This window comes from Motilibacter aurantiacus (assembly GCF_011250645.1).
Classification (GTDB): domain Bacteria; phylum Actinomycetota; class Actinomycetes; order Motilibacterales; family Motilibacteraceae; genus Motilibacter_A; species Motilibacter_A aurantiacus.
Genome location: NZ_JAANNO010000002.1, coordinates 212468 through 267482 on the forward strand (window position 1 = coordinate 212468; position 55015 = coordinate 267482).

A 55015-nucleotide genomic window follows, 5' to 3' on the forward strand; every position below is an offset into this window, starting at 1 on the left:
CGGAGACGTCGCCCTTGAGGATCAGGTTGAGCGTCTCGACCTTGCTGCGCTCGAGGAAGTCCTCGAGGCTGACGCGCTTGCGGGAGCGGGCCAGCAGAGCATTGCGCTCGGCCGCCGCACGACGCTCGGCGATCTGCCGGGCGATCCGGTCCTCCGGCGCCACCAGGAAGGTGTCACCGGCGCCGGGCACGGACGTGAGGCCGAGGACCTGCGCCGGACGGGACGGGCCCGCCTCGTCGATCGGGTCGCCGTTCTCGTCGAGCAGGGCCCGGACGCGGCCGTAGGCGTCGCCGCAGACGATCGCGTCGCCGACCCGGAGCGTGCCGCGCTGCACGAGCACGGTCGCCACGGGGCCACGGCCACGGTCGAGGCGCGCCTCGATCGCGGTGCCGCGGGCGTCGGCCGTCGGGTTGGCGACCAGCTCGAGGGCGGCGTCCGCGGTGAGCAGGACCGCCTCGAGCAGGTCGTCGATGCCGATGCCGGACAGCGCCGAGACGTCGACGAACATCGTCTCGCCGCCGTACTCCTCGGCGACCAGGCCGTACTCGGTGAGCTGGCCACGAGCCTTCGCCGGGTCCGCGCCCTCCTTGTCGATCTTGTTGACCGCGACCACGATCGGGACGTCCGCCGCCTGGGCGTGGTTGAGCGCCTCGATCGTCTGGGGCATCACGCCGTCGTCCGCCGCCACCACGAGGATGACGATGTCCGTCGTCTTGGCACCGCGGGCACGCATGGCCGTGAAGGTCTCGTGGCCCGGGGTGTCGATGAACGTGATGGCCCGCTCGACGCCCTCGTGCTCGTGGACGACCTGGTAGGCACCGACGTGCTGGGTGATGCCACCGGCCTCACGGGCCTGCACGTTGGTCTTGCGGATCGCGTCCAGCAGGCGGGTCTTGCCGTGGTCGACGTGGCCCATGACCGTGACGACCGGCGGCCGCGGGGCGAGGTCCTCCTCGTCGTCGTCGAACTCGCCGCCGATGTCGAAGGACTCGAGCAGCTCGCGGTCCTCGTCCTCGGGGCTGACGATCTGCACGTCGAAGCCGAGCTCGGAGCCGAGCAGGCGGAACGTGTCCTCGTCGAGCGACTGGGTCGCCGTCGCCATCTCGCCGAGGCGGAACAGCACGGTGACCAGCGAGGCCGGGTTGGCGTTGATCTTCTCCGCGAAGTCCGTCAACGAGGCGCCCCGGCGCAGGCGGACGGGCGTCGAGCCGTCGCCACGGGGGACCTGCACGCCGCCGATGCTCGGCGCCTGCATGTTGTCGAACTCTTGACGGCGCTGCTTCTTCGACTTGCGCCCACGGGCCGGGCGCCCGCCCGGACGGCCGAACGCACCGGCCGTGCCGCCACGGCCACGGGGGCCGCCGCCGCCACCACCGGGACGACCGGCGAAGCCGCCGCCGCCACCGGCACCGGGGCCACCGCCGCCGGGACGGCCGGCGTAGCCGCCGCCGCCGCCACCGGGACGCCCTGCGCCGCCCGGAGCACCGGGACGGCCGGGAGCGCCGCCGCGGCCGGGGGCACCGGGGCGGCCGGCGCCACCGGGGCCGGCCGGGCGCTGCGGTCGGGGCGGCATCATGCCGGGGTTGGGACGGGGGCCACCGGGGCCGGCGGTGCCACCCGGGCGCGGGCCCGGGGTCGGGCGCGGGCCGGCCGTGCCACCCGGGCGCGGCATGCCGGGAGCGCCGGCGCCACCCGGGCGCGGCATGCCGGTGCTGCCGCCGGTGGAGTACGGGTTGTTGCCCGGGCGCGGGGCGCCGGGGCGCTGCATCCCGGTGCTACCACCCGAGCTGAAGGGGTTGTTGCCCGGACGCGGGCCGCCCGGGCGTGGGCCGGGAGCAGCCGGACGTGCGCCGGGGGCACCCGGGCGCGGTGCGGCGCCGCCCGGGCCGGGACGACCGGCCGAGCCGGGAGCGGCCGGACGGGAGCCGGGAGCGCTCGGTGCACCGGGTGCGCTCGGTGCACCAGGTGCGCTCGGTGCACCAGGGGCACCAGGGGCACCAGGGCGCGGGCCGGAGCCAGGAGCCGCCGGAGCACCAGGGGCGGCAGGCGCACCCGGGCGCGGGGCGCCGGGGCGCGGGCCGGTGGGGGCGGTCGGGGCGGCCGAGGCCGCCGGGGCGAACGCGGGGGTCGTCGGCGCCGCGGGCGTCGACGGCGCGGCGGGTGCCGCGGGGGCGGCCGGGGACGCCGGCTGCGGGCGCGGCCCGGGGGCGGGCGCAGCCGAGCCGGGGGCCGGGCTGGGGGCGGGCGCGGCCGGGCGCGGGGCGCCGGCGGCGGGCGCGCTGGGCGCCGCGGGTGAGGCGGGCGCGCTCGGTGCGGCGGGTGCGGCCGGGGCGGGGCGCGGTCCCGGACGGGGACCGCCCAGGTTGCCCGGGGTCGGACGCGGGCCGGGGCCCGGCGTCGGGGTGGGACGGCTCGCGGACGCGCCGTCGGTGCTCCCGGAGCCACCGCCGGGGAACGCGTCCTTGAGCTTGCGAACGACGGGTGCCTCGATGGTCGAGGACGCGGAGCGGACGAACTCGCCCATCTCCTGGAGCTTGGACAGGACGACCTTGCTCTCTACGCCGAACTCCTTGGCGAGTTCGTAGACCCGGACCTTTGCCACTGCTCTCCTCTTTCGGCCCGGGCCCCTTCGCAGGGGTGGGCCGCTAGTCCACGTACATGGTCATCGCTGGGTGCTCATCGAGCGCTCATCGCTTCTCGACCTGCTTCCTGACGGGGCTCTTCCTGCGTTGCACTGCGCACGGCCGTCGCCGGCTCGGCCCGTTGGGACCGGGCGAGGGCGCCGACCGCTGCCCGTAGCTCCGAGCAGTCGAGCGGCCCCTGGGCCCGCAGGGCCCGGGAAAACGCCCGTCGACGCTCGGCGACATCGAGGCACTCCTGGTCGGGGTGCACGTACGCACCCCGTCCGGGTAGCCGCCCGCGGACGTCGGGGACGCAAGCGCCCTCGGCCTCCACGACGCGGATCAGCTCCGACTTGGGCGCACGCCTGCGGCACCCGACACAGGTGCGTTGGGGGATCGTGCGACCAGCCACAGGCCAGTCTACTCCTCGTCGCGGCGCGACGGGCGCCGGCTGTGGGCCGGCGCCCCGGACGGTCAGGAGCCGGCCGGCGCAGCGCCGGGGCGCGGGCGCAGCTGGTCGGCGGGCTGGTCGGGGGCCGCGTCGCTGCGGATGTCGATGCGCCACCCGGTGAGCCGCGCGGCGAGCCGGGCGTTCTGCCCTTCCTTGCCGATCGCCAGCGAGAGCTGGTAGTCGGGCACCACGACGCGGGCCGACCGCGCCTCCGGGTCCACGACCTTGACCGACGTCACCCGGGCCGGGGACAGGGCGCTGGCGACGAATCGTGCCGGGTCCTCGACCCAGTCGACGATGTCGATCTTCTCGCCGTGCAGCTCGGACATCACGGCACGGACCCGGGACCCCATCGGGCCGATGCAGGCGCCCTTCGCGTTGAGCCCCGGCCGGGTGGCACGGACGGCGATCTTGGTCCGGTGCCCGGCCTCGCGCGCGACCGCGACGATCTCGACGCTGCCGTCGGCGACCTCGGGGGCCTCGAGGGCGAAGAGCTTCTTGACCAGGCCCGGATGGGTGCGGCTGAGCGCGATCTGCGGCCCCTTCGGGCCCTTGCGCACGGCGACCACGTAGCAGCGGATCCGCGAGCCGTGCTCGTAGCGCTCCCCGGGGACCTGCTCGTGCGGGGGCAGCAGCGCCTCGACCTTGCCGAGGTCGACGTAGACGTCGGCGGGGTTGCGCCCCTGCTGGATGACCCCGGAGACGATGTCGCCCTCCTTGCCGGAGAACTCCCCCAGCGTCTGCTCGTCCTCGGCCTCGCGCAGCCGCTGCAGGATGACCTGCTTGGCGGTGGTCGCGGCGATCCGGCCGAAGCCGGTGGGGGTGTCGTCGTACTCGCGCGCCTGCGCGGGGTCGGCTCCCTCGGGAGCCTCCTCGCGCGCCCAGACCGTGACGTGGCCGGTGGTGCGGTCGAGCTCGACGCGGGCGCGGGGTGCGTGCCCCTCCGTGCGCTGGTACGCGACGAGCAGGGCCTGCTCGATGGCGTGCACCAGCAGGTCGAACGACACCTCCTTCTCGCGCACGAGCCCGCGCAGGGCTGCCATGTCGATGTCCACTACGCCTCCTCGTCGGTGTCGTCGGTGTCGTCGGTGTCGTCGGTGTCGTCGCTGCCGCTGTCGTCGCTGTCGCCGTCGCTGTCGTCGCTGCCGCCGTCGAGCGCCTCGAGCTCGTCGTCACCCTTGCGGGAGAACTCGACCTGCACCCGGCCGGGGCCGAGCTCGGCGTACGCCAGCTCGCGCTCGCTGCCGCCGACGTCGAGGACGACGCCCTCCTCGCTCGCGGACACGACGCGCCCGACCAGGGGCGCGCCGCCTGCGGCGAGCGGCACCTCGACCAGGCGGCCGGCGGCACGCCGCCAGTGGCGCGGCTCGGTGAGCGGGCGGGAGACCCCGGGGCTGGTGACCTCGAGGACGTACGGCGCGTCGCCCAGCGCGTCCGCCTCGTCCAGCGCGGCGGAGACGGCCGTGGACACGTCGGCCACGACGTCCAGCGGAAGCCCCTCGTCCCGGTCGACGACGACACGGACGAGGCGGCGGCGGCCGGCGGGGGTCACGACGACGTCCTCGAGGTCGCACCCGGCGCCGGCGACGACCGGGGTGAGCAGCTCGAGGAGGCTGTCTCGGGAGGCGGCTCTCGCCATCGGCTGCGGTCCTCCCTCTTCTCTTGTCCACCGCTCTCGCGGCGGTGCGCGTGAAGCGCGCGGTGTGCGGATGGGGCAGTGCGTGCGGGCTCCGGCCGGACGGCACGCCGAGCGCCGGGCGCCGTTGCCCCACCTGCACAGCGTAATGGGCCGCGATGGCAGGCTGAGCCCGGTGACCCCCGCATCGCCCGGCCGCCGCGCGCTGCTCGTCCGCGCGGGTGGCCTCGCCGTGGCGGTCACGGGGGCCGGCCTGCTCACCGGCTGCACCGGGGACGAGGACGCCCCCTCCCCCGCGCCCGGCCCGGGCCCGGACGCGGAGCCGCTGCGGCGCGCACGGGCCGACGAGGAGCGGCTGATCGCGCTGTACGCCGGCGCCGCCCAGCGCCTGCCCGCCCTCGCCGCCCGGCTGACGGCACTGCGCGACGACCACGTGGCGCACCTCGCCGCCCTCGACGAGCTGGCCGCGCCGAGCCCCGGCGCCACCCCGGGCCCGGACACCGGCGCAGGCACCAGCCCAGTCCCAGGGGCCACGCCGGCGCCGGGCGCGCCCGGCCGGTCCGCCACCCTGCGGCTGCTGGCGCGCGCGGAGGACACGGCGGCCGACACCCGGCTCGCCGACCTGCCCGCGGCCTCGCCGGCCGTGCGCCGGCTGCTGGCCGGCATCGGGGCGGCGGAGGCGGCCCACTCCGCACTGCTGCGGGCGGAGGAGCCGTGACCGAGGTCGAGGCGCTGCAGGCCGCGCTCGCGGGCGAGCACGCGGCCGTCTGGGCGTACGGCGTGGTCGGGGCCCGGCTGCCGGCCGGGCGGGCGCCCCAGGCCCTTGCCGCGCTGGCCGCCCACCGGGCGCGCCGCGACGCGCTCGAGCGGACCCTGGAACGGGCCTCCGCCTCGCCGGTGGCGGCCGCGCCGGCGTACGACCTGCCCGGGCCGGTCACCACGCCGGCGCAGGCCGTCGCGCTCGGCGAGCTCGTGGAGGAGCGGCTGGCCGCCGCGTACGCCGACCTGGTCGCGGCGGCCGAGGCGGAGCAGCTGCGTGCCACCGCGGCACGCGGCGTGCGGGAGGCCGCGGTGCGGGCCGCGCTGTGGCGCGGGTCGAGCGTGCCGTTCCCGGGGCTGCCCGAGCGGGGCTAGCCCGCGACGATGTCGTAGCTCAGCCGGGCCAGCAGCGCGCCCACGACGGTCAGGAAGACGACCCGGACGAAGCCGCTCCCCCGGCGCAGCGCGGTCTTCGCGCCGAGCCGGCCGCCGATGATGTTGCAGGCGGCCATGGCGAGGCCGAGGCGGTACATCGGCGCGCCCTGCGGGATGAACACGGCCAGCGCCCCGGCGTTGGTGGCGAGGTTGACGATGCGGGCCTTCGCCGACGCCTGCAGGAACGAGTAGCCGAGCAGCGCGACGAGCGCGAAGACCAGGAAGCTGCCGGTCCCCGGCCCGAAGATGCCGTCGTAGAACCCGATGCCGAGCGCCGCCCCGGCGGCCGCCGCGTAGTGCGCGCGGCCGGACCAGCGCAGCGCCTGTGCCTCCCCGAGCGTCGGCCGGCGCAGGGTGTAGGCCCCCACCAGCACCAGCAGTACCAGGACGAGCGGGCGGAAGGCCGACTGCGGGATCAGCGAGGCGCAGGCCGCCCCGCCCGCCGACCCGGCGACCGCCGCGGCGGCCATCGGCAGGGCGGTCCGCAGGTCGGGGCGGACGCGCTTGTAGTACGTCCAGGCCGCGACGGCGGTGCCGAACATGCTCGAGAGCTTGTTGGTCGCGAGCACCTGCGCCGGCGCCGCGCCCGGCATCAGCACGAGCAGGGCGGGCAGCTGGATCAGCCCGCCCCCGCCGGTGACTGCGTCGACCCAGCCGGCGAGCAGCGCCGCGGTGCAGAGCGCGAGGACGATGTGGAGCTCGGGCATGCGCTCAGGTCGCCGTGGTGCCGAGTGCTCCCGCGCAGGCCTCGCGCAGCCGCTCGACCGCCACGGCCACCGGCACCTCCGAGCGATCCCCGGACCGCCGGTCGCGCAGCTCGACCACGCCGGTGGCGAGCCCCTTGCCGACCACGAGGATGGTGGGCACGCCGATCAGCTCCGCGTCCTTGAACTTCACGCCGGGCGACACGCCGCGCCGGTCGTCCAGCAGCACGCGCAGGCCGAACTGCTCGGCCGCCGCCGTGATGCGCTCCGCCTCGGCGAACACCGCGTCGTCCTTGCCGGTCGCCACGACGTGCACGTCGGCCGGTGCGACCTCGCGCGGCCAGCACAGCCCCTGCTCGTCGTAGGTCTGCTCGGCGATGGCGGCGACCGCGCGCGAGACGCCGATCCCGTACGACCCCATGGTCACGGTGACCTGCTTGCCGTTCTCGTCCAGCACCTTCAGGCCGAGGGCCTCGGCGTACTTGCGCCCGAGCTGGAAGATGTGCCCGATCTCGATGCCGCGCGCGATGGTCAGGGCGCCCTGGCCGTCCGGGGACGGGTCGCCCTCGCGCACCTCGGCGGCCTCCACCGTGCCGTCGGCGGTGAAGTCGCGGCCGGCGACGAGCCCGACGACGTGCTTGCCCGGCTCGTTCGCCCCGGTGACCCAGGCCGTGCCGTCGACGACGCGCGGGTCCACCAGGTAGCGGATGCCTGAAGCGCTCTTCTCCCCCAGCGCCTGCGGGCCGATGTAGCCGCGCACGAGGGCAGGGTGCTTCGCGAAGTCCTCTTCGGTGAAGGCGGCGACCTCGGCCGGCGACACCGACGCCTCGAGCCGCTTGGCGTCGACCTCGCGGTCGCCCGGGACGCCGACGACCAGCGGCTCGCGCGTCCCGTCGGGGTGCACGAGCTGCACGACGACGTTCTTCAGCGTGTCCGAGGCCTGCCACTCGCGGCCGTCGGCGCGCGCGAGGTCGTCGCGGGCGTTGAGCAGGTCGACCAGGGTCTGGATCGTCGGGGTGTCCGGGGTGTCGACCACGCGGGCCTCGGGCGCACCGGACCAGTCAAGGGCCGCGGGCGCCGGGGTGACGACCGCCTCGCTGTTGGCGGCGTAGTCGCTGCCGGTGCTGCGCACGAAGGTGTCTTCGCCGGCCTCGCAGGGCGCGAGGAACTCCTCGGACGCCGAGCCGCCCATCGCCCCGGACACCGCCGAGACGATGACGTAGTCGAGCCCGAGCCGGTCGAAGGCCGCGATGTACGCCGCGCGGTGCCTGGCGTACGAGGCGCGCAGCCCCTCGTCGTCGACGTCGAAGGAGTAGGAGTCCTTCATCACGAACTCGCGGCCGCGCAGGATGCCTGCGCGCGGGCGCGCCTCGTCGCGGTACTTGGTCTGGATCTGGTAGATCGAGAGCGGCAGGTCCTTGTAGGACGAGTAGAGGTCCTTGACCAGAAGAGTGAACATCTCTTCGTGCGTCGGCCCGAGCAGGTAGTCGGCGCCCTTGCGGTCCTGCAGCCGGAAGAGCAGGTCGCCGTACTCGGTCCAGCGCCCGGTCGCCTCGTAGGCCTCGCGCGGCAGCAGGGCCGGGAAGTGGACCTCCTGGAAGCCGGCGCGGTCCATCTCCTCGCGCACGACGCGCTCGACGTTGCGCAGCACCTTGAGGCCGAGCGGGAGCCAGCTGTAGATGCCCGGCGCGGCGCGGCGGATGTAGCCGGCACGCACGAGGAGCTTGTGGCTCGCGACCTCGGCGTCGGCGGGGTCCTCGCGCAGCGTGCGCAGGAACAGCGTCGACATCCGCAGCGGCATGGGTGGGCTCCTCGGCGGGGTGGGATGGGCACGGCGAGGATACGGCGCGCAGGGGGCCGGGCCGTACGCGGTTTCGCCGGAACGGGGCCGCGAGCCTAGAAGAGCACCGACATGAAGGTGCCGACCTGGCGGAACCCGACCCGCTCGTACGCCCGGCGCGCGGGCGTGTTGTAGTCGTTGACGTAGAGCGAGACGACCGGGGCGACGTCGGCCCGCGCCAGCTCGACGACGGCCGCCATGCCGGCGACCGAGTGCCCGCGGCCGCGCAGGGCCGGGTCGACCCAGACCCCCTGCACCTGGCACGCGCCGGGGACCGCCGCACCCACCTCAGCCTTGAACACGACCCTGCCCCCGTCGATGCGTGCCATCGCCCGCCCGGCCGCGATCAGCTCGGCGACCCGGGCGCGGTACAGCGCGCCGCCGTCCCCGGCCAGGGGGGAGACGCCGACCTCCTCGGTGAACATGTCGATGCAGGCCGGCAGCAGCACGTCGATCTCGTCGCGCCGGACCAGGCGGACGTCCGGGTCGGGGGCGACGAGCGGCGCGGAGGAGATGGACAGCAGCGGCTGGTCGCGGCGGACGTCCCGGGCCGGCCCCCACTCCGGCTCCAGCAGTGCCCACAGCGGCTCGACCGCGTCCCGCGGGCCGACGATCGACGAGCAGCGCCGGCCCAGCCGGCGCGCCCGCTCGGCGAACGCGCGCACCGCCTCCGGCCCGGCCTCGACGGGGACGAGGTTGGCCCCGGCGTAGCAGAGCGCGTCGAGCTCGCCGTCGACGACGTGGCCCCACACCTCGGCCCCGAGCCGCCAAGTGTCCAGGCCCGCCGCGTGCAGCCGGGCGCCGACGAAGACGTTGGTCACCGGGTCGCGGTCGACGAGGGCAAGGGCGGCCTCCACGTCCCGCGGGCCGAGGACGCGCAGGGAGGTCGTCCGCAGCACGTCGCCCTCCTCCCCGTCGTCCGGGCTAGGCCCAGCTCACCGTCGGCTCGCCGGAGGGTACCCCCGACGCGCGCATGGCGTCGGCGAGCCGGTTGGCCTCGGTGATGAGTGTGTCCACGATGTCGGCCTCCGGAACGGTCCGGATGACCTCGCCCTTGACGAAGATCTGCCCCTTGCCGTTGCCCGAGGCGACGCCGAGGTCGGCCTCGCGGGCCTCGCCGGGCCCGTTGACGACGCAGCCCATGACCGCCACGCGCATGGGGACGTCGATCCCCTCGAGCGCGGTCGTGACCTGCTCGGCGAGGGTGTAGACGTCGACCTGGGCGCGCCCGCAGGACGGGCAGGAGACGATCTCGAAGCCGCGCTGGCGCAGGCCGAGCGACTCCAGGATCGCGATGCCGACCTTGACCTCCTCGGCCGGCGGGGCCGACAGCGAGACGCGGATGGTGTCGCCGATGCCCTCGGCGAGCAGCGCGCCGAACGCGACCGCGGACTTGATCGTGCCCTGGAACGCCGGGCCGGCCTCGGTGACGCCGAGGTGCAGCGGGTAGTCGCACTGCTCGGCGAGCAGCCGGTAGGCGTTGATCATCACGACCGGGTCGTTGTGCTTGACCGAGATCTTGATGTCGCGGAAGCCGTGCTCCTCGAACAGCGAGCACTCCCAGAGGGCGGACTCGACCAGCGCCTCGGGGGTCGCCTTGCCGTACTTCGCGAGCAGCCGCTTGTCCAGGGACCCGGCGTTGACGCCGATCCGGATCGGGATGCCCGCGTCGCCGGCGGCCTTGGCGATCTCACCGACCTTGTCGTCGAAGGCCTTGATGTTCCCCGGATTGACGCGCACGGCCGCGCAGCCCGCGTCGATCGCGGCGAAGACGTACTTGGGCTGGAAGTGGATGTCGGCGATCACCGGGATGTTGGACTTGCGGGCGATGACCGGCAGCGCGTCCGCGTCGTCCTGGCTCGGGACCGCGACCCGCACGATCTCGCAGCCGCTCGCCGTGAGCTCGGCGATCTGCTGCAGGGTCGCGCCGATGTCTGAGGTCAGTGTCGTCGTCATCGACTGGACCGAGACGGGCGCGTCTCCCCCGACGGCGACCTTGCCGACCTGCAGCTTGCGGGACTTGCGCCGCACCGCGAGCGGCTTGGGCGGGAGCGCGGGCAGCCCGAGCGACACCGGAGCTCCCCCGGGGGACGGCCTTCCGGCGGAGGGTGCGCTGAGCGGGGCGGCGGTCACGACGATGCGCTCCTAGCTGAGGCGGATCGGGTTCACGATGTCGGCGGTCAGGGCGAGCAGCGACACCGAGACGAACACCAGCATGACGGCGTACGTCAACGGCAGCAGCTTCTCGTAGTCGACGCGGCCGGGCTCGGGCCGTCCGCGTCGGCGGGCGACGATCGCTCGCGCCCGCTCGTACCAGGCTATGGCGATGTGGCCGCCGTCGAGGGGCAGCAGCGGGAACAGGTTGAAAACGCCGATGAAGACGTTGAGCGAGACGAAGATCGTGAGGAACACGATCGGCTCACCGATCTCGAGGGCCTCGCCGCCGATCCGGCTCGCCCCCAGGACGCTGACCGGCGTCTCGGGCGAGCGCTCCGCGCCGCCGATCGCGGTGACCAGGTCGTCGATGCGCGAGGGGAAGCGGCCGATGGCCTCGAAGGTGCCGGTGAACAGCTCCTTGCCGAACGACAGCGTGCCGCCGACCGCGCCGACCGCCCCGTAGTGCAGCGTGCGCTCGGGCTCGACCACGCTGACCCCGATGGCCGAGACCTGGCGGGTGGTCGGGTTCTCCTCGGTCGCGTCCGGGGTGTAGCGCTGGACGGGCACGAGGTCGACGGTCGCGGTCTGCGTCGCCCCGGCGCGCTCGTAGGTGACCGGGGTCGCACCGGCCGGGGCGGCCTGCAGCACCTTGACCAGCTCGCCGTAGTTCGCGACCGGAGTGCTGCCGACCGCGGTGATGCGGTCGCCGTTCTGCAGCCCCGCCGCCTTGGCCGAGCCGGCCGGGTCGCCGGGCTCGCACTCGCCACGGGTCGGCACCGGCACGACGCAGTCGGTCACCTCGACCACCGCCGAGGCCTTGGCCGGGTCGAAGTCCTGCCAGGCCATGTTGGGCAGGCCCGTGGTGAGGGCGGCGATGTACGCCACGACGAGCGCCAGCCCGAAGTGGGTGAGCGAGCCCGCCGCCAGCACCACCGTGCGCTTGCGCAGCGGGGCCCGCCAGAACGAGCGCGGCTCGTCCTCCGGGGCCACCGGCTCCAGCGGCGTCATGCCGACGATCTTGACGAAGCCGCCGGCAGGGATGGCCTTGACGCCGTACTCCGTCTCACCGCGCTTGGTCGACCACAGGGTCGGGCCGAAGCCGGCGAAGTACTGCGTGACCTTCATGCCGTAGGCCTTCGCCGTCAGCATGTGCCCGGCCTCGTGCAGGCAGACCGACACGAGGATGCCGAGCGCGAACAGCAGGAACCCCAGCCAGAACAACCGTCAGCCTCCGTCTTCCACGGCCGCGCCGGCACCGGCCGGGCGACCGCCCGCCGCCGTGCCGAGCAGCTCGCGCGCGCGGGCCCGTGCCCACGTCTCCGCAGACACAACATCGGCCTCGGTCAGGGCGTTCCCGAGCGGGCCGCTCTCCCCCGGCCCGTGCTCGGCGAGCACGGCCGCGACCGTGTCCACGATGCCAGTGAAGGGCAGCCGGCCGGAGAGGAAGGCCTCGACGCACTCCTCGTTGGCGGCGTTGAGCACCGCCGGCGCGGTCCCGCCCTGCGTGCCCGCCGCCTTGGCGAGGGCCACCGCCGGGAAAGCCTCCTCGTCCAGCGGCGCGAACTCCCAGCTGCGGGCCGCCGTCCAGTCGCACCCGGCCGCCGCTCCCTCGACCCGGTCGGGCCAGCCCAGGGCGAGCGCGATGGGCAGCCGCATGTCCGGCGGGCTGGCCTGCGCCAGCGTCGACCCGTCGAAGAACTCGACCATCGAGTGCACCACCGACTGCGGGTGGACCACGACGTCGATCGCGTCGTAGGGCACGGCGAACAGCTCGTGGGCCTCGATGACCTCGAGCCCCTTGTTCATCAGCGTGGCCGAGTTGATCGTCACCACCGGCCCCATGTCCCAGGTGGGGTGGGCGAGCGCCTGCTCGGGGGTGACGCCAGCGAGCTCGGACCGGCGCCGGCCGCGGAACGGGCCGCCGCTGGCGGTGAGCACGAGGCGGCGTACCTCCTGCTCCCGGCCGCCGCGCAGGCACTGCGCGAGCGCGGAGTGCTCGGAGTCGACCGGGACGATCTGGCCGGGGCGGGCCGCAGCGCGCACCAGCGGGCCGCCGGCGACCAGCGACTCCTTGTTGGCCAGCGCCAGCGTCCGGCCCGCGCGCAGCGCCGCCAGCGTGGGGCCGAGCCCGACCGAGCCGGTCATCCCGTTGAGCACGACGTCGCAGGGCCACGACGCGGCCTCGGCGGCCGCCTCCGGGCCGGTGAGGATCTTGGGCAGCGCGTAGTCACCGGCGCTCCACCCGCGGCGCTGCGCCTCGGCGTACAGCGCGAGCTGGAGGTCCTGGGCCGCGGACGCCTTCGACAGCGCGACGACCTCCACGCGGTGCTCCAGCGCCTGCGCGGCCAGCAACCCCACCCGGCCCCCACCGGCGGCGAGGCCGACCACCCGGAAGCGCTGCCGGGGGTCGGCGCGGACGACCTCGAGCGCCTGCGTGCCGATCGAGCCGGTCGAGCCGAGGACGACGAGGCTGCGCTCGCCCGCGGGCGGTTGTCGGTCGCTCACCCGCCCATTGTCGCCCGACCGGGGAGCGGGCGCCGTCCTGCGGGCACGTAGCCTCGGGGGACGTGGAGAGCACGCCCCCCGTCATCACCCGCACGGCCGACGCGGCCGACCCCGACGTACGCCGGCTCGTGGCCGCGGCCGAGGACGAGCTGCGCCGCCGCTACCCCGAGGACGACGACCTCGGCCCCGAGGTGCACGCCCTGACGTGGGTCCTCGCCGAGCGGGACGGCCGCGCGGTCGGCGTCATCGCGCTCTGCCCGCTGGAGGACGGCGTGGGCGAGCTCAAGCGGCTGTACGTCGCGGACGAGGCGCGGCGCGGGGGCGTGGCGCGCGCCCTGCTGAGCGCCGCCGAGGACGAGGGCCGGGCGCGCGGGCTGCGCGCGCTGCGGCTGGAGACCGGCACCCGCCAGCCGGAGGCGATCGCGCTCTACCAGCGGCACGGCTGGGCGTCGATCGCGCCGTACGGCTACTGGGCCGAGCACCCCATGACCCGGTGCTACGAGAAGCCGCTCGTCGCCGACGCCGTGGCCTCGGCATGAGCTGGGCACCGGGCGAGCTGCCCGCCGAGGCCCTGGAGTTCCTCGCCGAGCGGCACCTGGCGACGCTGACGACGCTGCGCGCCGACGGCAGCCCGCACGTCGTCCCGGTCGGCTTCACCTGGGACGCCGCGCGCCGGGTGGCCCGGGTCATCACCGGCGGCGGGACGGTCAAGGCGCTGAACGCGGCGGCGGGGCGCCGGGCGGTGCTGTGCCAGGTCGACCGCGCCCGGTGGCTGTCGCTCGAGGGCGTGGCCTCGGTGCGCGAGGACGCCGAGTCGGTCGACGCCGCCGTGGCCGCGTACGCCGGGCGCTACCGGCAGCCGCGGCCGAACCCTGAGCGGGTGGTCGTGGAGATCACGGTGGACCGGGTGCTGGGCCGGGTGGCTCCCCCGGCCGTCGAGCAGGCTCAGCCGGCGCCGGCGGCCGGCAGCGGGGGCTCGGGCCCGGAGAGCGGGCGGGCGGGCGGCTCCTCGTAGGCCGGCGCCGTGAAGGCGTCCGGCCCGAGCGCCTGGACCACCTCGGCGGCGGCGAGCTGCGCCCGCAGGACCGCGTGGCGCAGCAGCAGGTCGATCACCCGGTCCAGGACGTCGTCGACGGCCGGCTCGACGTAGCCGCCGCGCACCCGGCCGAAGACGGTGAACCGCACGTCGTCGGCCTCGACCGGCGCGCCCTCGGGGGTGGCGCTGAACGGGTCCAGGGTGCGCAGCACGCGCTCCACGAGCGCGTCGACGTCCGCCGGGTCGTAGCCGCGGTGCATCCGCCCGAGGCGCGCGAACCGGGCGCCGGGAGCGCCCGACAGCTGGTCGCGCAGCCGCCCGGCGCTCGCGCGCAGGTCGTCCTCGAGCGCCCACAGCGGCTCGTCGGCCATGGCCTGCTCGACGCAGCGGCGCTCCAGCCGGTCCAGCAGCCGGTCGACGGCGCCGATGTCGTAGCCGTGGCGGACGAGGTCGAAGCCGGCCCGCCGCACGTCGGCCGCCGCCACCGGCTCCCCCGCGCCCAGCCGCTGCTCGACGTGGGACAGCAGCTCGTCGACCTGGCCGCGGGCGTACCCGCGCGAGAGCCAGCCGGCCCGGCGCAGCCGGCGGTGGTCGCGTCTCCTGCCCCGCACGTCAGACGCCTGCGCCGGCCGCCGCGGGCTCCGGCTCGCCGGTGCCGGTGTCGGCGGCCGCCAGCTGGCCGCAGGCCCCCTCGATCTCGCGCCCGCGGGTGTCCCGCACCGTGACGGCGACGCCGTGGTGCTCGAGCGCGCGCACGAACGCCCGCTCGTCACGCTCGCGCGACGCGGTCCACTTCGAGCCCGGCGTCGGGTTGAGCGGGATGAGGTTGACGTGCACCAGGTGCCCCTTGAGCTTGCGTCCCAGCAGGTCAGCGCGCCAGGCCTGGTCGTTGACGTCACGGATCAGCGCGTACTCGATGGATACACGACGCGAGGTCGTCTCCGCGTAGTGCCACGCCGCGTCGAGCACCTCGTCGACCTTGTAGCGGGTGTTGATCGGGACGAGCGTGTCGCGCAGCTCGTCGTCGGGCGCGTGCAGGCTGACCGCGAGGGTGATGGGCAGCCCCTCCCCGGCGAGCCTGCGGATCGCGGGCGCGAGCCCGACGGTCGAGACCGTGATGCCGCGGCGGGACATGCCCAGCCCGTCCGGGGCGGGGTCGGTGAGCCGACGCACGGCGCCGAGAACGGCGTTGTAGTTGGCGAGCGGCTCGCCCATGCCCATGAAGACCACGTTGCTGACCCGGCCCGGTCCCCCGGCGACCTGGCCGCGCTCGAGGGCGCGGGCGCCGGCCAGGACCTGCTCGACGATCTCGGCGGTGGACAGGTTGCGCGTCAGCCCCTGCTGGCCGGTGGCGCAGAAGGGGCAGGCCATGCCGCAGCCGGCCTGGCTGCTCACGCACATCGTCACCCGCGAGCGACGGGCGCCCGCGGCGTCGTCGGGGCCCGGGCCGGTACCCGCGTCGTAGTCGGACTCGTCACCGAGGCCGGTCATCAGCCCGCCGGAGACCTCACCGGTGACCCGCGCGCCGTAGCGCATGAGCACGGCCTCGACCAGCGCGCCGTCGTGCAGCCGCCACAGCTGCTTGCGGGTGGCACCGCCGTCGGTCTCCCACTCGCGCACGGGCGTGAGCAGGCGGGGCAGCAGGGCCTCGGCCAGCTTGGCGCGCACCGGGCGGGGCAGGTCGGGCATCTGCTCCACGTCGTCGACCAGCCGCCCGAACCAGTGGGTGGACAGCTGCTTGGCGCGGTACGCCGGCTCGCCGAGCTCGACGACCGCAGCGCGCCGCTCCTCGGCGGTCAGGTCGGACAGGTGGCGGGGCGGCTTGCCCCGTCGGGGCGCGGCGAGCACGAGGCCCGGCGGCTGGGGGCGCGTGGGGGCGGGCGGCACGGCGGCGTTATCGGAGGACGACATACTCAATCAGGAGGTAGGCCACCGGGGCGGTGGGCAGCAACGAGTCCAGACGGTCCATCACACCGCCGTGCCCGGGCAACAACGTGCCCATGTCCTTGATTCCGAGGTCGCGCTTGATCAGCGACTCGGCGAGGTCCCCGGCCGTCGCCGTCAGGCAGCACGCCACCCCCAGCAGCGCGCCGGCCCACAGCGGCCCGTCGAGCAGCCAGGCCACCGATGCCGCCGTTCCCGCTGCGGCCACGGCCAGGGAGCCGGCGAAGCCCTCCCACGTCTTGCCCGGGCTCACGCGGGGCGCCAGCTTGTGCCGGCCGAACAGGACCCCGGCCGCGTAGCCGCCCACGTCGTTCGCGACGACCGCGAGCACGAACACGACGACCCGGTCGGGGCCGTCGTCGGCGCGCAGCGACAGCAGCGCGAACCCGGTCAGCAGCGGCACGTACGCCAGGGTGAAGACGCCGGCGGTCGCGTCGCGGACGAAGTCCTCCGGCCCCTTCGCCCCCCGCCAGGCCGCGACCGCGAGCGCGGACAGCGCGAACGCGGCCAGCAGGCCGGGCTCGCCGCCGGCGTACGCCGCGACGAGCGTGGCGACCGCGGCCGCCCCCAGCGGGATGCCGGGCACCGCGATGCCCCGCGAGCCGAAGGCCTGCACCAGCTCGGAGACGCCGAGCAGCGCCGCGACGGCGGCAAGCCCCACGAAGACGCTCGGCTGGACGTACAGGCTGGCGAGCAGCAGCCCGCCCATGACCAGGCTGACGGCGATGGCCGCGGGGAGGTTGCGACCGAGGTTGCGCTTCTGCGGAGCCCTCTTGCGCCGTCGGCTCGCTGCCACCGCCCCGCTCCCGCTTCCTTCCGTTGCCTGCGTCGGCTGTGCGCTGGTCGGATGCGCGGCGTTCGGCGCCACCGGATCAGACCTCGAGCAGCTCTGCTTCTTTGTGCTTGAGCAGCTCGTCGACGGACTCCACGTAGCGCTTCGTCGTCGACTCGAGCTGCTTCTCGGCGCGGGTCACGTCGTCCTCGCCGGCCTCGCCGTCCTTGACCAGCCGGTCCAGCGCCTCCTTCGCATGGCGCCGCACGCTGCGGATCGAGACCTTGGCGTCCTCGGCCTTGCTGCGCGCGAGCTTGATGAAGTCGCGGCGCCGCTCCTCGGACAGCTGGGGCAGCGGCACCCGGATGACCGTCCCGTCGTTGGACGGGTTCACCCCCAGGTCCGAGTCGCGGATCGCGCGCTCGATGGCGCCGAGCGACCCCTTGTCGAAGGGCGCGACGACGATGAGCCGCGGGTCCGGCGTCTGGAAGGACGCGAGCTGGTTCACCGGCGTGTAGGTGCCGTAGTACTCGACGACGATCTTGTTGAACAGGGCCGGGTTGGCGCGGCCGGTGCGGATGGTCGCGAAGTCCTCCTTCGCGACGTTCACCGCCTTCTCCATCTTCTCCTCGGCCTCGAGAAGGGTGTCGTCGATCACCGGAGTCTCCCTTCACGGGTTCGGGTCGGATGGCACGTGCGGGCGGACCGCGCCGCGGCGGAGCGGTCCGCCGACGGGCCCGGAGGAGGCCAGGCTATCGCCCGGGCCCTGCGGAGCGGCGAAGGCGCCGCCGGGTGGTGCGGCGCGTCAGGCCGGGTCGTCGGCCGTCGACACCAGCGTGCCGATGGTCTCGCCGCTGACGGCGCGCGCGATGTTGCCGTCCTGCAGGAGGTTGAAGACGATGATGGGCAGCCGGTTGTCCATGCACAGGCTGAAGGCGGTCGCGTCGGCGACCTTCAGCCCGCGGCGCAGGACCTCCTGGTACGACACCCGCTCGAAGCGCTTGGCGTCCGGGTTGGTCCGCGGGTCGTCGTCGTAGACGCCGTCGACCGCCTTGGCCATGAGCAGCACCTGCGCGCCGATCTCGAGGGCGCGCTGGGCGGAGGCGGTGTCGGTGGAGAAGTAGGGCATGCCGACGCCGGCGCCGAAGATGACCACGCGCCCCTTCTCCAGGTGGCGCACTGCGCGACGCGGGATGTAGGGCTCGGCGACCTGGCCCATGGTGATGGCGGTCTGCACGCGGGTGTCGATGCCCTGCTTCTCCAGGAAGTCCTGCAGCGCGAGGCAGTTCATGACCGTGCCGAGCATGCCCATGTAGTCGCTGCGGGCCTGGTCCATGCCGCGCAGCGACAGCTCGGCCCCGCGGAAGAAGTTGCCCCCGCCGACGACGACGGCGACCTGCGTGCCCTCGCGCACGATGTCGGCGATCTGGCGGGCGATGCCCTGCACGACGTCGGGGTCGACGCCGAAGGACCCGCCGCCGAACACCTCGCCCGACAGCTTGAGCAGAACCCGGTCGTACCTCGGCTGTCCCACGGGTGTCCTTCCTGAGCGGCGGTCGTGCTGGTGTCCTACAACGCAACGCTGCGCGCCCCGGCCGGAGCCGGGGCGACGCAGCGTTGCGGAGTGCGGTGGTGAGCCGCTACCGGTCAGGCGCCGACCTCGAAGCGCGCGAACCGCTTGACGGTCACGCCCTTCTCGTCGAGCAGCTGCTTGACGGTCTTCTTGCTGTCCTGGACCGAGGCCTGCTCGAGCAGGACGACGTCCTTGAAGTAGCCGTTGACCCGGCCCTCGACGATCTTGGGGAGCGCGCCCTCGGGCTTGCCCTCCTCGCGGGCCGTCGCCTCGGCGATGCGGCGCTCGTTCTCGACCGTCTCGGCCGGGACCTCGTCGCGGGTGACGTACAGCGGGCGCATCGCGGCGATCTGCATGGCGGCGCCGCGCGCGGCCTCGATGTCACCACCGTCGAACTCGACGAGCACGCCGACCTGCGGGGGCAGGTCGCTGCTGCGCTTGTGCATGTACGCGGCGACCTGGCCGTCGAAGAAGGACACGGCGCCGAGCTCGATCTTCTCGCCGATGACGGCCGACGCGGACTTGAGGTTGTCCGCGATGCTCGCGCCGTCGGCGAGGGTCTCGGCGAGCAGCGCCTCGGGGTCCGTGACGCCGGTCTTCGCGACGTGGGCGACGATGTCGCTCGCGAGCTGCTGGAACTGCTCGTTCTTGGCGACGAAGTCGGTCTCGCAGCGCAGCTCGACGAGCGCGCCCTCGGCCGCGGCGACGATGCCGTTCGACGTCTCGCGCTCGCCGGCCTTCTTGTCGACCTTGGCGCCCATCTTGACGCGCAGGATCTCGACCGCCTTGTCGAAGTCGCCCTCGGCCTCCTCGAGCGCCTTCTTGCAGTCCATCATCCCGGCGCCGGTCAGCTCGCGGAGCCGCTTGACGTCCGCTGCGCTGAAACTGGCCATGCCTGCTCCTGGGGGAATCGGTGATTGGGAGGTTCGTGCGGTTCGGCGGGGTGCCGGCCGGGCGCGCGTCCGGCGCCCGGCGCAGCGACGCCGGGAGAGCCGCGAGGGCGGCCCGCCCGGCGTACGCGACAGCTGGCGTAGCGGCTGGTCAGGCCGAGGCGCCCGCGGGGCCCTCGCCCGACGCCGGCTGCTCGGCGACCGGCTGCTCGGCGGCCGGCTGCTCCGTGACGGGCTGGTCGGGGGCGGCACCCGCTGCACCCGCGTTGCCACCGGCCAGCAGCTGCTGCTCCCACTCGGCGAGCGGCTCGTCGGCGGCCACGCCCACGTGCGCGCCCTCCTCCTCGCCCGTGCGCACGCCGGCGCGGGCCATCAGGCCCTCGGCGACGGCGTCGGCCACCACGCGGGTGAGCAGCGTGACGGAGCGGATCGCGTCGTCGTTGCCCGGGATCTTGTAGTCGACCTCGTCGGGGTCGCAGTTGGTGTCGAGGATCGCGACGACCGGGATGCCCAGCTTGCGGGCCTCACCGACGGCGATGTGCTCCTTCTTGGTGTCCACGATCCACACGGCGCTCGGGGTGCGGGCCATGTCGCGGATACCGCCGAGGGTCTTCTCCAGCTTCTCCTTCTCGCGCTGGAGGACGAGGAGCTCCTTCTTGGTCATGCCGCTGCCGGGCACGTCCTCGAAGTCGATCTGCTCGAGCTCCTTGAGGCGCTGGAGGCGCTTGTGCACGGTGGAGAAGTTGGTGAGCATGCCGCCCAGCCAGCGCTGGTTGACGTAGGGCATGCCGACGCGGGTCGCCTGCTCGGCGATCGCCTCCTGCGCCTGCTTCTTCGTGCCGATGAACAGGATCGTGCCGCCGTGCGCCACGGTCTGCTTGATGAACTCGAACGCGTTGTCGATGTAGGACAGCGACTGCTGCAGATCGATGATGTAGATGCCGTTGCGCTCGGTGAAGATGAAGCGCTTCATCTTCGGGTTCCAGCGCCGGGTCTGGTGCCCGAAGTGGACACCGCTGTCGAGCAACTGCCGCATGCTGACGACGGCCATGGCCGGTCGGCCCTCCTCTGCGCGCCTCGGGGCGCGCACCTCGGTTGTCGCGCCCGGGCGGTTGCGCGGGCGCGCCTGACGCCCGCGAGGCCGCGCCCGTGCCATCCCTGTCGGGGTGGACCGAGGAGGTGCGGCCCGACTGTGCGGGCGTGCGAAGTCGGCCCACACGGGGGCCGCTAGCAGAAGTCTACGGGATCCCCACCCGGCGACCCCACCCCGCGGTTGTCCACAGCCGGGCTCCGCCACGGCCCCGCGGCGCCGTCCGAGCGGCAGTCTCGTGCCCATGTCGACGTCCCCACCGGCCCGGACGGCCCGGCTGCCCCGGCCCGGCGCTCCCGGTCGGCTCCTGCCCGCCGTGTCGGGGGCGGTGCGGCTGGCCCTGGCGGTGCTCGGGGCGGCGGTGCTCCTCGTGGCCGGCCCGGCCAGGCCCGCCGTCGCCGCGCCGGAGCCGGCCTGGTCCTGGCCGCTCGACGGCGCGCCCGCGCTGGCCCGCGGCTTCGAGCCGCCGCCGGAGCGCTGGCTGCCCGGGCACCGGGGCGTCGACCTGCTCTCGGCGCCGGGCGCCCCGGTCAGGGCCGCGGGCGCCGGGGTGGTGGCGTACGCGGGACGGGTCGGCGGGCGCGGGGTGGTGTCCGTCCAGCACGGCGAGCTGCGCACGACGTACGAGCCCGTGGCCGCGGCCGTGGTGGCCGGGCAGGAGGTCGCCCGCGGGCAGGTGCTCGGCACGCTCGAGGGGTCGGCCGGCCACTGCGCGCCGAGGTCGTGCCTGCACTGGGGGCTGCGCCGCGGCGAGGACTACCTCGACCCGCTGGCCCTGGTCGCGCGGCTCGGCCCCGCGCGGCTGCTGCCGGTGCCGGCGGCCGGGGCCGAGGACAGGAGGGGCGCGGCCGGCACGCGGCCGGCGTCCTCGACGGCCGTGGCGGCACGGCCGCCGCACGACGGCGAGGGCGACGGCGACGGCGAGGGCGACGGCGAGCCTCAGGCGAGGCCGCTGTCGACGCCGGTCCCGATGCCGATGCCGGTCCCGATGCCGGTCCCGATGCCGATGCCGGTCCCGATGCCGATGCCGATGCCGATGCCGGTCCCGATGCCGGTCCCGATGCCGGTCCCGATGCCCGCCGCCGCGACGCTCGCGGGCGGCACGGCGCTCGCCGCGCTGGCCTTCCGGACGAGGCGCGGCGCCCGCGCCGGCTGAGCGGGGACGGCCGTCGGGCGGGTCAGTCCTCGCCCTCGGCCAGCTTGCTGCGCAGCTGCAGGACGGCCTTGGTGTGCATCTGGCAGATCCGGCTCTCGGTGACCCCGAGGACCTGGCCGATCTCGGCGAGGGTGAGGCCCTCGTAGTAGTAGAGCGTCACGACGATCTTCTCCCGCTCGGGCAGCAGGTTGATCGCCTTGGCCAGCAGGTGCTTGGTCTCGTCGGCCTCGAACGCGGCGACGGGGTCCTCGGCCCGCGGGTCCTCGAGGACCTGCTCGGGGCTGCTGTCCTTCTCCCCGCCGAGCAGCTCGTCCAGCGCGACGACGTTGACGTAGGACATCTGGCTGAAGATCTGGTGCAGCTCTTCGAGCTTGATGCCCATCTCCTGGGCGACCTCGGACTCGGTCGGCGTGCGGTGCAGCCGCGCCTCGAGGGCGGCGTACGACTTCTCCACCTCGCGCGCCTTGTAGCGCACGGACCGGGGGATCCAGTCGAGCGAGCGCAGCTCGTCGATGATCGCGCCGCGGATGCGGTTGATCGCGTACGTCTCGAACTTGAAGCCGCGCTCGAGGTCGAACTTGTCGATCGCGTCCATCAGGCCGAAGATGCCGTAGGACACGAGGTCGGCCTGCTCGACGTTGGGCGGCAGGCCCACGCCGACCCGGCCCGCGACGTACTTCACCAGCGGGGAGTAGTGCAGGATGAGGCGCTCACGCAGCCGGGCGTCACCGCCGGACTTGTAGTCCTCCCACAGCTTCTGCAGGGCCTCCTCCGCCGCAGCGGGCTCGTCGACGACGACCGGCTTCTCGGCCACGGGCGACGACTGGTCGACCACGATGGAGACCCCCTCCTTCCCCGGCGCCGACCGGGACGCCCCTCCACGCCGTCAGGCTCGCGGATGGGCTCGCTGGTACGTCGCCTTGAGTCTCTCCACTGAGACATGCGTGTATAGCTGTGTCGTACTGAGAGTAGCGTGACCGAGCAACTCCTGAACGGTGCGCAGGTCGGCTCCCCCGTCCAGCAGATGGGTGGCGGCCGAATGGCGTAGCCCGTGCGGCCCGAGGTCGGGCGCCCCCGGCACCTTCGCCAGCATCGCGTGGACCACCCGGCGCACCGTGCGGACGTCGATGCGCGCCCCGCGGGCCCCCAGGAACAGCGCCGGGCCGCTGGCCGGCGTCTGCACCGCGGGCCGTCCGCGCGACAGCCACTCGTCGACCGCGCGCAGCGCTGGCACCCCGAGCGGGACCGAGCGCTCCTTGTCACCCTTGCCCACGACCCGGACCACCCGGCGGGAGCGGTCCACGTCGGTGCCGTCCAGGCCGCACAGCTCGGCGACCCGGATGCCAGAGGCGTAGAGCACCTCCAGGATCGCCAGGTCCCGCAGGCCGAGCGGCCCGGCGTCCTCGGCCGCCGCCGCGGCCGCGTCCAGCACCGCGCGCGCCTCGCCCTGGCTCAGCACTCCCGGCAGCGAGCGTCCGCCGCGCGGCGTGGCGAGCAGCGCGCCGGCGTCGGCGGGGGCCAGCCCGGCGCGAGCAGCCCAGGCCGTGAAGGTCCGGGCCGCGGCGGCCCGCCGCGCGAGCGTCGCCCGCGCCAGCCCGCTGGAGCGCTGCAGGGCCAGCCAGCTGCGCAGGACCGCCAGGTCGACGCCGGCGGGGTCCTCGCGCCCCATCCGCCGGGCGTGCTCGAGCAGCCCGCCGATGTCGGAGGCGTACGCCCGCACCGTGTGCGCGGAGGACCCGCGCTCCGCGCGCAGGTGCCGGACGAACTCGTCGCGGGCCGACGCCATGGCCGGCGGCAGCGGCGGGTCCTCCGGCTCGATCACGGGGCACACGGTGACCAGCGCTGCGCCCCTGGTCAAGCACCCGCCCCCGTCCCGGCGTGCCGCGGCCCCGGGCTGCCCGCCGGAGTCGCTCGCGGACCGCGAGCGCGGTCGGCCGGCCGCGGTCCGGGCCGTCTGCGCTCCCCCACGTGCCCGCTGACCCTCGTCCGCCGTGCGCGAGCCAGTTGGCCGCAGTGGCTGCTCCGACGACCACTCGCGCCGAACGATCACGGCCACACGTCCAGGCGTGCGGCGCTTTCTGCCGCGCGCGACGGGCGACGCTGCGTTCCGGCTCCTCACGCACTGCCACACCGACCAGCACCGTGCTGGCCACGACCGCGGTAGCCGCGGCGCGCCGGCCACCGCGCGCGGCAGGGCCACGCTCCACGAGTGGCGAGCGGGAACACCCTCGCCCGCTACCCGTGGCGCCGCGCCGTGGGCACCGCCCGACGCCACCCGCGGTCGGTCGCCTCGACGAGCCCCTGCACCGCCATCCGCCCCAGCCGGCCGAGCACGTCGGGCACCGGCAGCAGGCTGGCCCGCGCGAGTTGGCCGGCGGGGACCGCACCGTGCAGCGGCATCGCGTCGTAGACCCGCAGGTCCTCCGGGTCCAGCACGTCGAGCGGACCGGGCGGCGCCCGGCGCTCCGGGCGGCTGTCCACGCCGAGCTGGCCGACGATGTCGAGCACGTCGTCCCCGTCGGTGACGAGCGCGGCCTGCCGGGCGCGTACCTCCTCGTGGCAGCCGGCCGACAGCGGGCTCGTCACGGGGCCGGGCACGGCCATGACCTCCCGGCACAGCTCGCGCGCCCGCTCGGCGGTGCTCCGCGCCCCGCTGCGCAGTGCGGCCTCGACGACCACGGTCCCCCGGCTCAGGGCCGCGAGCAGCCGGTTGCGCTCGAGGAACCGGCCGCGGGTGACGCCCGTGCCCGGCGGCACCTCGCTCACGAGCACCCCGTCCTGGGCGACGCGCGACAGCAGCGGCTCGTGCGCCCGGGGGTAGGCGACGTCGACCCCGCAGGCGAGGACCGCCACTGTCGTGCCGCCCACGGACAGCGCCCCGCGGTGCGCGGCCGCGTCGATGCCGAAGGCGCCGCCGGACACCACCGTCCAGCCGCGCGCCGCCACCTGCGCGCTCAGCGTCGCCGCGACGTGCAGCCCGTACGCGGTGGCCGCCCGCGCGCCGACGACGGCCACCGCGTGCTCGACCGCGGCAGCCAGGCCCGTGCCCGCCGCCCCGCGCACCCAGAGCGCGAGCGGTCGGCCGGCACGCAGATCGTGCAGGGCGGGAGGCCACTCGCGGTCGCCGGGGACGACCAGCCGTGCCCCGGCCCGGGCCGCCATCGCCAGGTCCCGGTCGACGTCGGCCAGGTCGAGCCGGGCGCGGTAGGCGCTCACCTGCCGGCTCGTGGGCCCCTCCAGCCGGTCGGCCCGTAGCCGCTCGAGGACCTCCACGGCCCCGAGGGCGTCGACCAGCGGCACCAGTGCGGGAGCCGGCGGCTCGACGACGCGCCCCAGTGCGACGAGGGCGCGGCGCTCGACGTCAGGGGCGTCGGCACTGCCTGCGCGGGCCGCCCCGGTGCCCGCGGGACGGCTCGTGCCGGCGGTCACGCCGCGGCCCCCGTCGCGGAGAGCCGCAGGCCGACGGCGAGCGCCACGTCGGCGGCGCTCGGCTGCTGCCTCCCGCCGAGGTCGGCGAGCGTCCAGGACACCCGCAGGGCGCGGTCGGCGCCGCGCAGCGTGAGCACGCCGCGCAGCACGGCCTCCTCGACCGCCCGCGCGTCGCGCACCCGCCACCGGGCGCGCAGCTCCCGCCCGGGGACCTCGGCGTTGGTGCGCCAGGCCAGCCCTTGGAACCGCGCCGCGGCCCGCGCCCGCGCCTCGGCCACCCGGGCCGCCACGACCGCTGTCGGCTCGGCACCGCCCGGCTCCAATGCCCCCAGCCGCTGCGCCCCGACGGGCGGCAGCACCTCGACGCGCAGGTCGACCCGGTCGAGCAGCGGACCCGACAGCCGGGACAGGTAGCGGCGGCGCGCCAGCGGCGTACAGGTGCAGTCGAGCCCCTTGCCCACCGCGCGCCCGCACGGGCAGGGGTTCGCTGCGAGGACCAGCGTCGTGCGCGCGGGGTAGCGCGCCGTGCCACCGGCGCGGGAGAGCACCACCAGGCCCGACTCCAGCGGCTGGCGCAGCGCGTCGAGAACGGCGGGCGAGAACTCGGGGGCCTCGTCGAGGAAGCGCAGTGACACCTCAGACGAGGACACGACCTGCCGATGGTCGAGACGCGCCGATGCCAGGAGCGATGCGATGACGGTTGAGACCCAGACCAACACCCGGACCGACAGCCACCGGACGCCCGTGCCGGTCGTCCACCGACGACCGATGCGACCGGTGCGCGCCCGGCCCTACGCCCCCTTCACCCGGCTCACAGACGCGGCTGCACCGGGGACGCAGGGCATCTACCTCTACCTCCGACTGTCGAAGAGACACGGCGACCGCGGCGACGCCATCGAGCGGCAGCGGGTCGACCTCCGGCGCATGCTCGACCAGCAGAGCGGGTGGACGGTGCTTGGGGAGTTCATCGACAACGACAGCGCCAGCCGCTTCGCTGCACGCGAGCGAGCAGGCTTCGAGGCGATGAACGTAGCCATCAAGGACGGGACAGTGCCCGCGCTCGCGTTCGCCCAGCTCGACCGCGTGGAGCGCCGTGGCTCGCCGGCGACGATGCTCTGGCTCGCCATGTGCAAGGAGCATGAGGTCGAGCTGCTCAGCCTCGGGGACAACAACGAGGAGCTCCGCATGCTCACAGCGGCCGCGAAGGTACTCGTCAGCTTCCGCTCCATCATGGCCGAGGAAGAAACCGACATCATGAGCAAGCGGCAGCGGATCGCCAAGCGTCACGCCGCGGAGTCCGGGTTCCATCACGGTGGGCAGCTGCCGTTCGGATGGACCATCGGTCCGCGGGAGCTGGACGAGCACAACCGACACGGCACGCGGCTCGTACCGCATCCCATCGAGCACCCAGCCCTGAAGGACGCCGTACGCCTAGCGCTTCAGGGCGCGAGCATGGCCACCATCGCGCGGTACTGGGCGGACGAACTCGGCATCGTTGCGCACGACGGCAAGCCGGTCTACCAGGCGAGCGTGCTGCGCGCCCTCCGCTCCCCCCGGCTCGTCGGGTACAGGATGCGCCAGGTCCCCGAGCACAAGCGAGGCCAGCGCATCGACCTGATGCAGTTCGTCGCCCGGGACGCCTCGGGCACTCCTGTCATCGCCCACGAGCCCGTCTGCGACCTCACCACGTGGATGCGCCTGCAGCGGGTCATCACCGAGCGGTCGAGCAGCGGCGCGCGCAAGCCCTGGGGCAGCCACGAGTGGCTGCTGTCCGGGCTCCTCCGCTGTGGCGCGTGCGGCGGCCGGCTCTACGGCGCTCAGAAGATGCAGCGAGACGGCAGCAAGACCTTCGTGTACCGATGCCACGCCAACCGCGTGCGGGGCAAGGGCACCTGCGTCGGTTGCAGCGTCGTGGGACCAGGCGTGGAGCGCTTCGTGCTCGGCTGGTTGGTCGAGTACCTCTCGGATGACCGACTTGCACCCGCAGCGGCGGAGCACGAGGCGCGCCAGGAGCGAGAGCCGTCCAAGGAGGAGCGCGAGCTGGAAGAGGCGCGCGAGGAGCAGACCTTGCTGCTCGTGCAGCAGAAGGCAGGCGCGTGGCGAGGCGCGCTACTTGCCACGCTCCTCCAGATGCTCGAGGAAGTACAGGCGCGCATCGACGACCTCGAGCAGCGGGTCCTCGAGCAGACGCGCCTGCCCCTTCCCGTGCAGACGCGGCAGGAACTGCGCGACACGTGGCCCGCTATGGACCTTGAGCAGCGACGGCACCTGCTGCGCCTCGTCATCGAGGGCATCCATGTAGAGCCGAGCCGCCGGAGCGGCAAAGGGATGGACGAGCGCGTCCGAATCTCACCCCGGCTGTAGCCACCTACTCGACACCTGCGCCGAGCCCGGGACTGTCCGGCTCATGACGCACACGCCTCATCACCCCACCCCTGCCCCTACCACTTGGACGTCGGTCAGTGCCAGCGACGACGCCCACCTTCACCAGGCCTGGCACGACCTCGCCAGCGCGGTCCGCGTTCTCCTTGCCGAGGAGACGCTGTCGCCCGGTTCCGCAGCCCACGCCGCGGGACACGTCCGCGCCCTTCACCGGCGCATCAGCGCCATGACGCGAGAGCAGCGCCGCGCGGCCGACGCGGCCGTGAGCAAGGGCCTGACTCTGGACGACGCACTCCGGGCGGCCGCCGTCGACAAGGAGGCGTCTGCGGCGTCGGACGGCTGAGACCGTCGGGGGACGCCCCCGACACCCCCACCGCCGCTACGCGACGCCAGGACGCTGCGGCCCTGGACCCGCTTCCGCCGCTACGCGACGCCAGGGGCAAGCCCCTGGACCCCGGCGGGGCCGCGGCTGCGCCGCGGTCATGTCCGCCCCACCCCCGAAAAGCATGACGGTGGGGCGGACATGACCGCCGCGCAAATACCGGCAGACCGACGCAAGCGCCGGACTGTCCTCTGCGGCGGCCCCGCCTCGTCGTCGCTCCAGCACCAACTGCGACGCCCTCCCGTCAACCCGCTGCTTCGCGACGCGCCTCGACGAGTCCCTGGCGTCCCAGCCGGCGCCTCCACGACGACGACCAGGGGCAAGCCCCTGGACCCCTCGTGGTGCTGGGGATGCCGCTCCCCCAGACGTCCTCCGGCCGCCCGGGGACCCCTGCCGCTACCCCCAACACCACGACCAGGGTCCCCCTGGACCCAACCACCGCTACGGAGCCCTCGTGCCTGACGCCATCCCAGACCTGGACGCCCTCGTCGAAGCCGCACGACTCGCACACGCCGCCCAGCGCAACGACGACGCCGCCGCTGCACGCGTACTCCACATGCTCGCCGAGGCCGACGGCTCCCTCCCCGTGGACACCCTGCTGAGGCAGGGCGTCCCGCGCGACCTCGTCGCGCACGTCGTAGCCCAAGACCCCAACGACAAGCGCAAGAAGCAGCGCGCGCGGCTTGGAATCATCGGGGACACGCCCGTGGTCTGGTTGACGAGCACCGGCTGGCAGGCCACCGGCCGCAGCTCGGGGCGGGAAGCCGTGCCAACGTCAGACAGCGTGGCGCACGCCACGGCGCCCAGTCACGTCGGAGCGTGGCTGGACGCGCGACAACAACGGCTTCTCGCGCACGGCATCCGCATGACCGTTACTTGGGGAGCCGCGTGCCGACGCTGGTCAAACGAGGTGCAGGCACGCGCCTGGGGCACGCTCCGGCTAGCCACAGACAGAGAGGGCGCTGTCGGCAGCCTCACTGGCGGTCTGATTCCCGACGGTCTCATCCTGCAGCACCTGCCGACAAACGAGCAGGGCGAGGCGCTGTACGCCCAACTGCACGGCGAGCGCCCCGGCGACCCGGACGACCTCGCCGAATCCACGTTCGCACTCGAAATCGAGGATAACCGGAAGAGCAGTTCAGGTCTTCGCCACAAGGTGGACCGCTGGGAGGCGGCCACGCTCCAGTTGCACGCAGCCAAAGCCGTCCTGTGGGTCGTCAAGACCCGCGAGGTAGCGCGACGCCTACGCGACCTTGGAGTCGACTCCACCCGTCGCCCCACGCAGCTCCTGGTTCCAGCCACCGCCTTGGGCCTCCCCGGCGAAGACCTCGGGCACATCGAACGCCCCTGGTGGCCTCTGCAAGTACCACCGGACGCGCCGCAGTGAGCCAACCGGCTGAACCTCGGACGCCGTTAGACCCACACGGCGCAATCGCGTCTGCGCTCCGGTCCCCGCCCGGCACCGGTCCTCCTCGCCTACCACGAAAGCGAGGAACCCATGAGTTTCGACGAGCTGGAGAACGACCTTCACTTCCGCCTTGGACGAGCCGTGGGGGTCGTCGCGCGCTCCGCGACTCCCCTTCCTGACCACGTCGGCCGCGAGGTCGTCGCCGTGCTTCGCCGGTCGGCTGCTCCTGCCGCGAGCAGCCCTCGCGCAGCAGCCTGAGCCGTCGGCGACCACACGCGCCTAGGGCAGCCCCTCCCTCATTCCGCGCGCAGCGCGGGGACCGGCGACAGCCGGTCGGTGCTCCGTCAGGAGCACAAGGAGACATGACAACCGACCCCCACCTGTAGTGGAGCTCACGCCACCAAGTGGTCGGACCAGCCCCACCACCAAAGGACAGCCATGCAAACGACTACCTGGACCAGTCACACCGACTCCGACACGACGGTGCTCGACGGCGTGGTCCACGGACCCGGCGGCTACTCGCGCTCCGTCGAGACGCTCGATGGGCAGGCCCGGAGGGAGCAGCACGCGACCTCCCCGGAGGAGCACGCCGAGAACCGAGTGAAGCGCAACCTCCCCCGGACCGCAGAGCTACGAACCATCAACGGCTACACGGGCGAGGTGACGGAGAGGGCCGGGGTCGTGGGGCGCGAGGGCGACGTCTTCGTAGTGCGCCCGCAGTCGAAGGGGCGACCGCACGTCTGGAAGCGGGACGACGGCTTCTGGTTCATGACGCTCGTCTCCAGTGCGAGGCACATCGCCGCGGCCAAGCTCCCCGGCGCTGCCGGGGCTGTCCTCTGGGCGCTGCTCGGCGAACTGCGCCCGGCGGCCGGCAACGTCGTGACGGCGTCCTGGTCACGGCTCGCGCAGACGACGACGTACGACCGGAAGACCGTCGGCGCAGCGCTTCGCGCCTTGGAGGAGGCGGAACTGCTCGCGAAGCTGCCAACCGATGGTCGAGCCACCGCCTCATACATGGTCAACCCGAGGCTCATCTTCTGCGGCGGGACCGAGGCGCGGCGCGACGCAGTGCGGCTCTGGAAGACCCTCCACGGAGAAGACCTCTCGCACCGCCCGGGCGCGCTGCAGAACCTCGACGCGCTTTACGAGCCGGGCGACGCCTAGTCGCCGCTCGCCAGGTCGTCTCGGGTGAGCACGGCATCGGGCGGTCGAGGAGCCACCGCAGAGACGTCTCTGCGGGCGTGTGAGGACCCGTCCGGGCGCGTGCAACCGGTCTTCGTTGGCCACGTTCACGTCGACCAGCGCAAAAACGCGTAGAGCGCACCACCCCCAGCCGCCACGACGTTGGCGCGGCGCAGCAGGAGAAGTAGGCCGAACCTCATGGTCGTGCCCCACCCGCTTCTGGCGACTCGAAGCAGCGTGGCCAGCTCGTCGGATGTCGTCGACGGCGTCGTAGCGCGCTGAAGCGAAGGCATCTGACCTCCAGTGGGCGTCCTTGTAGGACCCACCGGGTCAGCGGGCTTGCACGGTTCCGCCGGAGACGAAACCAGCGAGGAAGGTCACCCCGTCCTCGCCCAGGGACTACTCCAGGTAGCCCTAGAAGGGTAGCAAGGAGAGGTCCAGCTCGTACTGCCCGACACGGTCAAGTTCATCCACGAGGTTCCACCACTTCGAGCCCTCGATGCGCGGGCTTCTTCGGCAGCGCGGGCAGATGAACTCATACGAGCTACGGCTCCATGTGCGGCCCGCACCCTCAAGCTCACCCGCGGAGTCGGGCGGCGCGAACCACCTCAGCGCGTTGTTCATCCCGTGAGAGCCGTCGAGCTCCCGACGGGCGGTTGTCAAGAGCATGCGCTTGTGCTGCCCCCGGTCGGTGCAGACGACGAACACGAAGAAGTCGACCTCGAACCCCGACTGCGTGTACTGACGAGGTGCGTCCGGGGCCAGACGGCCTCCCTCCGCCTCATGCACTTGCAATGTCCTTCAACCTCATCGCGGTGGTGGCGTACTCGACGACTCCGTGCGCCTCGGCTCTCGCTCGCATGTTCCTCCTCGGCACAGATGGGGCGTACCAGCCCCAGCGTCGCCGAGACCGCTTGCAGCCGCCAGAGCCGACGCCACGCCGCTCTCACTCGCGCAACGCGCCGGTTCAGCGGCGCTTGGGTGTCACACGTGCGACACCTACAGACCGCCAGTAGCGCCGTCAGATGGTGCAGTGAGCGCAACCTGGGCACCGAGGCGGCCGGGACCAGCGTCACCTCCGCGGCGTTGGCCTCCAGCGCGCCCGAGCCTAGGCCTCCAGCGCGCCCGGGCCTGGCAGCCCTGGGCTGGTCAGTCCTCGAGGGTTCCTGGCAGCGGAGGCTGCGGCGTCCGTTCTCGGTCTGCCAGGGCCATGATGAGCCAGTCAAAGTGCTCGAAAGCGGTCGGGTGCGCAAGCCGGCCCGCGGCAGCGCTGCCCTGCCGGACCGACGCGATGTAGTAGCGGAACGTCTGGTGGGTCTCCTTGAGGAAGCCGTTGGCGAGGTGGTAGACGATGTCTCCGCTGTAGGCCCTCATGCGAACACCGAGTCCAAGGTGCTCCATGTTCTCGAGCATCGGACGCACCCGCTTACGGACCTCCTCATCGAAGGCGTGAGTCCGCAACGCGTGGTCGAGCGTCCAGCCCTGTGTCTTGACGTAGTCAAGGATCTCGTCGTACTGCTGCACGACGACCCGCTGCCACTCCAGGGTGAACGTCATGGTGACCTGAGCGCGGGTGTGCTCGTTCGCCCGGATCGACGCCGTCGCCTGCCGAGAGATGGTGCGCGCGGCGTAGATGACCAGGGCGATGGTCAGGAGGGTGGAGCAGCACGCGGCGATGGCGCCGACTGCTGTCCAGAAGGTCTGACCCATGGCTCCCCCATCCCGGCTTGCCCCAGCGACGCCGTCTCCGAGCGTGGACGAGCGCGGTGTCAGAGACTAGGCCCCAGAGGTCACATTCGTCACGTAGTGCTCAGAGCAGCGAACGGCTGGCACACCGTGAGTGGGCCGGCCGCAAGGAGCTAACCCCGACCGCCACGCACTCACCCTTGCGGCCGCAAACGCAGCGAAGCCCGGGGTCGCCCCGGGCTTCCGCTGGACTGTGACTTGGCGGGCTGGACCTACAGGTCCCGCTCGATCTCCCGTGCCATCTCGCATCCTTTCGGCAGTGCAGGAACCGGACGGCCAGGTTACACGCCGGTACGTGAACCGCCACCGCAATCAAGGTCTTGCCCCTGCCGCTCCAGCACAACCCTCGATGCGCCCGTGGAGCGCGGCCCGGGCGGGAGGCTGGTGCGGTCTAGCAACGAGGCCCGGGGGAGAACCCCGGGCCTCGGTCTAGCAGCGAGGCCCAGGGGGGACCCCCGGGCCTCGGTTCGTAGTTCATGGATTCGCGGGCCTACAGGTCCCGCTCGATCTCGCGTGCCATCGTTGCCGTTCCTCTCCGCTCACCAGACGGGCGAGCCATCTCTGTAACAACCCATCGACCGCCGGCATGCCCTGTTGAGTGCTACGACCACTCTGAAGTGTCGTCCGCGCTGACGGCCCCCCTCAACACGAGCTGCTACAGGAGGACGCTACAGCGACCACGCCACGATGCAAGCATCCGTACGGAGTGGCGACGAACCGTCAGCGATACAGCCGACTGTCCACCCCGCGTTGGTCTTACCCCCTACGTGCACTCTTGTACCAGTTTGTCCATCGTTTCGGCCCAGCTGGGGCAGCGGGCGACCGCGTCCAGCAGTGAGGTGTCATCCTGTTCTGGCGCCTCGTCGAGGAACAGCACGCCGCGGTGGGCCAGTGAGACCGCGCCGGGGCGGGGCACACCGCTGCCGCCGCCGACGACGGCCGCGGTGGTCGCGCTGTGGTGCGGGGCCTGGAACGGCGGCCGTTCCACCAGCGGCACCGCAGGGTCGAGCACCCCGGCCAGCGAGTGGACGGCGGTGACCTCCAGCGCGTCCTCGCGCTCCAGCGGCGGGAGCAGCCCCGGCAGCCGCTCGGCCAGCATCGTCTTGCCGGTGCCCGGCGCGCCCACCAGGAAGAGCGCGTGCCCACCGGCGGCCGCCACCTCGACGGCGTGGCGAGCCTCCTCCTGGCCGACCACGTCCGCGAGGTCCTTGCCCACTGCAGGACGCACCGCGGGCCCACCGGGCGGGACGGCGAGCACGGGCTCCTCCTCCGGCACCTGCACCCCGCGCAGCAGCGCGGCCAGCTGCCGCAGCGAGCGCAGCCCCAAGACCTCCACACCGGGCACCAGCGCCGCCTCCGACGCGTTCGCCTCCGGCACCACCACACGGCTTAGCCCCGCCCGGGCAGCCGAGGACACCGCGGGGAGCACGCCGCGCACCGGGCGCAGCCGCCCGTCCAGGCCGAGCTCGCCCAGCAGCGCCGTCCGCTCCAGCACCGCCGGGTCGAGCGCCGGCTCGTCCTCGGGGCAGGCGCCGGCCAGCAGCACCGCCACCGCGATCGCCAGGTCGAACCCGGACCCCCGTTTCGGCAGGCTGGCCGGCGACAGCCCCACCGTCACCCGTGACTGCGGCCACCGCTCGCCGCTGTTTATCACCGCCGCCCGCACCCGGTCGCGAGCCTCCGACAGCGCGGCGTCCGGCAGGCCGACCAGGACGAACGCCGGCAGCCCCGGCGCGACGTGCGCCTCGACCTCGACGACCGACCCCTCGACCCCGACCAGCGCGACCGAGCGCGCCGTCGCCAACGCCATCACGACACCCCGCGCAGGTGCTCGACCCGGGCCGCGCCGCTCGTCCCGCGCGTCACCGCGACCACGTCGATACGGACCTGCGGCGGGTGCACTCCCCGCTCGGCGAGCCACCGCGCCGCCAGGCGGCGCAGCCGCGCCTGCTTCACGGCCGTGACCGCCTCCTGCGGGCTCCCGAACGACGCCGACCGCCGGGTCTTCACCTCGCACACGACCAGCGCGTCGCCGTCGCGCGCCACGATGTCGACCTCCCCGAGGTCACACCGCCAGTTGCGCTCCAGCACGACCAGCCCCGCGTCGGCCAGGAACCGCGCCGCCACGTCCTCGCCGTAGCGGCCGAGCGACCCGCGCGCGGTCATGCCCCCCGGCTGCGCCCGCTCCCCCGCCCCCGCACGCCGCGAGCCCGCCCCCGCACCACCGACCGCCCTGCCCGTGCCGCCCATCGCGCACCACCTCCACGACGAGCGTGGCGCCGCGACGGCCTCCCGCAGGCCACCCGACGACCATCTGTGGACGCGGAAGGGGCTGTGGACGGCGCGCTCAGCTCGGCGAGGGCGGCTCCAGGTCGGCCTTGGCCAGCTCCTCGACGTTGACGTCCTTGAACGTCACCACGCGCACGTTGCGCACGAAGCGAGCGGGCCGGTACATGTCCCAGACCCACGCGTCGGCCATCGTGACCTCGAAGTAGACCTCGCCGCCCTCGGTGCTGCGCGGGACGAGGTCGACGGCATTGGTGAGGTAGAACCGGCGCTCGGTCTCGACGACGTAGGTGAAGAGGCCGACGACGTCGCGGTACTCCCGATAGAGCTGCAGCTCCATCTCGGTCTCGTACTTCTCGAGGTCCTCGGCGCTCACTTCGGGTCTCCCACGCTCAGCATCGGGCCGGGGCGTCAACCGGCCCCGGCGATCCGGTCATTGTCCACCGCGGCGGCGCCCGCGTCTGCCGGGCCGCGCCCGAGGGCTCGGGCTCCCTCAGGCCCGGCGAGCGTCTCGACCACCTCCAGCTGCTCGAGCAGCTCCTCGTCGACCGGCTCGTCGCGGCCGGGCAGCCGCCAGGATCGGCGGTGCTGCTCGCACGGCCCGTGCTCGGCCACCGCAGCCGTGTGCCAGGGGGTCGCGTAGCCGCGGTTCTGCTCCCACCCGAAGGCGGGGTGCCGGCGGGCCAGCTCCTCCATGATCGCGTCACGCTCGGTCTTGGCCAGGATGCTCGCCGCGGCGATCGACGAGCAGGTCATGTCGCCCTTGACGACGGTCCGGACCGGGACGTCGCACACCCATCCGCCGTCCGGGACGGGGGCCTCCTCCAGCGCGTCGGCCAGCGTCAGCTGGCCCGGCCGGCGCAGGTAGTTGTGGTTGCCGTCGAGCAGCACCCACTCCGGCCGGCCCGGCAGCGCCGCGACGGCACGCTCGGCGGCGAGCCGGAGCGCGGCGAGGATGCCGTACGCGTCGATCTCGGCGGCGCTGGCGTGCCCGACAGCACTGGCCGGCGCCCAGCGCCGGATGCGCGGGGCGAGGGCGACCCGAGCTTCGTGGGTGAGCAGCTTGCTGTCGCGCAGCCCCTGTGGCCCCGGCTTGCAGTCGGCGTCGAGCAGGACCACGCCCACGCTCACGGGGCCGGCGAGCGCGCCGCGCCCGACCTCGTCCATCGCGGCCAGCCGCCCTGCGCCCTCCCGCCAGAGCGAGCGCTCGAGCCGCAGGCTCGGCGGGGTGGAGGGCTTGACGACCCGCTTCGGGCCTCCGCGCCTGCCGCGGCCCTTGCCCGGGCTCGAAGCGCCGCGGGGCGCCGGGACCAGCTGTGGGGCGGGCATGTCCGGCAGGCTAACCCGGCTCCGGCCCGGGCTCAGCTCCACCGCTCCAGCCCCTCGGCCACGTGTCGCCCGGCGAGCAGGGCCGGGACGTGCTCGGCCAACCGCAAGGGGTACGTCCGCAGCCCGGCGAGCGCCTCCAGCGGCTGCCAGGCGACGGCGAGCAGGGCGCCGGGCGCCTCCGGAGTGGGGTCGAGCGCGCGCTCGCGGGCCGTGGCCGGCAGGGCGACCAGGTGGACGGTCTCGCGCTGCCAGCGACGGCGGCCCAGCCAGCGGAAGGTGGCGTGACGGGTCCAGGCGATGGTGCCCACGTCGTCCCGGTCGAGCCTCAGCCCGGTCTCCTCGCGGACCTCGCGCACGACGGCGTCGCGCTCGTCCTCACCCGGCTCGAGCCCGCCTCCGGGCAGCTCCCACCAGGAGCCGAGCTGCGGCTCGACGGGGTCGCAGACGTGGAGCAGCAGGACGCAGCCGTCCGCGACGAGCAGGCCCTTGGCCGAGCGCCGCCAGGACTCCCCGGCCGGCAGCGGCTCCGGCGGCAGCCATCGGGCCCCCGAGGAGGTCGGGCTCACCGGCGGCTGCTCAGCCGCCGAGCTCGGCTCCGACACCGGTCGCGCGGCGGTCGATCTCGGCCTGGTCGAAGGTGTCCGGGGTGCCCAGCGTGCGCCAGTGGCCGAAGGGCCAGACGACGACGAAGGCCTTGCCGATCACCTTGTCGACGGGCACGAACCCGCCGCCCGGCTCGCCCTGGTGGGCCCGGGAGTCGGCCGAGGCGTTGCGGTGGTCACCGAGCACCCAGAGCCGGTCCGCGGGGACCGTGACGTCGAAGGGCTGGTCGGAGGGGTCGTCACCGGGGAAGAGGTAGTCCTCCTCCTCGAGCGGCACCCCGTTGACGGTGACCGGGCCCTGCCCGTCGGAGGCCACGCGGTCCCCGGGCAGCCCGATCACGCGCTTGATGAAGTCGCGCTCGTCCGGCGGGGCGATGCCGATCGCGCTGCCCACGGCGCGGACCGCCTTGGCGATCGGGTTGCTCGGCTCGTCGTAGGTGACCTCGGGGGTGAACGAGTCGACGCCGTTGAAGACCACGATGTCCCCGCGCTCGATGTCGCCGAAGCGGTAGGACACCTTGTCGACGAGGACGCGGTCCCCGACGCGCAGCGTCTGCTCCATCGAGCCGGAGGGGATGTAGAACGCCTGCACGAGGAAGGCCTTGACCAGCATCGCCAGGACCAGTGCGATGCCGATGAGGATGGGCATCTCGGCCCACGCGGAGATGCGGCGGCGCCGGTGCGGCGGGTGCTGCTCCTCGGCGTCGCCCTCAGGGCCGCCGGGGCCGCTGGGGCCGTCGGGCCCCTGGCCGTCACCGTCGCGGGCCGCCGGCTCGTCGGCCCTGCCGCCCGTCGGGGCGGCGGCGGGCTCGGCACCGGCAGCGCCGGACGGGGCCAGGGACACGTCGGACGGCGCGTCGGGCGGAATGTCCAGCGGCCGGCTCGAGGAGCCGGGGACCTCGCCCGACGCGTCCCCGCGCGAGTCCGTGGTGCTCATGCGCCCGCGGTCCGCAGCGAAGCCCGGGTCAGCGCGCCGTCGTGGCGGGCTCGCGCTTCTCCTTGATCTTGGCCTTCTTGCCGCGCAGCTCGCGCAGGTAGTAGAGCTTCGCGCGCCGGACGTCACCGCGGGTGACGACCTCGATCTTGTCGATGACCGGCGAGTGCACCGGGAACGTGCGCTCGACGCCGGTGCCGAAGCTGACCTTGCGCACGGTGAACGTCTCGCGCACGCCGCCGTTCTGGCGACGGATCACGACGCCCTGGAAGACCTGCACGCGAGAGCGGTTGCCCTCGACGACGCGGACGTGGACCTTGAGCGTGTCACCCGGGCCGAACGCCGGCACATCCGTGCGCAGCGAGGTCGAGTCGAGCGCGTCCAGCTTCTGCATGTCTGTCTCCCTGCAGGTGCCACAGGTCACCTGCGGTGTCGTCGTGGAGCGGCTGCGGTCAGCAGCTCTCGGTCAAATCAGCGGCAGGCCGGCCCCCGACGAGGTCGAGGAGCGAGGCCCGGTGGCGCCGTTCGTCGTCCGGCGAGCGCTCCCCTGTGGCAGGGCGCGGCCGACGAACCTGTTGGCGCGACGACCTAGTTTGACACATCCGGAGCGCGGCGGACCAACCTCGCCCCCGCCGGCGCCCAGCCCTCCTCGGCGAGCACCGCCAGGTCGGCGCCGTCGAGCGCGGTCGCGTCGAGGCGCTCGAGCAGGTCCGGCCGGGTCCGCGCCGTGCGCCGCAGCGACTCGTCCCGCCGCCAGCGCGCGATGCGCGCGTGGTCGCCCGACACGAGCACGTCCGGCACGCCCAGGCCGCGCCACTGCGCGGGCTTGGTCCAGGCCGGGGCCTCGAGCAGCCCGCCGGTGTGCGACTCCTCGGCCAGGCTCTCGGCGTTGCCCAGCACGCCCGGCAGCAGCCGGCCCACCGCCTCCACGACCACGAGGACGGCAGCCTCACCACCGAACAGCACGTAGTCGCCGATCGACAGCTCGTCCACCGTGAACGTCTGCCGAGCGTCCTCGATCACGCGCGCGTCGACGCCCTCGTAGCGCCCGCAGGCGAAGACCAGCCAGGGGTCGGCCGCGTACTCGGCCGCCACCTGCTGGGTGAAGACCCGGCCGGCGGGCGAGGGCACGACCAGCCGCGGGCGCACGCCCGGCGGCCCGTCCGCGAGGACCGCGTCGAGCGCGGCCCCCCACGGACCGGGGGTCATGACCATCCCGGCGCCGCCGCCGTACGGCGTGTCGTCGACACTGCGGTGCCGGTCGGTCGTGAAGTCGCGCAGGTCGCGGACCGAGACGTCGAGCAGCCCGGACTCCTGGGCCTTGCCCAGCAGCGAGAGCCGCAGCGGGGCCAGGTAGTCGGGGAAGACGGTGAGGACGTCGACGCGCACGGCTAGGCGCTGCCGGACGGCGTGCCCGTCCCGGGCGCCTCGTCGCCGGGCGCCGCGTCCCTCGCGTCCTCGGCCGCCGTCTCGTCCTCGAGCGCGTCGAGCAGCCCGGCCGGCGGGTCGACCACGATGCGCCCACCGGGCACGTCGACCTCGGGGACGATCTCGGTGACGAAGGGCACGAGCGCCTCGCGCCCGTCGGGGCGGCGTACGGCGAGGACGTCCTGGGCGGGCAGGTGAAGCACGTCGACGACCTCGCCGACCGGCTCGCCGGAGGGCAGCACGGCCGCCAGCCCGATCAGCTGATGGTCGAAGAACTCCTCCGGGTCCTCGGGCTCCTCGTCCGCCGGCACGTCGACCAGGAGCATCGTGCCGCGCAACTGCTCGGCCCGGGTCCGGTCCGAGACGCCCTCGAAGCGCAGCACGAGCCGGCCGGAGTGCACCCGGCCGGACTCCACGACGAGCGGGCCGACGACCGCCGGGTCCGTACGCAGCGACGCCCCGGCTGCGAAGCGCAGCTCGGGGTCGTCGGTGCGGACGTCGACGAGGACGTCGCCGCGGATGCCGTGCGCCCGGCCGATGCGGCCGACGACGAGCTCGACGGTCGAGGGCCTGCCCTCAGCGCCGCTCGTCGACATCGAGGAAGTCGATGCGGACGGGGCGGCCTCCGGACAGCGCGCCCACCACCGTGCGCAGCGCGGTGGCGGTACGGCCGTTGCGGCCGATCACCTTGCCGAGGTCCTCGGGGTGGACCCGGACCTCGAGCACGCGGCCGCGCCGGCCCTCACGCCGGGCGACGCGGACCTCGTCGGGGTTGTCGACGATGCCGCGCACGAGGTGGTCGAGGGCGTCCTCGATCACTCTCAGGCCTCGGCGGGCTGGTCGACCGCCTCACCGGGGGCGTCCGAGCCGCCCACGGCGGCGCCGCCGCCGGCGACCTCGGAGTCAGTGGCCTGCGGCGCCTCGTCCTTGGCCTTCTTCGCCTTCGGTGTGGTCGCGGCGCCACCGGCGTCGCCACCGGTCGCCCTCGCGGCCTCGTTGAACACGGCCTTCTTGTCCACCCGCGGAGCGGCGGTCTTGAGCGTGCCCTCCTCGTAGGGCAGGCCCTTGAACTTCTGCCAGTCACCCGTCTTGGACAGGATCGCGGCGACCGGCTCGGTCGGCTGGGCGCCCACGCCGAGCCAGTACTGGGCGCGCTCGCTGTCGACCTCGATGAGCGAGGGCTCCTCGGTCGGGTGGTACTTGCCGATGGCCTCGATGAAGCGGCCGTCACGCTTGGCGCGGGCGTCCGCGACGACGATGCGGTAGTACGGCGCACGGATCTTGCCCATGCGCATCAGCTTGATCTTTACAGCCACGGGGGCGGGACTCCTCGTCGGACGGGACAACGGCCGGGCACGGCACGCCGCTCGGGGTGGGGACCTGGCAGCTCGACGTGCCTGGCGAGTTGCATGAAGGCCGACGCGTGGCGAGAGGGGCCAGCGCACGGACCAGTGCCAGCGGTCGATTGTGCCAGATGCACGCGGCGGGACCCAAGCGCGGACCCGCTGCGCGTCACTGCGCGGCTCAGCGGCCGCCGGGCGGCAGCAGCCCCTTGAACTCGGCCGGCAGCTCGAACGGCGTCGCCGCCCCGTCCCCGCCGAACGGGGACCCGGCTCCGAGCGCCGGCGCCTGGGCGGCGCGCTGGGCCGCCTGCTGGGCCTCGAGCGCCCGCTTGGCCGGGTTGCCGGAGCGGCTCTGCTTGCCGCCCTTGCCCTTCTTCTGCTGCTGGGCCTTGCCGCGCGACTTCTTCCCGAAGCCCGGCATCCCCGGCATCCCCGGCATGCCGCCGGAGGCCATGGACCGCATCATCTTCTGCGCCTCGGTGAAGCGCTGGATGAGGTCGTTGACGGCGGAGACCGACGAGCCGGAGCCGCGGGCGATGCGCGCCCGGCGCGAGCCGTTGAGGATCTTGGGGTCGCGCCGCTCGGCCGGCGTCATCGACTGGATCATCGCCTGGGTGCGGTCGAGCTCGCGCTCGTCGATCGACTCGATCTGCTCGCGGAACTGCCCCATACCTGGGAGCATCCCGAAGATCTTGGACATCGAGCCCATCTTGCGCAGCTGCTGCATCTGGCCGAGGAAGTCCTCGAGCGTGAAGTCCTGACCGGACAGGAACTTGTTGGTCAGGTCTTCCTGCTGCTGCTGGTCGAAGACCTTCGCCGCGCCCTCGAGCAGCGTCTGCAGGTCGCCGAGGTCCAGGATCCGCGAGGCCATGCGGTCCGGGTGGAAGACGTCGAAGTCCTCGAGCTTCTCGCCGTTGCTGGCGAACATCACCTGGCGGCCGGTCACCTTGGCGACCGAGAGGGCCGCACCGCCGCGCGCGTCGCCGTCGAGCTTGGTGAGCACCACCCCGTCGAACCCGACGCCGTCGAGGAAGGCCTGCGCGGTGACGACCGCGTCCTGGCCGATCATGGCGTCGACGACGAAGAGCGTCTCGTCCGGGGACACCGCGTCGCGGATGTCGGCGGCCTGCTGCATCAGCTCGGCGTCGATGCCCAGCCGGCCCGCGGTGTCCACCACGACCACGTCGTGCTGCTTCTCACGGGCGTACGCGACGGCGCGGCGGGCGACGTCGACCGGGTCCCCGACGCCGTTGCCGGGCTCGGGGCCGAAGAAAGCGGCCCCCGCGCGCTCGGAGACGATCTGCAGCTGGTTGACCGCGTTGGGGCGCTGCAGGTCGCAGGCGACGAGCAGCGGCTGGTGGCCCTGGCCGCGCAGCCACAGCGCGAGCTTGCCGGCCAGCGTGGTCTTGCCCGCGCCCTGCAGGCCCGCGAGCATGATCACGGTCGGCGGCGTCTTCGCGAGCCTGATGCGCCGGGCCTCGCCGCCGAGGATCGCGATGAGCTCCTCGTTGACGATGTCGAGGACGCGCTGCGCCGGGTTGACCGACTGCTGGACCTCCGCGCTCTTGGCCCGCTCGCGCACCGCGCCGACGAACTCGCGGACGACAGGCAGCGCGACGTCGGCCTCGAGCAGCGCGACGCGCAGCTCCCGGGCGGCGGCGTCGATGTCGGAGTCGCTCAGCCGGCCCTTGCCGCGCAGGCCCTTGAACGTCGCGGACAGCCGGTCCTGGAGGGTGTTGAACACGGGAGCGAGGTCCTGCCTTCTCGTTGCCGAAGAGATCGCGCCGGAGCTGACGGGACGGGGAACGCCGAGGCGCCCGGCCCGCAGCCAGCGTAGCCGCGTGCCCCGCGGGCCCGGCGGCGTCGCTCCGTCAGCCCGCGACGTCCCGCAGCACCCGAGCCACCTCGCGAGCCCGCTCGGGCGCGAGCGGCGCCCCGTCGTCGCCCACCACGTAGAACACGTCCACGGCCTCGGCCCCGAGGGTCGCGACCCGCGCGGCGCGCACGTCGACGCCCGCGAACGACAACGCCCGGCCGAGCCGGTGCAGCAGCCCGAGCCGGTCCGAGGCCCGCACCTCCAGCACCGTCGCGGTGTGCGAGGCGTCCTCGACGATGTCGACACGGGCGGGTACGCGGGGGCCGCGGGAGGGCGCCCGCGACGCCTCGCGCCGCTCGAGCAGGCCGGCCACGTCCATGCGCCGCTCGAGCGCCCGGTCGATGTCGTCGCGCAGCGCGTCCAGGGCCGGCGGGTCGCCGAACTCGGCCACCACGGACCAGGTGTCGACCGCGATGCCGTTCTCGGTGCGCAGCGTGGCCGACCGGACCGAGAGCCGGTGCACGGCAAGCACTCCGGCGACGGTGGCGAGCAGGCCGCGCCGGTCGGGCGCGACGACCGTGACGGCCCATCCGCCGCCGTCGGGGCGTACGGACACGGCGAGCTCGCCGGCGGCGACGAGCTCGCGCTCCTCGTCGGTGATCGGCGTGGCCGGGGGCGGGGGCTCGCCGCGCAGGTGGGCGCGGGCGCGCCGGGTCAGCTCCCCCACGAGGCCGGCCCGCCAGTCGGTCCAGGCCTGCGGCCCGGCGGCGAGCGCGTCGGCCTCGGTGAGGGTGGCGAGCAGGTCGAGGGCCTCGATCGAGCCCAGGGACTCGGCGACGCGAGCCGCCGTGGCCGGGTCGTCGATGTCGCGCCGGGTGGCGGTCTCGACGAGCAGCAGGTGCTCGCGGATCAGCATCGTCACCGTCGCGACGTCCGCCGGCGCGAAGCCCATGCGGGCCACGACCGGCTCGGCGATGCGCGCGCCCTCACGGGCGTGGTCGCCGCGGCGCCGGCCCTTGCCGATGTCGTGCAGCAGGGCGGCGACGAGCAGCAGGTCCGGGCGGGACACCCGGCGGGCGAGGGCGGCTGCCTGCACGCAGGTCTCGACGCTGTGCCGGTCGACGGTCCAGCGGTGGACGGCGGTGCGCTGGGGGCGGTTGCGGACGGCTGCCCACTCGGGCAGCACCCGGACCACGAGCCCGGACTGGTCGAGCGCCTCCCAGACGCGGACCGCTCCCGGCCCGGCGCCGAGCAGCGCGACGAGGGCGTCGCGAGCGGTCGCCGGCCACGGCTCGGGCAGCGGGGGGCACTCTCGGGCCAGCCGGTCCGCCGTCCCCGGTGAGAGCGGGAGCCCGGCCTGGGCGGCGACGGCCGCGGCGCGCAGCGGGAGGACGGGGTCGGCCTCGACGCCCCCGTCGCGCGAGAGGACGAGCTCGCCCTCGTGCTCGGCGAGGCCGGGGGCGAGGGCGCGCGGGCGGGGCGGGCGGCGGGCTCCGATGCGCGGGGCGCGCTTGCGCGGGGCGAGCAACTGCTCGACCCGGCGCCACGTGGTGTCCCCCGCGTACGAGACGGTCCGGGCGGCGTCCGCGACGACCCGCAGGACCGAGTCGGCGTCGGCCAGGCCGAGGGCGCTGGCGACGGCGTCCTGCTCCTGCAGGAGCAGCTTGTCCAGGGCGCGGCCGCTGACGGCGTGCAGGGCGTCCCGCACGTCGAGCAGGCGCTCGGTGGCGCCGTCCAGGTCGCCGTGCGGCCGGTCCGCCACCCACGAGGCTGCGACGGCGCGGAGGGCGACCACGTCGCGCAGCCCGCCACGGCCCTCCTTGAGCTCGGGCTCGAGCAGGAACGCCACCTCCCCGGAGCGGCGCCAGCGCTCGCGGCAGGTCTCGAGCAGGTCGCCGAGCCGGCTTCGGGCGCTGCCGCGCCAGTCGTCGAGGACGGCGGTCCGCAGCCGGGTCGCGAGGGCGGAGTCCCCGATGACGACGCGCAGGTCGAGCAGGCCGAGCAGGACCGAGAGGTCCTCGGCCGCTACGCGCCGGGCCTCGCCGGGGGTGCGGACCGAGTAGTCGAGGCGGAGGCCGGCGTCCCAGACGGGGTACCAGAGCGCCTCGGCGATGCGGGCCACCTCGTCGTCACCGCGGTGGCCGTCGTGCAGCAGGACCAGGTCGAGGTCGCTGAAGGGCGAGAGCGAGGCCCGCCCGTAGCCGCCGACCGCGACGAGGGCCACCCCTTCGCTGGCCGGCACGGCCTCGTCGTAGAGCCGCTGCAGCCAGCTGTCGGTCAGGTCGCTGAGTGCCCGGCGCCGGGCCGCACTGGGCGGCCCGGGCCGGGAGAGCAGCGCGCGCCGCGCGGCCGTCAGCTCCGCCGGTGTGCGGGGCGTCGGTGCCGGTGCCCCCGTGGAACGCGCGCTGCTCGTCGCCACGTCAGAGCGCCTCGGCGCCGCGCTCCCCGGTGCGGACGCGGACGACCGCGTCGACCGGGACGACCCAGACCTTGCCGTCTCCGATGCGCCCGGTCTGCGCGCTCTTCACGATGACCTCGACCACGTCGTCCGCGTCGGCGTCGTCGACGAGCACCTCGATGCGCACCTTCGGGACGAGGTCGACGGTGTACTCCGCGCCGCGGTAGACCTCGGTGTGGCCCTTCTGCCGGCCGTACCCGTTGGCCTCGGAGACCGTCAGGCCGTGCACCCCGAAGGTCTCCAGGGCCGACTTGACGTCGTCGAGCTTGAACGGCTTGAGAATCGCTGTCACGAGCTTCATGGCTCAGACCCTCTCGTGCTGGGGGGTGCTCTGCTTGGCCAGGCCGGACGAGCCGCCGCCACCGATCGAGCCCGCGATGTCGTACGCGGACTCGGCGTGGGTGGTGATGTCCACGCCCGCGGCCTCGTCCTCCTCCGAGACCCGGAAGCCGACCGTCTTCTCGATGGCCAGGCCGATGATGTAGGTCACGACGAAGGAGAAGGCGAGCACCGCGACCGCGCCGACGACCTGCTTGCCCAGCTGGTCGACGCTGCCGCCGAAGAAGAGGCTCTCGCCGCCCTCGAAGCCGGGGGCCGTGTCGGTGGCGAGGAAGCCGATGGCGATGGTGCCGATGAGGCCGCCGACCAGGTGGACGCCGACAACGTCGAGCGAGTCGTCGTAGCCGAAGCGGTACTTCAGGCCGACGGCGAGCGCGCAGGCACCACCAGCGACGAAGCCGAGGATCAGCGAGCCGACCGGGCTGAGCACGGCGCAGGCCGGGGTGATGGCGACGAGGCCGGCGACGACGCCGGACGCGGCGCCCAGCGAGGTGGCGTGGCCGTCACGGATCTTCTCGGTGAGCAGCCAGCCGCAGATGGCGGCCGAGGTGGCGGCGAGGGTGTTGATCCACGCCACGGCGGCGAGGTTGTTGGCGCCGAGGGCCGAGCCGGCGTTGAAGCCGAACCAGCCGAACCACAGCAGGCCCGCGCCGAGCATGACGAGCGGGAGGTTGTGCGGGCGCATCCGCTCCTTCGGCCAGCCCTTGCGCTTGCCGAGGACCAGCGCCAGGGCGAGGCCGGCCGCACCGGCGTTGATGTGGACGGCGGTGCCGCCGGCGAAGTCGAGCGCGGCGAGGTCGTTGGCGATCCAGCCGCCCACGACGCCGGCGTCGTCGTTGTCGAAGGCGAACACCCAGTGGGCGACCGGGAAGTAGACGATCGTCGCCCAGATGCCGGCGAAGAGCATCCACGAGCCGAACTTGGCCCGGTCGGCGATCGCCCCGGAGATCAGGGCGACGGTGATGATGGCGAAGACGGCCTGGAAGCCGACGAACGCCGAGTTGGGCAGTGCGTCCTCGGCCGAGGTCATGAGGCCCTTGAGGCCGAGGTACTCGAACGGGTCGCCGAGCAGGCCGCCGCCCACGTCGTTGCCGAAGGCGATGGAGTAGCCGTAGAGCACCCAGAGGACGCCGATGAGCCCCATCGCCCCGAAGCTCATCATCATCATGTTCAGGACAGTCTTGCTCCGGACCATGCCGCCGTAGAACAGAGCGAGTCCGGGGGTCATCAAGAGAACGAGCGCAGCGCTGGTGAGCACCCAGGCCGTATCGCCAGTCGGAGGCATAGACGGGCTCCCGATCGTCGGAACGTTGACGAGGAAGAGCGTGCTGGGCTGTCTTTAACTGGAGCGACGCTGCCGGTTTCGGTCCTGTGACATCAGCGTCCGGCAGGTTTCCGTCGCGTGACGTCGTGGGCCGAAACCGCCGTAGCCCGCTCTTTTCGCCGCGGACCGCGCCGGCCGCGCCGGTCTCAGGCGAGCAGCGCGTCCACGAACGCCTCGGGCTCGAACGGCGCCAGGTCGTCCGGGCCCTCGCCGAGCCCGATGAGCTTGACCGGCACGCCGAGCTCGCGCTGGACGGCGACGACGATGCCGCCCTTGGCCGTGCCGTCGAGCTTGGTGAGCACGATGCCGGAGACGGAGACCGCCTCGGAGAACACCCGGGCCTGGATGAGCCCGTTCTGCCCGGTGGTCGCGTCGAGCACGAGCAGCACCTCGTCGACCGGCCCCTGCCGCTCGAGGACGCGCTTGACCTTGCCCAGCTCGTCCATGAGGCCGACCTTGTTCTGCAGCCGGCCCGCGGTGTCGACGAGGACCACGTCCGCCTCGAGCTCGGTGGCCTGCTTGAGCGCGTCGAACGCCACGCTGGCCGGGTCGGCGCCCTCCGCCCCGCGCACGGTGGGGACGCCGACGCGATCGCCCCAGGTGGTGAGCTGGTCGGCGGCGGCCGCGCGGAACGTGTCGGCGGCCCCGAGCACGACGTCGCGCTCCTCGCTCACGAGCACGCGGGCCAGCTTGCCGACGGTCGTGGTCTTGCCGGTGCCGTTGACGCCGACGACGAGGACGACCGCGGGGCGGCCCTCGGGGTGGCGCGCGGTCTGCAGGGTGCGGTCCATGTCGCGGCCGACCAGCTCGATGAGCTCCTCGCGGAGCATGAGCCGCATGTCCTCGGCGGTGCGGGTGCCGAGGACCCGGACGCGGGTCCGGAGCCGCTCGACGAGCTCCTGCGTCGGCGCGACGCCGACGTCCGCGGTGATCAGGGTGTCCTCGACCTCCTCCCAGGTCTCCTCGTCGAGGGTGTCGCGCGAGAGCAGCGCGAGCAGGCCGCGCCCGAGGCTGGACTGTGAGCGGGAGAGCCGGTCGCGCAGCCGCGCCAGCCGCCCGGCGACCGGCGCGGGGCGCTCGATCTCAGGGGCGGGCGGGGCCGCGGGCTCGGCCGGGACGGCGACGGGCACGTCGGGCACCGGAGGTGCCTCGACCGTGCGCGGCAGGTCGAGGTCCTCGACGGTCCGGGTCGGGGTGTCGCGCGGAGTGGTGACGTCGTCGCCGACACCGGGCGCGTAGTCGACCCCGGCCCGCGGGGGCGGCGGCGGCAGCTCGCGGCGGCGCCGCGGGACGACCAGCCCGACGACGGCGACGAGAGCCAGGACGGCGATGACGACAGCGGCGACTACCCATTCCACGGCAGGAGCCTCTCAGATGTCCCCGGTGCGGGCGGGAGCCGGTCGCCCGTGCGCCGGCACAGGCGTCAGGAGGTACGCCCCGCCTGCTGGGCGGGGCCCGGGACTGCGCTGGGGGCGGCGCTGCGGACCGTGGCGGAGCCGGCCATGGGGCGGCCCTGGTCGTCCCAGCCGTCCTCCGGGTCCAGCACGTCGGACAGCCGCGAGCCGACCTTGTCCAGCGGCCCGGAGACCTGCTCGGGGCCGGGCAGGCGGCGCCCGCGGTTGGGGTAGGCGACGAAGCCGATCACGGCGAGGCCGAGGGCCACCGTGATGGCCATGGTCAGGACGAACGCGAGCATCGATCCTCGATCACTAGCGGGCACAACGGACAGGACGGGGCGAGCGCGACGCCCTTCCATGACAACGCGCCGGCGCCCCTCCCCTGACAGCGACGCGCCGGGACGCTGTCCTCGTTCCGTCCGGGGGCAGTGAAGCTGGCCACGCGCGCCCGAGGTTTGTCAGGCCGGGACGCTCTGCGCGGCGTCGGGAGCCTCCGGCCGGGGCGCCCGCTCCTCGCGCAGCCGCTGGCTGATCACGGTGGTGACGCCGTCGCCGCGCATGGTGACCCCGTAGAGCGCGTCGGCGATCTCCATCGTCCGCTTCTGGTGCGTGATGACGATGAGCTGGCTGGCGGAGCGCAGCTCCTCCAGGATCACCAGCAGCCGCCCGAGGTTGGTGTCGTCGAGCGCGGCCTCGACCTCGTCCATGACGTAGAACGGGCTGGGCCGTGCCTTGAAGATCGCGACGAGCAGCGCCACCGCCGTCAATGACCGCTCACCGCCCGAGAGCAGCGAGAGCCGCTTGACCTTCTTGCCGGGCGGCCGCGCCTCCACCTCGATGCCGGTGGCCAGCATGTCCGAGGGGTCGGTGAGCACGAGCCGGCCCTCGCCTCCCGGGAACAGCCGGGCGAACACGCCTTCGAACTCGCGGGCGGTGTCGGCGTACGCCTCGGCGAACACCGCCTGCACCCGCTCGTCGACCTCCCGCACGATCTCCAGCAGGTCGCGCCGCGTCGCCCTGAGGTCCTCCAGCTGCGTGACGAGGAAGCGGTGCCGCTCCTCGAGCGCCGCGAACTCCTCCAGCGCCAGCGGGTTGACCTTGCCCAGCTGGGCCAGGCCACGCTCGGCCGCCCGAAGCCGCCTCTCCTGCTCGGCCCGGACGTAGGGCCGCGGCCGGGGCTCCTCGGCCGGTTCCGGGTCGCCCGGGGCCGCGGGCGAGGGCGGCACGTCGACGTGCGGGCCGAACTCCTCGACGAGGACGTCGGGGTCCACGCCCAGCTCGTCCACCGCGCGCAGGCGCAGCTGGCCCACCCGCATCCGCTGCTCGGCCCGGGCCATCTCGTCGCGGTGCACCGTGTCGACCAGGTCCTCGAGCTCCCTGGCCAGCGCGCGCGCCCGGGCGCGGGCACCCGCGAGCTGCTCGCTGCGGACGGCCCTGGCCTGCTCGGCCGCCTCGCGGCGGGCCGCGACGTCGGCGAGCGAGGCGTCGACGGAGGCGAGGACCGTCTCGGCCCCGGCGAGCACCGCGGTCGCCACGACCGCCTCGCGCTCCCGCCGTTCACGGCGGGCCACCGCACGGGCCCGGGCCTCGCGCTCCTGACGGGCGCCGCGCAGCAGCGCGTCGGCGCGGCCGGCGAGGCCCCGGGCGCGCTCCTCGGCGGTGCGCACGGCGAGCCGCGCGTCCAGCTCGGACCGGCGGGCGACCGCGCACGCCTCGCGCAGCCGGTCGCGCTCGACCGGGCTCGGCTCCCCCTCGTCGGGGGCTGCCTCCGCGGCCGCGAGCCGCTCGGCCAGCTGCTCGACCTGGTCCCGGGCCGGGCCGAGCCGTTCCTGGGCCGCGTCGAGCTGGCGCGCGAGCCGCTCGGCCTCGGCGGCAGCCGCCCGGGCCGCGGAGCCGAGCTGGCCGAGCTGCTCGGCCACGGCGGCCATCCGGGCGTCGGACTCGTGCAGCCGGTCCAGCGCCGCGTCGACCTGCTCCTGCGCGGCGGCCTGCTCCTGACGGGCGGCGCTCAGCGCGAAGCGCAGCCGCTCGCCCTGGTGAGTGGCCTCGCAGAGTCGGCGGGCGGCCTCGTCCACGGCTGCCTGCACCTCCAGCCGGCTCGGCGCAGCCGCCGATCCCCCGGTCACCAGGCCCGCGCGGACGACGTCGCCGTCGCGCGTCACCAGCGTGAGCTCGGGGCGCTGCGCCGCGAGTGCGGCGGCGGCCGGCAGGGCGTCGACGACGAGGACGCCGTCGAGCAGCAGGGTGAGCGCGGTGGAGAGCCGCTCGTGCGCGGTGACAAGGGCGGCGGCGGGCAGGGCGCCCGCCGGGAGCTCGGCCGCGCCTGGGCCGCTCGACCCGCGGGACCCGGCCTCCCCCGACGCCGTCACCAGGGGCGCACCGGCCACGAGCAGGGCGGCCCGGCCGCCGTCCTCGGCGCGCAGCCGCTCGGCCGCAGCGACGGCAGCGTCGAGCCCCTCGACCACGACGGCGTCGGCCGCGCTGCCCAGGGCCGCGGCGACCGCGGCCTCGTAGCCCGGGCGCACCTCGAGCATCCCCGCCGCCGGGCCGAGCACGCCCGCGGCGGAGGCTCCCCCGTCGGGGCCGAGCAGAGCGACGGCGCCGTCCTTCGCGGCCAGGCCGAGCGAGAGCGCCTCGACCCGGGCAGCGAGCGCGGACCGCTCCCGCTCGGCCTCCCGCTCCTGCGCCACGAGCGCCTCGACCCGCTCGACCGCGTCGGCGAGGGCCGCCTCGGCCTCCTCGTGCGCGGCGTCGAGCCCTTCCTCGCCCTCGTCCAGGCCGGCGACCTGGGTCTCGACCTCGGCGAACCGGGCGCGGGCCTGCTCGGCCCGGGCGGCGGCCTCGTCGCGCGCCGCGTCGAGGCGCCCGGTCTCGGCCTCGGACGCCTCCAGGCGGCTGCGGGCCGCGGCGAGCTCGCCGGCGAGCCGGGCCAGCCCCTCCCGCCGGTCGGCGCGGGCGCGCGCGGCGGCCGCCAGCGCCTTCTCCTCCCCCGCCAGCGCCTGCTCGGCGGCGCGCAGCTGCGCGACCACCTCGCCCAGGCGGGCGGCGTCCCGCTCCACCTGGGCGGTCAGCTCGGCCTCCTCGGCCCGCACGCGGGCCGCCTGGCGCTCCATCTCGTCGGGGTCCCGCCCCTCCCCGGGGCGCTCGTCCTGCTCGGCGGCGAGGTGGCGCAGCCGTTCGGCGGCGAGGGCGGCGGTCGCGCGGAGCCGCTCGCGGACGGAGGACAGCGCGTACCACGCCTCCTGCACCCGCGCGAGCTCCGGCGCCTCGGCCTGCACGGCGGCCTCGAGCTCGGCCTCGTCGGCGCGCGCCGCCTCCAGGGCCTCCTCCGCTGCCGCTCGCTTCGCCCGCAGCGCCTCCTCGTCGGCGACGTCGGCCTCCAGCCGGGCCTGCGCCTGCACCAGGTCGTCGGCGAGCAGGCGGAGCCGGGCGTCGCGGGCGTCGGCCTGCACCACCTGCGCACGCCGGGCGGCCTCCGCCTGCCGGCCCAGCGGCTTCAGCTGGCGGCGCAGCTCGGCCGTCAGGTCCTGGACGCGGGTGAGGTTGGCCTGCATCGCGTCGAGCTTGCGGAGGGCCTTCTCCTTGCGCTTGCGGTGCTTGAGGACCCCGGCCGCCTCCTCGACGAACCCGCGTCTGTCCTCCGGGGTCGCGCTGAGCACCGCGTCGAGCTGGCCCTGGCCGACGATCACGTGCATCTCGCGCCCGATGCCGGAGTCCGAGAGCAGCTCCTGCACGTCGAGCAGCCGGCAGGCCGAGCCGTTGATCGCGTACTCGGAGCCCCCGTTGCGGAACAGCGTCCGCGAGATCGTGACCTCGGTGTAGTCGATCGGCAGCGCGCCGTCGGTGTTGTCGATGGTGAGGCTCACCTCTGCCCGTCCGAGCGGCGCCCGCCCGGACGTCCCGGCGAAGATGACGTCCTCCATCTTGCCGCCGCGCAGGCTCTTGGCCCCCTGCTCGCCCATGACCCAGGCCAGCGCGTCGACGACGTTCGACTTGCCCGAGCCGTTCGGCCCGACCACCGCGGTGATGCCCGGCTCGAAGCGCAGGGTGGTCGCCGAGGCGAAGGACTTGAAGCCCTTGAGGGTCAGGCTCTTCAGGTGCACGGCTCCGCCTCCTCCGCCTGTCGTCGGGCCGGCACCGACGCTAACCGACGGGAGCGCTCATCCGGTGGCGCGCGAGCGGCGTGTGGACGGCGCGACACCCTGTGGACGGGGCCCGGGCCGGGCCGGAGGGGATGCGGCACAGGACGGGCACGCAACGGGCCGGCCACGGCAGTGCGCGGCCGGCCCCGGGGATGACGGGCGAGGCGCTAGGCCAGCGCCGGCTCCTTCTCGGCCGCCTCGAGGGACTCCAGCCCTGTCGAGGGAGCCAGCAGGGCGCCCTGCTCGAGCAGCTCGCTCAGCGCGTCCTTCTCGTTCTGCAGCCGGAGCACCTGCGACTCGAGGTCGCGCACGCGCTCCCGCAACTGGCGCACCTCACCGAGGATGCGGGCGTCAGGGCCGCCCACGTGCCCGAAGAGCGCCTTCGCCATGACCGGTCCTCCACGCTTCGCACAGATGGTCCGCAACAGATCAGCTACCAGATCATTGCGTCCGGCTCCGGGCACGCGAGGTGGCTCGCGCGGCTCCGGGCGGGCTTCAAGCGTCTCACCGGCTCGTACCCCAGTCAATGCATGGTCACGCTTGCGTGACGGTTCTCACCCGTTGTCGTCACGGGGGCGAGGAGCCCGTCACCAATGCGCGCGGCGCGGCGTGCGCTGGCACACCGGGCAGGTGAACGAGGACCGGCCCATGAACGCGTCGCGCCGGATGGGCGTGCCGCAGCGGGCGCACGGGCGCCCCGCCTGGCCATACGCGTGCAGCGACCGGTCGAAGTAGCCGCTCTGGCCGTTGACGTTGACGTAGAGCGCGTCGAACGACGTCCCGCCCTGCTCCAGCGCCGCGGTCATGACCTCGCGGACGGCGGTGAGCAGGGCGGCCGCCTCCCGGCGCGTGGTCGTCTCCGTCGGCCGGGCGTAGTGCAGCCGGGCGGCCCAGAGCGCCTCGTCGGCGTAGATGTTGCCGATGCCGCTGACCAGGGTCTGGTCGAGCAGCGCGCGCTTGAGCCCGGTACGCCGGCGGCGCAGGCCCGTCGCGAACGCCGCGTCGTCGAAGGCGGGGTCGAGCGGGTCGCGGGCGATGTGCACGACCGGCACCGGCACGCCCTCGGCCGCGAGCGGGTCGACGGCCAGCCCGCCGAACGTCCGCTGGTCGACGAAGCGAAGCTCCAGGCCGCCGTCGGCGAAGCGAAGCCGGGCGCGCAGGTGGGTCTCGGCCGGGGCGTCCTCGGGCTGGACGAGCAGCTGCCCGCTCATGCCGAGGTGGGCGACCAGCGCGTCGTCGATGCTGCCGTCGGGGGCGGCCAGCGGGACCCAGAGGAACTTGCCGCGCCGCTGCGGCTCGGCCAGCCGGGCGCCGGCCAGCCGCGCGGCGAAGTCCTCGGGGCCGGCAGCGTGGCGGCGTACGGCCCGCGGGTGCAGCACCTGGGCGTCGCGCACCTCGCGGCCGGTGACGTGGTCGGCGAGGCCGCGGCGTACGACCTCGACCTCGGGCAGCTCGGGCACGGCTCAGGAGGCGGGCGTCGCCCGGCTGCCGGCGGCGTCGGGAGCCGTCCTGTCGGCGGCGGCGGGGGCGCGCAGCGCGGCCCAGGCGGCCGCCGCGGCCTCCTGCTCGGCCTCCTTCTTGCTGCGCCCGACGCCCTCCCCGCGCTCCTGCCCGGAGAGGCGGACGACGGCGCGGAAGGTCTTCGAGTGGTCGGGGCCGGTGTCGGTGATGACGTACTCGGGCGCGCCGAGCCCCTGCCCGGCGGCAAGCTCCTGCAGCGAGGTCTTCCAGTCGAGACCGGCGCCGAGCGCGGCCGCCTGCTCGATCAGCGGGTCGACCAGCCGGTGCACGAGCGCCGTGGCCTCCTCGAGCCCGCGGCAGATGTACGCCGCGCCGATCAGCGCCTCGACGGTGTCGGCGAGGATGGAGGACTTGTCGCGCCCACCGGTGGACTCCTCGCCACGGCCGAGCCGCAGGTGCGGGCCGACCTCGAGGCGCCGTCCCACGTCGGCGAGGGCGCGCATGTTGACGACCGCCGCGCGCAGCTTGGCCAGCTGCCCCTCGGGCAGGTCCGGGTGCGTGCGGTAGAGGGTGTCCGTGACGACCAGGCCCAGCACGGCGTCCCCGAGGAACTCGAGCCGCTCGTTGGTGGGCAGCCCGCCGTTCTCGTAGGCGTAGGACCGGTGTGTCAACGCCCGCTCCAGCACCTCGGGGTCGTAGTCGACCTCGAGGCGCCGGGCGAGCGTCGAAGGGTCCGGCAGCTGGCCGGAGGCCGGCACCGCGGAGCGGCTCAGACCTCGAGAACGGGTCGGCGCGCGTACGTGCCGCAGGTGGGGCACGCGGTGTGCGGCAGGTGCGGCGAGCGGCAGCGGTCGCACGTGGCGAGCGTGATCGGCGCCGCCTTCCACTGCGCGCGCCGGGAACGGGTGTTGCTGCGCGACATCCGGCGCTTCGGGACGGCCACGGTCTACTCCTCGGTCCTGCGGTACGGGGCGTGCCATTCGGCGATCGCCGTCGAGCATTATTGCCGATCGGCGGGTGGTGCTGTCGGCGCGCTAGCGCCGGCCGGTCGGCCCGGGAGGCGAGCCGTCCTGGTCTGGGGTGTCGGCCGCGTCCTGCGGCCGCTCGGGCGCGCCGCCGGCGAGCAGCCCGCCGAGAGCGGCCCACCGGGCGTCGACGACGTCGTGGCCGTGGCCCGGCTCGTCGGCCAGCCGGGCGCCGCAGTCCGCGCACAGCCCGGGGCAGTCCTCGGTGCAGACCGGCTGCAGCGGCAGGGCCAGCACGACCGCGTCACGCACCACGGGCTCCACGTCGAGCAGGTCGCCCTCGAGCAGGCGCACCTCGTCCTCGTCCGCCTCCGCGGAGGAGGACTCGGGGTAGGCGTAGAGCTCCTGGAAGCTCACCTCGAGCTGCTGCTCGAGCGGGTCCAGGCAGCGCACGCACTCACCGGTCACGGCCGCGCGGGCGGTGCCCGAGACGAGCACGCCCTCCATGACCGCCTCGAGGCGCAGCTCGAGGTCGAGCTCGGCCCCGACCGGGATGCTCAGGACGTCGATGCCGAGCCCCTCGGGCGCGGCGACGGTGCGCGAGACGCGGCGCATCGAGCCCGGGCGGCGGCCGAGCTCGCGCGTGTCGAGCACGAACGGCCCGCGCGCGTCGAGGCGGGGGGCCGTGGGCTGGGAGCGGGTCACGTCTCTTCCGGCGGATCGAGGGTGTTGGGGGCCGGTCTCCCGGCCGGGCCGTCCGACAGGGCGGAAGGCCGATGGACAAGCCTACCGGACCCGGGCGCCTCGCCCGGGCCGCTCACCGGGCCACCGGCGCGGGGCGCTACCAGCGCGGCGGGCCGTACCCCAGCCGGTGGTGGGTGCCGCCCTCGCCGGGCTCCTCCGGCTGCGCCGCGCCCTGCTCGTCGTACGCCTGCTCGTCGTAGGGCTGGGCGGCCGGGGGCTGCGGCGCGTACGCCTGCTCGTCGTAGGGCTGCTGCTCGGCCGGCGCCCCGCCCCCGGGCGCGGCGACGTCGTAGGGCTCCTGCGCGTAGGGCTGCTCGGCGTACGGCTGCTCGGCGTACGGCTGCTCGGC

At 74.5% G+C, this 55015-nt stretch carries 53 protein-coding genes and 2 pseudogenes (1 of these 55 only partly in view); 8 read left to right on the forward strand and 47 right to left on the reverse strand.

The window, feature by feature from the left end:
• The 4 genes from infB to rimP all read right to left on the reverse strand — a co-directional run.
• A protein-coding gene (gene infB / locus G9H72_RS04910; protein ID WP_166168378.1) for a translation initiation factor IF-2 crosses the window boundary here: on the reverse strand, positions 1-2602 show its 5' portion. Its footprint begins 578 nt before the window's first position; the window shows 2602 of its 3180 coding nt (coding positions 1-2602); it begins with the start codon at positions 2600-2602; its stop codon lies beyond the left edge, outside the window.
• A 74-nt stretch (positions 2603-2676) separates the two neighbouring features.
• The gene (locus G9H72_RS04915; RefSeq protein ID WP_166168381.1) at positions 2677-3033 is read right to left on the reverse strand and encodes a YlxR family protein; all 357 of its coding nucleotides are present in this window, start codon (positions 3031-3033) and stop codon (positions 2677-2679) included.
• Between the two features lie 62 nt (positions 3034-3095).
• Positions 3096-4127: a transcription termination factor NusA gene (gene nusA, locus G9H72_RS04920; RefSeq protein WP_166168384.1), complete on the reverse strand. Its 1032-nt coding sequence runs from the start codon at positions 4125-4127 to the stop codon at positions 3096-3098.
• A complete protein-coding gene (gene rimP / locus G9H72_RS04925) occupies positions 4127-4711 on the reverse strand; it encodes a ribosome maturation factor RimP (protein ID WP_166168387.1) in 585 nt (194 codons plus the stop codon). Before rimP ends, nusA begins: the two co-directional genes overlap by 1 nt.
• Positions 4712-4883: 172 nt before the next feature.
• On the opposite strand from rimP, the gene G9H72_RS04930 reads away from it, so the two are divergent.
• Positions 4884-5426, forward strand: a complete 543-nt coding sequence (locus G9H72_RS04930) for a hypothetical protein (RefSeq protein WP_166168390.1) — start codon at positions 4884-4886, stop codon at positions 5424-5426.
• Positions 5423-5842 (forward strand): DUF4439 domain-containing protein, encoded by a 420-nt coding sequence (locus G9H72_RS04935; RefSeq protein ID WP_166168393.1) that lies wholly within the window; start codon positions 5423-5425, stop codon positions 5840-5842. The genes G9H72_RS04930 and G9H72_RS04935 overlap by 4 nt, the downstream gene beginning before the upstream one ends.
• Here G9H72_RS04935 and G9H72_RS04940 read toward each other — a convergent pair.
• From G9H72_RS04940 to dxr, 6 genes are all read right to left on the reverse strand, one after another.
• Positions 5839-6609, reverse strand: a complete 771-nt coding sequence (locus G9H72_RS04940; protein ID WP_166168396.1) for a sulfite exporter TauE/SafE family protein — start codon at positions 6607-6609, stop codon at positions 5839-5841. The genes G9H72_RS04935 and G9H72_RS04940 overlap by 4 nt on opposite strands.
• Positions 6610-6613: 4 nt before the next feature.
• Positions 6614-8407, reverse strand: a complete 1794-nt coding sequence (locus G9H72_RS04945) for a proline--tRNA ligase (RefSeq protein WP_166168399.1) — start codon at positions 8405-8407, stop codon at positions 6614-6616.
• Positions 8408-8502: 95 nt separating this feature from the next.
• Positions 8503-9345, reverse strand: a complete 843-nt coding sequence (locus G9H72_RS04950) for a GNAT family N-acetyltransferase (protein ID WP_166168402.1) — start codon at positions 9343-9345, stop codon at positions 8503-8505.
• 25 nt (positions 9346-9370) lie between these two features.
• Positions 9371-10519: a flavodoxin-dependent (E)-4-hydroxy-3-methylbut-2-enyl-diphosphate synthase gene (ispG, locus tag G9H72_RS04955; RefSeq protein WP_331271990.1), complete on the reverse strand. Its 1149-nt coding sequence runs from the start codon at positions 10517-10519 to the stop codon at positions 9371-9373.
• Positions 10520-10591: 72 nt separating this feature from the next.
• The gene (locus tag G9H72_RS04960; RefSeq protein WP_166168405.1) at positions 10592-11824 is read right to left on the reverse strand and encodes a M50 family metallopeptidase; all 1233 of its coding nucleotides are present in this window, start codon (positions 11822-11824) and stop codon (positions 10592-10594) included.
• 3 nt (positions 11825-11827) lie between these two features.
• Positions 11828-13108, reverse strand: a complete 1281-nt coding sequence (gene dxr / locus G9H72_RS04965; RefSeq protein WP_166168408.1) for a 1-deoxy-D-xylulose-5-phosphate reductoisomerase — start codon at positions 13106-13108, stop codon at positions 11828-11830.
• Between the two features lie 62 nt (positions 13109-13170).
• Between dxr and G9H72_RS04970 the strand changes: the two genes are divergently transcribed.
• Both G9H72_RS04970 and G9H72_RS04975 read left to right on the forward strand, forming a co-directional pair.
• Positions 13171-13647, forward strand: coding sequence for a GNAT family N-acetyltransferase (locus G9H72_RS04970; protein ID WP_166168411.1), 477 nt, complete (start codon positions 13171-13173; stop codon positions 13645-13647).
• Positions 13644-14123, forward strand: a complete 480-nt coding sequence (locus G9H72_RS04975; RefSeq protein ID WP_166168414.1) for a pyridoxamine 5'-phosphate oxidase family protein — start codon at positions 13644-13646, stop codon at positions 14121-14123. The genes G9H72_RS04970 and G9H72_RS04975 overlap by 4 nt, the downstream gene beginning before the upstream one ends.
• Here the strand turns inward: G9H72_RS04975 and G9H72_RS04980 are convergent.
• The 7 genes from G9H72_RS04980 to rpsB form a co-directional block, all read right to left on the reverse strand.
• The gene (locus tag G9H72_RS04980; protein WP_166168417.1) at positions 14054-14755 is read right to left on the reverse strand and encodes a DivIVA domain-containing protein; all 702 of its coding nucleotides are present in this window, start codon (positions 14753-14755) and stop codon (positions 14054-14056) included. The genes G9H72_RS04975 and G9H72_RS04980 overlap by 70 nt on opposite strands.
• Position 14756: 1 nt before the next feature.
• Positions 14757-16055 carry a 23S rRNA (adenine(2503)-C(2))-methyltransferase RlmN gene (gene rlmN / locus G9H72_RS04985; protein WP_166168420.1) on the reverse strand — a complete coding sequence of 433 codons (1299 nt, stop codon included), beginning with the start codon at positions 16053-16055 and terminating at the stop codon, positions 14757-14759.
• Positions 16039-16884: a phosphatidate cytidylyltransferase gene (locus G9H72_RS04990; protein ID WP_331271991.1), complete on the reverse strand. Its 846-nt coding sequence runs from the start codon at positions 16882-16884 to the stop codon at positions 16039-16041. The genes rlmN and G9H72_RS04990 overlap by 17 nt, the downstream gene beginning before the upstream one ends.
• 76 nt (positions 16885-16960) lie before the next feature.
• Positions 16961-17518, reverse strand: coding sequence for a ribosome recycling factor (gene frr, locus G9H72_RS04995; RefSeq protein WP_166168423.1), 558 nt, complete (start codon positions 17516-17518; stop codon positions 16961-16963).
• A gap of 147 nt (positions 17519-17665) precedes the next feature.
• The gene (gene pyrH, locus G9H72_RS05000; RefSeq protein WP_166168426.1) at positions 17666-18394 is read right to left on the reverse strand and encodes a UMP kinase; all 729 of its coding nucleotides are present in this window, start codon (positions 18392-18394) and stop codon (positions 17666-17668) included.
• A 113-nt stretch (positions 18395-18507) separates the two neighbouring features.
• A complete protein-coding gene (gene tsf / locus G9H72_RS05005) occupies positions 18508-19326 on the reverse strand; it encodes a translation elongation factor Ts (protein ID WP_166168429.1) in 819 nt (272 codons plus the stop codon).
• Positions 19327-19474: 148 nt separating this feature from the next.
• Positions 19475-20374 carry a 30S ribosomal protein S2 gene (rpsB, locus tag G9H72_RS05010; RefSeq protein ID WP_166168432.1) on the reverse strand — a complete coding sequence of 300 codons (900 nt, stop codon included), beginning with the start codon at positions 20372-20374 and terminating at the stop codon, positions 19475-19477.
• Positions 20375-20657: 283 nt separating this feature from the next.
• Between rpsB and G9H72_RS20915 the strand changes: the two genes are divergently transcribed.
• Positions 20658-21569, forward strand: a complete 912-nt coding sequence (locus G9H72_RS20915) for a M23 family metallopeptidase (protein ID WP_196790781.1) — start codon at positions 20658-20660, stop codon at positions 21567-21569.
• A 22-nt stretch (positions 21570-21591) separates the two neighbouring features.
• On the opposite strand, the gene whiG is transcribed toward G9H72_RS20915, so the two are convergent.
• The 4 genes from whiG to G9H72_RS05035 form a co-directional block, all read right to left on the reverse strand.
• The gene (gene whiG / locus G9H72_RS05020) at positions 21592-22383 is read right to left on the reverse strand and encodes an RNA polymerase sigma factor WhiG (protein WP_166168976.1); all 792 of its coding nucleotides are present in this window, start codon (positions 22381-22383) and stop codon (positions 21592-21594) included.
• A gap of 72 nt (positions 22384-22455) precedes the next feature.
• Positions 22456-23355 carry a tyrosine-type recombinase/integrase gene (locus G9H72_RS05025; protein ID WP_166168978.1) on the reverse strand — a complete coding sequence of 300 codons (900 nt, stop codon included), beginning with the start codon at positions 23353-23355 and terminating at the stop codon, positions 22456-22458.
• Positions 23356-23804: 449 nt separating this feature from the next.
• Entirely contained in the window at positions 23805-24998 is a 1194-nt protein-coding gene (dprA, locus tag G9H72_RS05030; RefSeq protein ID WP_196790782.1) for a DNA-processing protein DprA, read from the reverse strand.
• Positions 24995-25648, reverse strand: a complete 654-nt coding sequence (locus G9H72_RS05035; protein ID WP_331271994.1) for an ATP-binding protein — start codon at positions 25646-25648, stop codon at positions 24995-24997. The genes dprA and G9H72_RS05035 overlap by 4 nt, the downstream gene beginning before the upstream one ends.
• Positions 25649-25691: 43 nt before the next feature.
• On the opposite strand from G9H72_RS05035, the gene G9H72_RS05040 reads away from it, so the two are divergent.
• From G9H72_RS05040 to G9H72_RS22800, 3 genes are all read left to right on the forward strand, one after another.
• Positions 25692-27362, forward strand: coding sequence for a recombinase family protein (locus tag G9H72_RS05040; RefSeq protein WP_231126433.1), 1671 nt, complete (start codon positions 25692-25694; stop codon positions 27360-27362).
• 854 nt (positions 27363-28216) lie between these two features.
• A complete protein-coding gene (locus G9H72_RS05045) occupies positions 28217-29149 on the forward strand; it encodes a hypothetical protein (protein ID WP_166168435.1) in 933 nt (310 codons plus the stop codon).
• Positions 29150-29653: 504 nt separating this feature from the next.
• The gene (locus G9H72_RS22800; protein WP_166168438.1) at positions 29654-30334 is read left to right on the forward strand and encodes a replication/maintenance protein RepL; all 681 of its coding nucleotides are present in this window, start codon (positions 29654-29656) and stop codon (positions 30332-30334) included.
• A 432-nt stretch (positions 30335-30766) separates the two neighbouring features.
• Here the strand turns inward: G9H72_RS22800 and G9H72_RS05055 are convergent, their stop codons facing one another.
• The 26 genes and pseudogenes from G9H72_RS05055 to G9H72_RS05180 all read right to left on the reverse strand — a co-directional run.
• Complete coding sequence (locus G9H72_RS05055) at positions 30767-31141, reverse strand: hypothetical protein (protein WP_166168441.1); 375 nt, start codon at positions 31139-31141, stop codon at positions 30767-30769.
• 360 nt (positions 31142-31501) lie between these two features.
• The gene (locus tag G9H72_RS05060) at positions 31502-32062 is read right to left on the reverse strand and encodes a DUF4760 domain-containing protein (protein WP_166168444.1); all 561 of its coding nucleotides are present in this window, start codon (positions 32060-32062) and stop codon (positions 31502-31504) included.
• 868 nt (positions 32063-32930) lie between these two features.
• Positions 32931-33908 (reverse strand): annotated as a pseudogene (locus G9H72_RS05065) (YifB family Mg chelatase-like AAA ATPase); the annotation flags it as partial.
• Positions 33908-34264 (reverse strand): YraN family protein, encoded by a 357-nt coding sequence (locus tag G9H72_RS05070; protein WP_166168449.1) that lies wholly within the window; start codon positions 34262-34264, stop codon positions 33908-33910. The gene G9H72_RS05070 and the pseudogene G9H72_RS05065, both read right to left, overlap by 1 nt.
• Positions 34265-34445: 181 nt before the next feature.
• Positions 34446-34760 carry a DUF2469 domain-containing protein gene (locus tag G9H72_RS05075; protein WP_166168452.1) on the reverse strand — a complete coding sequence of 105 codons (315 nt, stop codon included), beginning with the start codon at positions 34758-34760 and terminating at the stop codon, positions 34446-34448.
• A gap of 35 nt (positions 34761-34795) precedes the next feature.
• Positions 34796-35713, reverse strand: coding sequence for a ribonuclease HII (locus G9H72_RS05080; RefSeq protein ID WP_166168455.1), 918 nt, complete (start codon positions 35711-35713; stop codon positions 34796-34798).
• Between the two features lie 32 nt (positions 35714-35745).
• Positions 35746-36279: an NUDIX domain-containing protein gene (locus G9H72_RS05085; protein WP_331271995.1), complete on the reverse strand. Its 534-nt coding sequence runs from the start codon at positions 36277-36279 to the stop codon at positions 35746-35748.
• 10 nt (positions 36280-36289) lie between these two features.
• The gene (gene lepB / locus G9H72_RS05090) at positions 36290-37252 is read right to left on the reverse strand and encodes a signal peptidase I (protein ID WP_166168458.1); all 963 of its coding nucleotides are present in this window, start codon (positions 37250-37252) and stop codon (positions 36290-36292) included.
• 28 nt (positions 37253-37280) lie between these two features.
• Entirely contained in the window at positions 37281-37643 is a 363-nt protein-coding gene (gene rplS / locus G9H72_RS05095; protein ID WP_166168461.1) for a 50S ribosomal protein L19, read from the reverse strand.
• Positions 37644-37837: 194 nt separating this feature from the next.
• Entirely contained in the window at positions 37838-38638 is an 801-nt protein-coding gene (trmD, locus tag G9H72_RS05100) for a tRNA (guanosine(37)-N1)-methyltransferase TrmD (RefSeq protein ID WP_166168464.1), read from the reverse strand.
• Positions 38639-38640: 2 nt separating this feature from the next.
• Positions 38641-39273 carry a ribosome maturation factor RimM gene (gene rimM, locus G9H72_RS05105; RefSeq protein ID WP_166168466.1) on the reverse strand — a complete coding sequence of 211 codons (633 nt, stop codon included), beginning with the start codon at positions 39271-39273 and terminating at the stop codon, positions 38641-38643.
• Positions 39254-39496 carry an RNA-binding protein gene (locus G9H72_RS05110; protein WP_166168468.1) on the reverse strand — a complete coding sequence of 81 codons (243 nt, stop codon included), beginning with the start codon at positions 39494-39496 and terminating at the stop codon, positions 39254-39256. The genes rimM and G9H72_RS05110 overlap by 20 nt, the downstream gene beginning before the upstream one ends.
• Positions 39497-39498: 2 nt before the next feature.
• Positions 39499-39993: a 30S ribosomal protein S16 gene (gene rpsP / locus G9H72_RS05115; protein WP_166168471.1), complete on the reverse strand. Its 495-nt coding sequence runs from the start codon at positions 39991-39993 to the stop codon at positions 39499-39501.
• Positions 39994-40201: 208 nt separating this feature from the next.
• Positions 40202-41764, reverse strand: a complete 1563-nt coding sequence (gene ffh, locus G9H72_RS05120; protein WP_166168474.1) for a signal recognition particle protein — start codon at positions 41762-41764, stop codon at positions 40202-40204.
• A gap of 127 nt (positions 41765-41891) precedes the next feature.
• On the reverse strand, positions 41892-44255 hold the full coding sequence (locus G9H72_RS05125; RefSeq protein ID WP_331271996.1) for a [protein-PII] uridylyltransferase: 2364 nt from the start codon (positions 44253-44255) through the stop codon (positions 41892-41894).
• A 1-nt stretch (position 44256) separates the two neighbouring features.
• Positions 44257-44595: a P-II family nitrogen regulator gene (locus G9H72_RS05130; protein ID WP_166168477.1), complete on the reverse strand. Its 339-nt coding sequence runs from the start codon at positions 44593-44595 to the stop codon at positions 44257-44259.
• Positions 44596-44598: 3 nt separating this feature from the next.
• Positions 44599-45918 (reverse strand): ammonium transporter, encoded by a 1320-nt coding sequence (locus G9H72_RS05135; RefSeq protein WP_166168479.1) that lies wholly within the window; start codon positions 45916-45918, stop codon positions 44599-44601.
• A gap of 185 nt (positions 45919-46103) precedes the next feature.
• The gene (gene ftsY, locus G9H72_RS05140; RefSeq protein WP_166168482.1) at positions 46104-47315 is read right to left on the reverse strand and encodes a signal recognition particle-docking protein FtsY; all 1212 of its coding nucleotides are present in this window, start codon (positions 47313-47315) and stop codon (positions 46104-46106) included.
• A gap of 65 nt (positions 47316-47380) precedes the next feature.
• Positions 47381-47653 carry a hypothetical protein gene (locus tag G9H72_RS05145; protein WP_166168485.1) on the reverse strand — a complete coding sequence of 91 codons (273 nt, stop codon included), beginning with the start codon at positions 47651-47653 and terminating at the stop codon, positions 47381-47383.
• A gap of 159 nt (positions 47654-47812) precedes the next feature.
• Positions 47813-51457 carry a chromosome segregation protein SMC gene (smc, locus tag G9H72_RS05150; protein ID WP_166168488.1) on the reverse strand — a complete coding sequence of 1215 codons (3645 nt, stop codon included), beginning with the start codon at positions 51455-51457 and terminating at the stop codon, positions 47813-47815.
• Positions 51458-51663: 206 nt separating this feature from the next.
• Positions 51664-51885 (reverse strand): hypothetical protein, encoded by a 222-nt coding sequence (locus G9H72_RS05155; RefSeq protein WP_166168491.1) that lies wholly within the window; start codon positions 51883-51885, stop codon positions 51664-51666.
• 198 nt (positions 51886-52083) lie between these two features.
• Positions 52084-52956, reverse strand: a complete 873-nt coding sequence (mutM, locus tag G9H72_RS05160) for a bifunctional DNA-formamidopyrimidine glycosylase/DNA-(apurinic or apyrimidinic site) lyase (RefSeq protein ID WP_166168494.1) — start codon at positions 52954-52956, stop codon at positions 52084-52086.
• A gap of 3 nt (positions 52957-52959) precedes the next feature.
• Positions 52960-53697, reverse strand: a complete 738-nt coding sequence (rnc, locus tag G9H72_RS05165) for a ribonuclease III (RefSeq protein WP_231126495.1) — start codon at positions 53695-53697, stop codon at positions 52960-52962.
• 29 nt (positions 53698-53726) lie between these two features.
• Positions 53727-53900: a 50S ribosomal protein L32 gene (rpmF, locus tag G9H72_RS21315; protein ID WP_166168500.1), complete on the reverse strand. Its 174-nt coding sequence runs from the start codon at positions 53898-53900 to the stop codon at positions 53727-53729.
• 91 nt (positions 53901-53991) lie between these two features.
• Positions 53992-54576 carry a YceD family protein gene (locus G9H72_RS05175; RefSeq protein WP_407939553.1) on the reverse strand — a complete coding sequence of 195 codons (585 nt, stop codon included), beginning with the start codon at positions 54574-54576 and terminating at the stop codon, positions 53992-53994.
• Positions 54577-54763: 187 nt separating this feature from the next.
• Positions 54764-55015: pseudogene (locus tag G9H72_RS05180) on the reverse strand (ATP-binding cassette domain-containing protein); the annotation flags it as partial.

Coding starts and splice junctions, on each gene's coding strand:
- rimP (WP_166168387.1), bottom strand. CDS start 4,711: ATGGCGAGAGCCGCCTCCCGAGACAGCCTCCTCGAGCTGCTCACCCCG.
- G9H72_RS04940 (WP_166168396.1), bottom strand. CDS start 6,609: ATGCCCGAGCTCCACATCGTCCTCGCGCTCTGCACCGCGGCGCTGCTC.
- G9H72_RS04945 (WP_166168399.1), bottom strand. CDS start 8,407: ATGCCGCTGCGGATGTCGACGCTGTTCCTGCGCACGCTGCGCGAGGAC.
- G9H72_RS04975 (WP_166168414.1), top strand. CDS start 13,644: ATGAGCTGGGCACCGGGCGAGCTGCCCGCCGAGGCCCTGGAGTTCCTC.
- rlmN (WP_166168420.1), bottom strand. CDS start 16,055: ATGTCGTCCTCCGATAACGCCGCCGTGCCGCCCGCCCCCACGCGCCCC.
- tsf (WP_166168429.1), bottom strand. CDS start 19,326: ATGGCCAGTTTCAGCGCAGCGGACGTCAAGCGGCTCCGCGAGCTGACC.
- rpsB (WP_166168432.1), bottom strand. CDS start 20,374: ATGGCCGTCGTCAGCATGCGGCAGTTGCTCGACAGCGGTGTCCACTTC.
- G9H72_RS20915 (WP_196790781.1), top strand. CDS start 20,658: ATGTCGACGTCCCCACCGGCCCGGACGGCCCGGCTGCCCCGGCCCGGC.
- G9H72_RS05025 (WP_166168978.1), bottom strand. CDS start 23,355: ATGGCGTCGGCCCGCGACGAGTTCGTCCGGCACCTGCGCGCGGAGCGC.
- G9H72_RS05040 (WP_231126433.1), top strand. CDS start 25,692: ATGACGGTTGAGACCCAGACCAACACCCGGACCGACAGCCACCGGACG.
- G9H72_RS05060 (WP_166168444.1), bottom strand. CDS start 32,062: ATGGGTCAGACCTTCTGGACAGCAGTCGGCGCCATCGCCGCGTGCTGC.
- G9H72_RS05070 (WP_166168449.1), bottom strand. CDS start 34,264: ATGACCGCGCGCGGGTCGCTCGGCCGCTACGGCGAGGACGTGGCGGCG.
- G9H72_RS05080 (WP_166168455.1), bottom strand. CDS start 35,713: ATGCCCGCCCCACAGCTGGTCCCGGCGCCCCGCGGCGCTTCGAGCCCG.
- lepB (WP_166168458.1), bottom strand. CDS start 37,252: ATGAGCACCACGGACTCGCGCGGGGACGCGTCGGGCGAGGTCCCCGGC.
- rplS (WP_166168461.1), bottom strand. CDS start 37,643: ATGCAGAAGCTGGACGCGCTCGACTCGACCTCGCTGCGCACGGATGTG.
- rimM (WP_166168466.1), bottom strand. CDS start 39,273: ATGTCGACGAGCGGCGCTGAGGGCAGGCCCTCGACCGTCGAGCTCGTC.
- G9H72_RS05130 (WP_166168477.1), bottom strand. CDS start 44,595: ATGAAGCTCGTGACAGCGATTCTCAAGCCGTTCAAGCTCGACGACGTC.
- G9H72_RS05135 (WP_166168479.1), bottom strand. CDS start 45,918: ATGCCTCCGACTGGCGATACGGCCTGGGTGCTCACCAGCGCTGCGCTC.
- G9H72_RS05145 (WP_166168485.1), bottom strand. CDS start 47,653: ATGCTCGCGTTCGTCCTGACCATGGCCATCACGGTGGCCCTCGGCCTC.
- G9H72_RS05155 (WP_166168491.1), bottom strand. CDS start 51,885: ATGGCGAAGGCGCTCTTCGGGCACGTGGGCGGCCCTGACGCCCGCATC.